General features: G+C 45.1%; 47 protein-coding genes, 1 tRNA gene and 1 riboswitch (2 of these 49 running past the window's edge). Of the genes, 17 read left to right on the forward strand and 31 right to left on the reverse strand.

Annotated features, from left to right (window positions below; all coding sequences use genetic code 11):
* Positions 1-656: the 3' portion of an RloB family protein gene (locus tag GFS24_RS18230; protein ID WP_153661832.1), read on the forward strand. The gene continues 40 nt to the left of window position 1, outside the view; the window shows 656 of its 696 coding nt (coding positions 41-696); the start codon falls outside the window, past its left edge; its stop codon occupies positions 654-656.
* 121 nt (positions 657-777) lie between these two features.
* Here GFS24_RS18230 and GFS24_RS18235 read toward each other — a convergent pair whose 3' ends face one another.
* The 4 genes from GFS24_RS18235 to prmA form a co-directional block, all read right to left on the reverse strand.
* Positions 778-1,290 (reverse strand): hypothetical protein, encoded by a 513-nt coding sequence (locus GFS24_RS18235; protein WP_153661834.1) that lies wholly within the window; start codon positions 1,288-1,290, stop codon positions 778-780.
* A gap of 145 nt (positions 1,291-1,435) precedes the next feature.
* Complete coding sequence (locus GFS24_RS18240) at positions 1,436-2,236, reverse strand: M48 family metallopeptidase (RefSeq protein ID WP_153661836.1); 801 nt, start codon at positions 2,234-2,236, stop codon at positions 1,436-1,438.
* A 62-nt stretch (positions 2,237-2,298) separates the two neighbouring features.
* Complete coding sequence (plsY, locus tag GFS24_RS18245) at positions 2,299-2,949, reverse strand: glycerol-3-phosphate 1-O-acyltransferase PlsY (protein ID WP_153661838.1); 651 nt, start codon at positions 2,947-2,949, stop codon at positions 2,299-2,301.
* Positions 2,950-3,070: 121 nt separating this feature from the next.
* Positions 3,071-3,898, reverse strand: coding sequence for a 50S ribosomal protein L11 methyltransferase (prmA, locus tag GFS24_RS18250; protein WP_153661840.1), 828 nt, complete (start codon positions 3,896-3,898; stop codon positions 3,071-3,073).
* A 117-nt stretch (positions 3,899-4,015) separates the two neighbouring features.
* Here prmA and GFS24_RS18255 point away from each other — a divergent pair, with 117 nt between their 5' ends.
* Positions 4,016-4,594 carry a hypothetical protein gene (locus GFS24_RS18255; RefSeq protein WP_153661841.1) on the forward strand — a complete coding sequence of 193 codons (579 nt, stop codon included), beginning with the start codon at positions 4,016-4,018 and terminating at the stop codon, positions 4,592-4,594.
* Positions 4,595-4,648: 54 nt separating this feature from the next.
* Here the strand turns inward: GFS24_RS18255 and GFS24_RS18260 are convergent, their stop codons facing one another.
* From GFS24_RS18260 to GFS24_RS18270, 3 genes are all read right to left on the reverse strand, one after another.
* Positions 4,649-7,009: a polyribonucleotide nucleotidyltransferase gene (locus GFS24_RS18260; protein ID WP_153661843.1), complete on the reverse strand. Its 2,361-nt coding sequence runs from the start codon at positions 7,007-7,009 to the stop codon at positions 4,649-4,651.
* Positions 7,010-7,095: 86 nt separating this feature from the next.
* Positions 7,096-7,368, reverse strand: a complete 273-nt coding sequence (gene rpsO / locus GFS24_RS18265; protein WP_153661845.1) for a 30S ribosomal protein S15 — start codon at positions 7,366-7,368, stop codon at positions 7,096-7,098.
* 141 nt (positions 7,369-7,509) lie between these two features.
* Complete coding sequence (locus GFS24_RS18270) at positions 7,510-8,202, reverse strand: cell division ATP-binding protein FtsE (protein WP_153661847.1); 693 nt, start codon at positions 8,200-8,202, stop codon at positions 7,510-7,512.
* A gap of 155 nt (positions 8,203-8,357) precedes the next feature.
* On the opposite strand from GFS24_RS18270, the gene GFS24_RS18275 reads away from it, so the two are divergent.
* Positions 8,358-8,729 carry a BlaI/MecI/CopY family transcriptional regulator gene (locus tag GFS24_RS18275; protein WP_153661849.1) on the forward strand — a complete coding sequence of 124 codons (372 nt, stop codon included), beginning with the start codon at positions 8,358-8,360 and terminating at the stop codon, positions 8,727-8,729.
* Positions 8,726-10,387, forward strand: a complete 1,662-nt coding sequence (locus GFS24_RS18280; protein ID WP_153661851.1) for a M56 family metallopeptidase — start codon at positions 8,726-8,728, stop codon at positions 10,385-10,387. The genes GFS24_RS18275 and GFS24_RS18280 overlap by 4 nt, the downstream gene beginning before the upstream one ends.
* Before the next feature lie 39 nt (positions 10,388-10,426).
* On the opposite strand, the gene GFS24_RS29470 is transcribed toward GFS24_RS18280, so the two are convergent.
* Positions 10,427-11,605, reverse strand: a complete 1,179-nt coding sequence (locus GFS24_RS29470; RefSeq protein ID WP_371731118.1) for an AIR synthase related protein — start codon at positions 11,603-11,605, stop codon at positions 10,427-10,429.
* 100 nt (positions 11,606-11,705) lie between these two features.
* Between GFS24_RS29470 and GFS24_RS18290 the strand changes: the two genes are divergently transcribed.
* From GFS24_RS18290 to GFS24_RS18300, 3 genes are all read left to right on the forward strand, one after another.
* Complete coding sequence (locus GFS24_RS18290; protein WP_153661855.1) at positions 11,706-12,635, forward strand: bifunctional riboflavin kinase/FAD synthetase; 930 nt, start codon at positions 11,706-11,708, stop codon at positions 12,633-12,635.
* A gap of 65 nt (positions 12,636-12,700) precedes the next feature.
* Positions 12,701-13,015: a nucleotidyltransferase family protein gene (locus GFS24_RS18295; protein ID WP_153661857.1), complete on the forward strand. Its 315-nt coding sequence runs from the start codon at positions 12,701-12,703 to the stop codon at positions 13,013-13,015.
* 10 nt (positions 13,016-13,025) lie between these two features.
* Positions 13,026-13,340, forward strand: a complete 315-nt coding sequence (locus tag GFS24_RS18300) for a DUF86 domain-containing protein (protein ID WP_216647446.1) — start codon at positions 13,026-13,028, stop codon at positions 13,338-13,340.
* 11 nt (positions 13,341-13,351) lie between these two features.
* Here the strand turns inward: GFS24_RS18300 and holA are convergent, their stop codons facing one another.
* Positions 13,352-14,350: a DNA polymerase III subunit delta gene (gene holA, locus GFS24_RS18305; RefSeq protein ID WP_153661861.1), complete on the reverse strand. Its 999-nt coding sequence runs from the start codon at positions 14,348-14,350 to the stop codon at positions 13,352-13,354.
* Positions 14,351-14,357: 7 nt separating this feature from the next.
* Entirely contained in the window at positions 14,358-15,083 is a 726-nt protein-coding gene (locus GFS24_RS18310) for a 3'-5' exonuclease (protein WP_371731122.1), read from the reverse strand.
* Between the two features lie 98 nt (positions 15,084-15,181).
* On the opposite strand from GFS24_RS18310, the gene GFS24_RS18315 reads away from it, so the two are divergent.
* Both GFS24_RS18315 and GFS24_RS18320 read left to right on the forward strand, forming a co-directional pair.
* A complete protein-coding gene (locus tag GFS24_RS18315) occupies positions 15,182-16,147 on the forward strand; it encodes a hypothetical protein (RefSeq protein ID WP_153661865.1) in 966 nt (321 codons plus the stop codon).
* Between the two features lie 271 nt (positions 16,148-16,418).
* Positions 16,419-16,841, forward strand: coding sequence for a response regulator (locus GFS24_RS18320; protein WP_153661867.1), 423 nt, complete (start codon positions 16,419-16,421; stop codon positions 16,839-16,841).
* A gap of 176 nt (positions 16,842-17,017) precedes the next feature.
* Here GFS24_RS18320 and GFS24_RS18325 read toward each other — a convergent pair whose 3' ends face one another.
* The gene (locus tag GFS24_RS18325; RefSeq protein WP_153661869.1) at positions 17,018-18,661 is read right to left on the reverse strand and encodes an ABC-F family ATP-binding cassette domain-containing protein; all 1,644 of its coding nucleotides are present in this window, start codon (positions 18,659-18,661) and stop codon (positions 17,018-17,020) included.
* 142 nt (positions 18,662-18,803) lie between these two features.
* Here GFS24_RS18325 and GFS24_RS18330 point away from each other — a divergent pair, with 142 nt between their 5' ends.
* Positions 18,804-19,343, forward strand: coding sequence for an HdeD family acid-resistance protein (locus tag GFS24_RS18330; protein ID WP_153661871.1), 540 nt, complete (start codon positions 18,804-18,806; stop codon positions 19,341-19,343).
* A gap of 26 nt (positions 19,344-19,369) precedes the next feature.
* On the opposite strand, the gene GFS24_RS18335 is transcribed toward GFS24_RS18330, so the two are convergent.
* From GFS24_RS18335 to GFS24_RS18370, 8 genes are all read right to left on the reverse strand, one after another.
* Positions 19,370-21,496 (reverse strand): S9 family peptidase, encoded by a 2,127-nt coding sequence (locus GFS24_RS18335; protein WP_153661873.1) that lies wholly within the window; start codon positions 21,494-21,496, stop codon positions 19,370-19,372.
* 38 nt (positions 21,497-21,534) lie between these two features.
* Positions 21,535-22,926, reverse strand: a complete 1,392-nt coding sequence (locus tag GFS24_RS18340; protein ID WP_153661875.1) for a Gfo/Idh/MocA family protein — start codon at positions 22,924-22,926, stop codon at positions 21,535-21,537.
* A gap of 98 nt (positions 22,927-23,024) precedes the next feature.
* Positions 23,025-23,774 (reverse strand): succinate dehydrogenase/fumarate reductase iron-sulfur subunit, encoded by a 750-nt coding sequence (locus tag GFS24_RS18345; RefSeq protein ID WP_153661877.1) that lies wholly within the window; start codon positions 23,772-23,774, stop codon positions 23,025-23,027.
* Between the two features lie 34 nt (positions 23,775-23,808).
* Positions 23,809-25,782 (reverse strand): fumarate reductase/succinate dehydrogenase flavoprotein subunit, encoded by a 1,974-nt coding sequence (locus tag GFS24_RS18350; protein ID WP_153661879.1) that lies wholly within the window; start codon positions 25,780-25,782, stop codon positions 23,809-23,811.
* Positions 25,783-25,796: 14 nt separating this feature from the next.
* Entirely contained in the window at positions 25,797-26,480 is a 684-nt protein-coding gene (locus GFS24_RS18355) for a succinate dehydrogenase cytochrome b subunit (RefSeq protein WP_153661881.1), read from the reverse strand.
* Positions 26,481-26,584: 104 nt separating this feature from the next.
* Positions 26,585-27,148 (reverse strand): hypothetical protein, encoded by a 564-nt coding sequence (locus tag GFS24_RS18360; RefSeq protein ID WP_153661883.1) that lies wholly within the window; start codon positions 27,146-27,148, stop codon positions 26,585-26,587.
* A 44-nt stretch (positions 27,149-27,192) separates the two neighbouring features.
* Positions 27,193-28,005, reverse strand: coding sequence for an N-acetylmuramic acid 6-phosphate etherase (gene murQ, locus GFS24_RS18365; protein ID WP_153661885.1), 813 nt, complete (start codon positions 28,003-28,005; stop codon positions 27,193-27,195).
* 8 nt (positions 28,006-28,013) lie between these two features.
* Positions 28,014-28,862: an N-acetylglucosamine kinase gene (locus GFS24_RS18370; protein WP_153661887.1), complete on the reverse strand. Its 849-nt coding sequence runs from the start codon at positions 28,860-28,862 to the stop codon at positions 28,014-28,016.
* Positions 28,863-28,975: 113 nt separating this feature from the next.
* Between GFS24_RS18370 and GFS24_RS18375 the strand changes: the two genes are divergently transcribed.
* Positions 28,976-30,580 (forward strand): S41 family peptidase, encoded by a 1,605-nt coding sequence (locus GFS24_RS18375; protein WP_153661889.1) that lies wholly within the window; start codon positions 28,976-28,978, stop codon positions 30,578-30,580.
* 202 nt (positions 30,581-30,782) lie between these two features.
* Here GFS24_RS18375 and GFS24_RS18380 read toward each other — a convergent pair whose 3' ends face one another.
* The 6 genes from GFS24_RS18380 to GFS24_RS18405 form a co-directional block, all read right to left on the reverse strand.
* A complete protein-coding gene (locus GFS24_RS18380) occupies positions 30,783-31,349 on the reverse strand; it encodes a hypothetical protein (RefSeq protein ID WP_153661891.1) in 567 nt (188 codons plus the stop codon).
* A gap of 98 nt (positions 31,350-31,447) precedes the next feature.
* Positions 31,448-31,663, reverse strand: coding sequence for a hypothetical protein (locus GFS24_RS18385; RefSeq protein ID WP_153661893.1), 216 nt, complete (start codon positions 31,661-31,663; stop codon positions 31,448-31,450).
* A gap of 82 nt (positions 31,664-31,745) precedes the next feature.
* Positions 31,746-33,065: a ribosome biogenesis GTPase Der gene (der, locus tag GFS24_RS18390; RefSeq protein ID WP_153661895.1), complete on the reverse strand. Its 1,320-nt coding sequence runs from the start codon at positions 33,063-33,065 to the stop codon at positions 31,746-31,748.
* A gap of 21 nt (positions 33,066-33,086) precedes the next feature.
* Complete coding sequence (gene era, locus GFS24_RS18395; RefSeq protein ID WP_153661897.1) at positions 33,087-33,959, reverse strand: GTPase Era; 873 nt, start codon at positions 33,957-33,959, stop codon at positions 33,087-33,089.
* 227 nt (positions 33,960-34,186) lie between these two features.
* Positions 34,187-34,258 (reverse strand) — tRNA-Met (locus GFS24_RS18400).
* A gap of 180 nt (positions 34,259-34,438) precedes the next feature.
* Positions 34,439-34,819, reverse strand: coding sequence for a single-stranded DNA-binding protein (locus GFS24_RS18405; RefSeq protein ID WP_173003119.1), 381 nt, complete (start codon positions 34,817-34,819; stop codon positions 34,439-34,441).
* 188 nt (positions 34,820-35,007) lie between these two features.
* Positions 35,008-35,100: riboswitch (TPP riboswitch) on the forward strand.
* 92 nt (positions 35,101-35,192) lie between these two features.
* On the opposite strand from GFS24_RS18405, the gene GFS24_RS18410 reads away from it, so the two are divergent.
* Positions 35,193-37,574, forward strand: a complete 2,382-nt coding sequence (locus GFS24_RS18410) for a TonB-dependent receptor (RefSeq protein WP_153661901.1) — start codon at positions 35,193-35,195, stop codon at positions 37,572-37,574.
* 52 nt (positions 37,575-37,626) lie between these two features.
* Here the strand turns inward: GFS24_RS18410 and GFS24_RS18415 are convergent, their stop codons facing one another.
* Together GFS24_RS18415 and GFS24_RS18420 are read right to left on the reverse strand one after the other, a co-directional pair.
* Positions 37,627-42,381 (reverse strand): T9SS type A sorting domain-containing protein, encoded by a 4,755-nt coding sequence (locus GFS24_RS18415; protein WP_153661902.1) that lies wholly within the window; start codon positions 42,379-42,381, stop codon positions 37,627-37,629.
* A 65-nt stretch (positions 42,382-42,446) separates the two neighbouring features.
* Entirely contained in the window at positions 42,447-43,523 is a 1,077-nt protein-coding gene (locus GFS24_RS18420; RefSeq protein WP_153661904.1) for a hypothetical protein, read from the reverse strand.
* Between the two features lie 61 nt (positions 43,524-43,584).
* Between GFS24_RS18420 and GFS24_RS18425 the strand changes: the two genes are divergently transcribed.
* Positions 43,585-44,322, forward strand: a complete 738-nt coding sequence (locus GFS24_RS18425) for an SDR family oxidoreductase (protein WP_153661906.1) — start codon at positions 43,585-43,587, stop codon at positions 44,320-44,322.
* Positions 44,323-44,464: 142 nt separating this feature from the next.
* Here the strand turns inward: GFS24_RS18425 and GFS24_RS18430 are convergent, their stop codons facing one another.
* The 4 genes from GFS24_RS18430 to GFS24_RS18445 all read right to left on the reverse strand — a co-directional run bounded on the left by GFS24_RS18430 (position 44,465) and on the right by GFS24_RS18445 (position 51,120).
* Positions 44,465-46,084 (reverse strand): RagB/SusD family nutrient uptake outer membrane protein, encoded by a 1,620-nt coding sequence (locus GFS24_RS18430; protein WP_153661908.1) that lies wholly within the window; start codon positions 46,082-46,084, stop codon positions 44,465-44,467.
* 9 nt (positions 46,085-46,093) lie between these two features.
* Positions 46,094-49,306, reverse strand: coding sequence for a TonB-dependent receptor (locus GFS24_RS18435; RefSeq protein WP_173003120.1), 3,213 nt, complete (start codon positions 49,304-49,306; stop codon positions 46,094-46,096).
* Positions 49,307-49,497: 191 nt separating this feature from the next.
* A complete protein-coding gene (locus GFS24_RS18440; protein ID WP_153661912.1) occupies positions 49,498-50,466 on the reverse strand; it encodes a FecR family protein in 969 nt (322 codons plus the stop codon).
* Between the two features lie 51 nt (positions 50,467-50,517).
* Positions 50,518-51,120 carry an RNA polymerase sigma factor gene (locus GFS24_RS18445; protein WP_153661914.1) on the reverse strand — a complete coding sequence of 201 codons (603 nt, stop codon included), beginning with the start codon at positions 51,118-51,120 and terminating at the stop codon, positions 50,518-50,520.
* Positions 51,121-51,283: 163 nt separating this feature from the next.
* Here GFS24_RS18445 and GFS24_RS18450 point away from each other — a divergent pair, with 163 nt between their 5' ends.
* The 4 genes from GFS24_RS18450 to GFS24_RS18465 form a co-directional block, all read left to right on the forward strand.
* Positions 51,284-51,868 (forward strand): RNA polymerase sigma factor, encoded by a 585-nt coding sequence (locus tag GFS24_RS18450; protein WP_153661916.1) that lies wholly within the window; start codon positions 51,284-51,286, stop codon positions 51,866-51,868.
* Between the two features lie 53 nt (positions 51,869-51,921).
* Positions 51,922-53,094, forward strand: coding sequence for a FecR family protein (locus GFS24_RS18455; RefSeq protein ID WP_153661918.1), 1,173 nt, complete (start codon positions 51,922-51,924; stop codon positions 53,092-53,094).
* A gap of 217 nt (positions 53,095-53,311) precedes the next feature.
* On the forward strand, positions 53,312-56,854 hold the full coding sequence (locus GFS24_RS18460) for a SusC/RagA family TonB-linked outer membrane protein (RefSeq protein WP_253906523.1): 3,543 nt from the start codon (positions 53,312-53,314) through the stop codon (positions 56,852-56,854).
* 10 nt (positions 56,855-56,864) lie between these two features.
* On the forward strand, positions 56,865-57,671 hold the 5' portion of the coding sequence (locus GFS24_RS18465; protein ID WP_153661922.1) for a RagB/SusD family nutrient uptake outer membrane protein. The gene runs 564 nt beyond the window's last position; only the first 807 of its 1,371 coding nucleotides appear in the window; it begins with the start codon at positions 56,865-56,867; its stop codon lies beyond the right edge, outside the window.

Genomic DNA, 57,671 nt, shown 5'->3' on the forward strand with positions numbered 1-57,671 from the left:
AGTTGATGGCCGATATTAAAGCTGGGACGCCTACCGTACCTGTTATAAACAGTAAAGCAGAGCGTAAATACTATTTGATAGTAAGTCAAGGAACTGAAACGGAGGTTTTGTATTTTAAGTATCTGGCATCGCTGCTACCTAATAAGATGGTACAGGTGGATACCAAAGGACATAGTAAGGATACTGTTGCTGTGGTAAAAAAAGCGGTTGACCTTCGGGAGCAAAGAAAGAAAAACCATAATGCACCTGCGTATGATGAGGTTTGGGCACTTTTTGATAAAGATGATTTTACGGATACAGACTATGAAAAAGCGATAGCCCTTGCCAATAGTGAAGGGATTGAAAGCGGCCATTCTAATGAATGTTTTGAGCTTTGGTTCATTCTGCATTTTGGAACGCTGAATGCAGCCATCAGCAGAAAAGTTTATTTTGAAAGATTATCTAAATTACGGGGAGCAGATTACGAAAAAAATGATACGGGCATTTGTGAGTTTGTACATACCAAGGGGGATGTAACTAAAGCTATAGACCGTGCCCACTCTTTAGAAGCACTGCATAACGACAAGCACAATGCCGCGTGGAACCCATATACCAGGGTATATAGATTAGTTGATCGGCTAATGGCCCATATCGAAAACCGAGAAGCAAAATACTGATACTGGAAACTACTGGCTATTTCAAGAGCATTTATGCCACTCCCACATAACTATTCCAAGGCCATTTGCAGGAACAGAAGTTGAACCTATGCAAACCCTGTAATTTACGGGATTTAATGAATTATGTCTTTATCTCTTTTGTGCAGATGTTACCGGCAATATCGTATACCTGTACGGTAAATGGTGTTTGTATTAGTGGAAATTCCCAATGATTATTTGCTGAGGAAGTAGGGAGAATTGTTTTTTCGATAAGCCCGCCTTTCGTTTGGGTGATGATCTTTATTTTTTCTATACGGTGTTTGGCTTTTGCTTTGATGACTACCTTTTCTTCTACAATTACTTCTACTTCCGGTTTATGGTAAGCATCCTGAAAAGCTGCGTTGAAGGCGGTTTGGTTGGGTTTCTTTATGGATTGATAGTAAGCCTTCTTCTCCGGGTCTTTGACGGCGGCTTTGGCGAAGTCGTTGGCTCTTGAAAAGCGTTCCTGGTTCGCTATCTGGGTGGGGGTTTTGGGTGGGTATTTGCAGGGGCGATTGCACATCACGGTTTTACCGAACCGCTGACGGAAGACGATCTGCTTTGCGAAGGTACCTGTGGCCTTCCGGAGGATGACGTTATCGTTTGTTAGTGCCATAATACTAAGATAAGACTATTATCTTGCATTTCTCATCGAATCTTTAGCCTATGTCAAACCTATCTGGGATATAGGAGCGACCTTATATAAACGAAAGAGGGAGCCTCTTGTGGAGACTCCCTCTTGTTTCAATATGTTTTATCCTTTAGCGCTGGGTACTGTAGTACTTCATGGCTTCGGGCATGAGTTTTTGAAGTTGGGCGATACGTTTATCGTCACTTGGGTGGGTGCTGAGGAGTTCTGGTGGTTTCTGGCCGCCGGTGTTAGCCATGCGGGTCCAGAAGGGAACAGCTTCCTGTGGATTGTAGCCGGCCATGGCCATGAAGATAAGACCCAGATGGTCTGCTTCCAGCTCATTCTGACGGCCATAGGCCATGAGGCCTAAGGGGCCGCCTACGTTGTAGGCCTGCATGAAGATGTTCTGGGCCTGGGGGTTCTTGTTGAGGGCAACGGCACCAGCTACCTGGATACCTTGCGCTACTAATCCCTGGCTCATCCTTTCGTTACCGTGGCGGGCAATGGCGTGGGCTATTTCGTGGCCCATTACGCATGCCAGCGCAGTTTCGTTTTGTGTTACGGGTAATAGACCTGTGTATACTACCACTTTGCCGCCGGGCATACACCACGCATTTACCTGTTTATCATTTACGAGATTGAATTCCCATTTGTAATTAGCTACCTCGTTACCCAGATTGTTCTGCGCCATGTAAGTGGTTACAGCCTGGGCAATCCGGCCTCCTACCCTCCGCACCATTTCAGCATCTTTGCTGCCGGTAGGGGAAACGGTCTTATTCTGGGAAAGGAAGGTCTGGTACTCCTGTAAAGCCATGGATTGAATGGTGCTCTCAGGGATGAGGTTTAACTGGCTGCGACCTGTTATGGGTACGCGCGTACATGCATATAGTAAACCTGTACCGGCTACAAATAGCAATGCTAATTTTTTCATCGTTTAGTATTTAGAAGCAATTCACACGATCACATAAGCAATCGTTGTGCCGAATTTGCGGGCTACTCTCTTTCGTGTTTGTTCTTGCGATTCTTGAACAGGGGTACTTTGCTTTCACTGCCGGTGAGTAACCGGGCAATGTTCTTCTGGTGTGTTAATACCACCATTAAAGCTACAGCGATAGCAAAGATGCGGTAGAATACCTCTTTTTCACGGAATATGAACAGTATCAGCACTGGGAATGCAATACTGGCAATGATAGAACTTAAAGAAACGTATCTGGTTAAGAAAAGGATCATGAGGAATACACCCACACAGCACAACGCCACTAAAGGCTGGATAGCCAGCACCATTCCGAAAAGGGTGGCAATACCCTTACCGCCACGGAAACCTGCCCAAATGGGGAAGATATGACCCACTACGGCAGCGAGCCCTAAGCCCACCTGAAGGTTCACCAGCTGGGTGATCTGTTCTGGTTCGTTGTAAATTGGCAATATATAAGATAATCTTACGGCTAATACACCTTTGAACATATCCACGAGCATTACGAACGTACCGGCTTTAGGGCCGAGTACCCGGAAAGTGTTGGTGGCGCCGGCATTACCGGAACCGTGTTCGCGAATATCCATTCCATAAACGCCTTTGCTCACCCATACGGCGGTGGCAAAAGAGCCGATAAAATAGGCACCTATTAGTAGCAATAATTCAGTCATCACAATAAGTTAGAGTGCTAAGATAGTAATTCTTGTGTTAAAAATAATACAAAGTTCACTGCAATAATAAGACAAATACTCGTCAATCAGCAATTAAAGTATATAAATTTTTCCACATCAATCAGCTGTTCCCTGCTTTAAAGGATATGGCCAGCCAATTATCTCTCGATGCTTTCCTTTCCAGGTACAGGTTTTGGCTTTCAGCTGCCGTAACGATCACTGTTTCATCCTCTTGCAATATACCACTCAAAATCAATAATCCATCGGGTTTCATAATTCTTTTCATGTGGGCCATATTGGCTAACAGGATGTTACGGTTGATATTGGCCAGGAGGATGTCGTAAGCCCCGTCTGCAATAGCTTCCAGGTTATCTGCCCGCCAGATCCTTACATTCCTGACGCCGTTGGCTACTACGTTTTCGATGGCATTATCTACCGCCCAGGAATCATTATCGATGGCATCTGCCAGGGCTGCATCGATTTTATCTGCGAGGATAGCCAGGATGCCGGTGCCGGTGCCAAAATCAAATACTTTTTTTCCTTTGATATTGATGTCTTCCATCAGCTTGATCACGGAATAAGTGGTGGCATGATGACCGGTGCCGAAGGACATTTTTGGTGTGATGATGATCTCATGTAACACCTGCCCCTGCAGCGATTCATGGAAACCTGCGCGGATACCGCAAAAACCATCTACCAATACAGGCTGAAAGTTACTCTCCCACACTGCATTCCAGTTAGCCTGTGCAATTGTTTCTTTCGTATAGTCTAATCCGTGACTGCCCAGGATGCCGAGCAGGGTGTTCTCTTCAAATTGTATAGTAGGGATATAAGCAACGAGTGTGTCGGCTGTTTCTTCAAACCCTTCATAACCAACATCCGCTAATTGTGCAACTAAGATATCTTTCAATTCTGATGGAGCGGATACGGTGATCGCGATATGTGACATGGCCGCAAGATAATTACAAATTCCTCAGTGCCAATGCAGAAAAAGCATTTTTCAAAAACCTTTGCGGAATTGGGCTGCAGACCTTATATTTGAATTATATTAATATAACCTTATCCTATGAAAAACCTAATTACTCTTGTAGCCGCCATGGCTTTCTATGTGTGTGGTTCCGCCCAAACCATCATCAAACCATTTGAGATCGAATTGAAGGATTCTATTTTTTACCAGGTGAGTTCTGCTGTTTTTATCATCGACAAACAGGATGTGGAAGATTATTTCAAGGGGCTTGATACCATCCTTCCGCAGAGGAAATATTCGAAAGATGTTTTTCGGAACATTCAATTCCTTCACCTGAACCCGGAAGAAGTGCAAAGGCATTATAAGATGGCTTCCAAATTCTGGGCGGCTAACAAAAACAATCCTTTAAGTTATAATACCGATCGCATTTCGCTGTTCTGGAATGATAATGAAACTATCTTAATGCCTTACCTGGATGAGATCTTGCCGAATCTGCTGGAAGGTGGAAAGATCCAGATCGTGGATCGTTCCACGAATAAGCGGGTACAGAAATATGAGATGAACTATGAGGATGTGGGCGTGAAATCTTTTAAGGTATTTAAGTTTATTGGTAAGGGCAGAATTATGTGGCGGGAGAGTGAGGTGTTTATGGAGCAGATGTCCACTGTAAATAACTAAATTAAAAAAGGCTTTGGAAGATCTCCAAAGCCTTTTTTCTTATAATGTTGAATACTATTGTTCATCAAACACGGGACCTTCGATAGGACCTTCTGATTGTTGCGGAGGGCGATTGTAACCACCACGGTCACTACCACCACGATCTCCACCTCTTTCAAAACCACCACCACGAGGACGGTCTCCGCCACGGTCACCACCACGAGGACGGTCACCACCACGATCTCCACCTCTGCGGTCTCCACGATCACCACGATCTCCACGGTCACCACGTTCTTCGCGTTCTGGTCTTTCTACATATCCTTCTGGTTTATCCATCAGCACTTTGCGGCTGAGTTTGAATTTACCTGTTTTAGGATCTGTACCTACCAGTTTCACTTTCACTTTATCACCTTCAGCAAGAACACCATCCATTGTTTCGAGGCGTTTCCAGGAAACTTCGGAGATGTGCAGCAAACCTTGTTTGCCAGGCATGAATTCTACGAAGGCACCATAAGGCATTACGCTTTTTACGGTGGATTCATAAACTTCGCCTACTTCAGGAACAGAAACAATTCCTTTCACCCAGGCCATAGCCTTGTCCAGGTTTTCTTTCTGTGCGGAGAAGATGCTCACTTCACCTGTTTGGCCAACTTCTTCGATATTGATAGTAGTACCGGTTTCACGTTGAATTTCTTGAATCACTTTACCACCAGGCCCGATCACAGCGCCGATAAATTCACGGTCGATGATCAGTTTTTCCATGCGTGGTGCATGTGGTTTAGGTTCAGGACGGAAGGCAGGCATTGCGGTGTACATGGCATCCAGGATATGCAGGCGGCCCTGACGAGCTTGTGCAAGCGCAGCGCGCATTACATCCATGCTCAGACCATCTACTTTGATATCCATTTGAACACCGGTGATACCATCGCGGGTACCTGTTACTTTGAAGTCCATATCACCCAGGTGATCTTCATCACCGAGGATATCGCTCAACACTACCCATTTTCCATCGCTTGCACGGGAGATCAATCCCATAGCGATACCGGAAACGTGTTTAGGCAATGGAACGCCTGCATCCATGAGGGCTAATGAACCCGCGCAAACGGTAGCCATGGAAGAGGAACCGTTAGATTCCAGGATGTCTGAAACAACACGTACTGTGTAAGCGTAATCGCTACCTGGCATCATTTGTTTCAAAGAACGGAGGGCAAGGTTACCGTGCCCAACTTCCCGACGGCCGGGGCCGCGCATCATTTTCACCTCTCCGGTTGAGAAGGGAGGGAAATTATAGTGCAGGATAAATTTAGTATAGTTAGAGGTAGCGGCGCTTTCGATCAGCAACTCGTCATCTGGTGTACCCAGGGTAACGGTGGTGAGGGATTGCGTTTCGCCACGGGTGAACAGAGCGGAACCGTGTGGTGATGGGAGCAGATCTACTTCCATTGCCAAAGGACGCACCTGATCGAGAACGCGACCATCCAGACGAACTTTCTCGTCCAGCATCATGTTACGTACTACTTCTTTTTCCAGATCGTGCAGGTACTCTCCTACTAATGGAGCGTCTTCTTCCGGTAATTCGCCTAAAGCTACTACCAGTTCTTCACCTATCTTTTTGAAAGCATCTGTACGGGCATGTTTACCCAGTGCACCTTTTGCTACTTCGAGGATCTTCGCTTGTGCAAATACAGCGATCTTTCCTTTCAGTTCTTCATTTTGGTGAGGTTTCTCGTACGTACGTTTAGCAGGGTTACCTACTAAGGCACGCAGATCTTCCTGTGCTTTCACTTGTATTTTAATAGCTTCGTGACCGATCTCAATTACTTTGATCAGGTCTTCTTCTGAACATTCCTTGCTTTCGCCTTCCACCATCATGATGTTTTTGGCGGTAGCAGCAATGATGAAGTCCATATCAGCGGTAGCGAGCTCTGTGCGGGTAGGGTTCAAAACGAACTCTCCGCCAACACGTGCAACACGTACTTCTGAGATGATCTCCTGAATGGGCACGTCAGAAACGGCCAATGCTGCAGAGGCTGCGAGGGCGGCCATTGCATCAGGCATTACTTCTTTATCTGAAGAGATGAGGGTTACAAGAACCTGCACATCGCATAAATAATCGTCTGGGAACAAAGGGCGCAAAGCGCGATCGATCAAACGGGAGTTCAGTACTTCATAGTCGCTCAGTTTACCTTCTCTTTTGAAGAAAGAACCGGGGATCCGGCCAGCTGATGCAAATTTTTCCTGATAATCTACTGTAAGAGGGAAGAAAGATTGGCCGGGTTTGGGTTTTTGGTTGGCAACAACGGTAGCCAGCAGGATACAATTTCCCAAGCGCACAGTCACCGAACCATCGGCCTGGCGGGCCATCTTGCCGGTTTCTATCGTCACCTCGCGGCCACCGCCTATATCAAATTTAACCGAAGCAGGTGTAAGATTCATACTTGTGTGAGGATTAATAAGGTACACATACAAAAAAACTATTCCCAACTAATATAGTTGGGAATAGCGCTATAATAAGTTTCAGATTACTTTCTGATACCTAACTTCTCAATAAGGGCGCGGTAGCCGGAGAGGTTGGTTTTAGAGAGATAAGACAGCAAACGCTTTCTTTGTCCCACCATTTTCATAAGACCACGGTGCGTAGAGAAGTCTTTTTTATTTTGTTTCAGGTGAGCAGATATGCTATTGATACGCTCAGTTACCAATGCTACCTGTGCTTCCACAGAACCGGTGTTCTTTTCGCTACCACCAAATTCTTTGAAAATGTTAGCTTTTTTTTCTACAGTTAAGTAAGACATCTTTAATAAAAATAATTTTTTTAACTCGCTATTTTTCCGGTGCAAAGGTAAGAAGTTACGTTTGTATTAGCAAATACAAATCAAAATGTAGGTACTTTCCTCTCTTCTCGCTGGAAATCAGCCTTATATCAATATAAAATTTTAAACAAAACTAACGGCTGCATTATCAGTTACCTGTCCGTTTTCCGTCCGTAATACGCGGGATGGGAACTTTTGGAGTACTATATAATCATGGGTGGCCATAACAAGAGCGGTACCATCTTCCCGGCAGATCCTGAACAATAATTGCATGATGCCGTCTGATGTTTCAGGGTCCAGGTTACCGGTGGGCTCATCTGCCAGGATCAGTTTGGGGGAATTGAGCAGGGCGCGGGCAATATCTACCCTTTGCTGCTCTCCGCCTGATAACTCATAGGGCATTTTGAAACCTTTGGTGCCGAGGCCTACCTTTTCCAGTACATCGTTGATCTTGTCCTCTATCTGTTTAGGTTCCTGCCAGCCGGTGGCCTTCAGGGCAAATTTGAGGTTATCGTGCACATTACGGTCTGTGAGCAGTTGAAAATCCTGGAACACTACGCCCAGGTTCCTGCGCAGGTAGGGCACTTTCTTCCAATCCATCTTCTTCAGATCAAACCCTACTACCTGACCAATTCCTTCTTTCAGGGTAAGATCCCCGTATAAAGTCTTTAGCAGGGAAGATTTGCCTGTACCCGTTTTTCCGATCAGGTAAACGAATTCACCCTTGTTGATCGTAATATTCACATCGGATAAGATCAATGAATGGCCCTGGTAAATATTAACATTCGTCAGTTGAACTATGGGTTGATCCACCATTTATTTCCTTTTTGAAACTTAAAATTTCAGTTTTGAAATCCAAAAATAACTAATTCCTTGTTATTGATCTGCTAAGGTTATTAACTAAAATAATAGTTTGTAAACTAAACAAATAGTTTTACATTTGAAATGAGCGGCCTAATGCTCTTTAATTTATGAAAACACTGACTAAAGCAGAAGAACAGATCATGCAGGTATTATGGAAACTGGGGCCTTCTTTTGTGAAAGACATGATAGATGAAATGCCGGAACCGCGGCCTCATTATAATACGATCTCTACATTGGTGAAGATATTGGTGGATAAAGGTTTTGTGAACTTCAAGGCGTATGGGAAAAGTCATCAGTACTATGCGCTGATCTCAAAAGATGAATACAGCCATAAAACGGTGAAGAACCTGGTATCCGGCTACTTTGAAGGTTCTTTCAGTAATATGGTTTCTTTCTTTGTGAAGGAGAAAGATATGAGTGTAGCCGATCTCGAAAAATTATTACAACAGATCAAGAACGCTAAAAACGCTGAAAAATGACACCGCTCCTTGCCTATCTGGCTAAAGTGATCATCTGCTCAGGCATCCTGTATGCTTATTATCACCTTGCTTTACGCAATAATCGTTTTCATCAGTGGAACAGGTTTTACCTGTTGCTTTGTACGATACTTAGTCTGATAGTGCCTTTGCTGCGCATTCCTATTTCTTTTACGCCTGAAGGAACGGATACCATCTTCGTATATACCAGCCAGGTAGTTACGCTCCGCGAGCAGGTGTTCACTCCTGCTAAAGCTTTGCCGGTGTTTCATTTCAACTGGGCTGCTCTGCTGTATGTTATTGTGATAGTTACGTTAGTTGGCAGGCTGTTGTTTGGTTACGGGAAGATATTCCTCCTCATACATAAGAGTCATGTTGAGTTTGTAAAGCCTTACTGGTTTGTATTGTCAGAACATATTACCTCGCCCTTTTCTTTCTTCCGGTATATTTTCTGGAACAACCGGGTGAATGCGGATACATCTGAAGGCCGCCAGATGTTGCGGCATGAGATGGTGCATATGCAGGAAAAACATAGTACTGACAAACTTTTCATGGAGATCATCACGGCTGTTTGCTGGATCAATCCTTTCTTTCATCTGATCAAACGGGAACTGTCACTTATCCACGAATTCATTGCTGATAAAAAAGCCGTTGTGAACGGCGATGTGGCGGACTATGCACAAACCATTCTGCAGATGGCTTTGCAAACGAACCGCACGTTCAGCATGACGAACAATTTCTCACATCAACCTATTAAACGCCGCATCCTTATGCTCACGCAATCACGTAAACTGAGATTCAGCTATTTGCGCAGGTTAATGATCCTTCCCATAGCCATCATGATATTTTCTTCACTTGCTTTTGTTATCACGGAAGAGAATTTTATTGCTGCACCGTTGGACATTCAGCAAAAGAAGGATAGTACTGTAAAACCGCCGCCAGCACCACCTAAACAGAAAATACAGTTCAAACCTGCCCAGAAAAATGGAAAAGAGGTGTTCACTTTTGTGGAGCAGCCTCCTTCTTTTCCCGGTGGTGATCAGGGTTTGAACAAATACCTCGCTCATACTATCAGGTATCCTCATATGGCTGTGGAGCGAAATGTTGGTGGTACTGTTTTCGTATCTTTTGTTGTAACCAAAGAAGGTGAGGTTACAGACGTTACAACAGTAGGTAATCCTAAAGGACACGGACTGGAAGAAGAAGCGATCCGTGTAGTGGAAAAAATGCCGAACTGGACACCGGGTAAACAAAATGGCCAACTGGTAAATGTACAGTTCAACCTTCCTATCCGCTTTACCATGCAGGGTGGCGAGCCTGTTAAGAAAATTTCGAATGATGGTGCTTACTTAATGGTGGAAGAAATGCCCACTTACCCGGGTGGGGAAGTGGCTATGATGAATTACCTGAGTCAACATGTGAAATATCCGAAAGAAGCGGTGGCAAAGAAACTGGAAGGTACTGTATATGTAAGCTTTGATATTAATCCTGATGGCTCTGTGAGCAATGCCAAATCTGTACATAAACCCAAAGATGGCGGACTGGAAGACGAAGCGATCCGTGTAGTGAACGGTATGCCAAAGTGGAATCCGGGCAAGGAAAAAGGAGAACCGGTACGGGTAAAATTTGTACTACCTATTTCATTCAAACTTGGTCAATAAATAAAAAAGGCCTCAGTTCATCACTGAGGCCTTTTCATTTTAAGCATATTCAAATGTTCCCTGGGAACTTTTAACTGTTACCTTTTTAGCAGGACTATCTTCAACCCTACCCACTATCTGCGCATCAATATTGTAAGTCTGGCTGATGCGGATGATATCTTCTGCAATCTCCTCCGGTACATATAACTCCATCCTGTGGCCCATATTAAACACCTGGTACATTTCTTTCCAGCTGGTGCCGGATTGCTCCTGGATCAGTGAAAACAGCGGCGGTATGGGGAATAAATTATCCTTGATCACATGCAGGTTGTTGATGAAATGCAGCACTTTGGTTTGTGCGCCACCGCTGCAATGCACCATGCCATTCACTTGTGAACGGTATTGTTCCAGGATCTGTTTGATCACGGGAGCATAGGTGCGGGTGGGAGATAATACCAGTTTCCCGGCCGTAATGTTACCCACGCCTGGGATGTTGATCTGGTCCGTCAGGGCTTTTTTACCGCTGAACACCAATTCTTTGGGGATAGCGGGATCATAGCTTTCAGGGAATTTCTCTGCGATGGTCTTATTAAAAACATCATGGCGGGCGGAGGTTAATCCGTTACTACCCATGCCACCATTGTATTCTCTTTCATAAGTAGCCTGGCCATAGGAAGATAAACCTACTACCACATCTCCTGCTTTAATACGGTCGTTGGAGATCACATCGGCTCTTTTCATACGGCAGGTAACGGTAGAATCCACAATGATGGTCCGTACAATATCTCCCACATCAGCAGTTTCTCCTCCGGTGGAGTAAATGCCCATGCCATAACTCCTCAGTTCTTCCAGGATCTCTTCCGTGCCGTTGATAATAGCAGCGATCACTTCTCCCGGAACCAGGTTCTTATTCCGGCCGATGGTAGAAGAGAGCAGGATATTATCTGTGGCGCCCACACAAAGCAGGTCGTCTGTATTCATGATAATGGCATCCTGGGCAATACCGCGCCAAACACTCAGATCGCCGGTTTCTTTCCAATAGGCGTAGGCGAGGGAAGATTTGGTGCCGGCGCCATCTGCATGCATGATATTGCACCAGTCTGCATCTCCGCCCAGGATATCCGGGATGATCTTGCAAAAAGCCTGGGGGAATAATCCCTTATCTATATGCCGGATGGCGTTATGCACATCTTCTTTTCCTGCTGAAACGCCTCTTTGGGCGTAAAGGTTTTGATCCACGATGTTCCTGTATATTAATTGTATGAATTGCAAAAGTATTGGAATCCGTTCAAAACATTTAGATTTGCACCGGCGTTTTTGAAAATATGATCATCTAACGATGCAGGTTCACAGAGATTTACAACAATTGCCCGATTTCAGGAATGCCGTGATCACCATCGGTACTTTTGACGGAGTGCATACAGGCCATCAGTACATTTTGCAGCAATTGCAAGAGGCGGCGGAGGCCTGCCATGGAGAAACGGTGATCATTACGTTTGACCCGCATCCACGGGAAATACTGGCTCCTCAGAACAAAACAGTCCACCTGCTCACCACACTGGACGAAAAGATACAGTTGCTGGAAAAATGGGGTATTCATCACCTGGTGGTGGTGCCTTTTACCAAAGCTTTCTCTGAACTTTCTGCCACGGCTTACCTGGAAGACTTCCTCATCAGCACTTTCCGCCCACATACTATTATTATAGGATACGATCACCGTTTCGGTCATAACCGGGAAGGGGGATTGGAATTACTGGAGGCGGAACAGCAGAAATTTGGTTTTCAGCTGCTGGAGATCCCGCAACAGGTGGTACATGACCTTACGGTAAGTTCCACCAAGATCAGGAAGAGTTTGCAGGAAGGCGCTATCCTGCTGGCGAATGAATTACTGGGTTATCCTTATTTTATTAACGGCACGGTAGTACATGGTGATAAAATGGGCCGGCAACTGGGTTTCCCTACGGCCAATATTTCTTTGAACGACAGTCGTAAATTAATTCCTGCCCAGGGTGTGTATGCAGTGATGGTAACGGTAGCCGGCCAGGAATGGAAAGGCGCCCTCAACATCGGTACCCGGCCTACTTTTAATGGCAGTGAATTAAGGATTGAAGTATTTATCCTTGATTTTAACGAGCAGATCTATGACGCAGCGATCCATGTTTCCTTCATTGAATACATCCGCTCCGATAAGAAATTTGATTCCGTAGATGCACTGATCGTGCAGATGAAAGATGATGTGGCCAAAGCGCGTGTGATCTTACGGCCGTAACATCAGGATCAACTAGCTGATTATCAATAGATAAAACACAACTGAAAAAGCATTATATTTGTATAATGAACTCCGCTGTACATTCCAAAAGCCTTTTACTACATCGTTTATCCACGCACGGGGATAAGATAAAGGCATTTGGTGTAAAAGAACTTGGGCTATTTGGTTCTTTCAAGAAAGACACTAACATTCATAATGACAGTGATGTAGATTTCTTAATAGAATTTGAAAAGGGTCAAAAGAGTTATGATAATTTTATGGGAGTCTCTACTTATCTGGAAGAACTTCTTGGCAGAAAAGTGGAACTTGTTACACCTCAATCTTTAAGTAAATACATTGGCCCTCATATATTAAAAGAAGTGGAGCAGGTCAGCCTCTAATTTAGAGTTGTTGCAACATATTGCAGAAGAAGTAAACGTCATCCTGGATGCCACTCATGGCAAAACTAAAACTGAAATGGAAGATGATCCCATTTTAAGCCGGGCAATCATCAGAAGCTTAGAAATCATCGGAGAAGCGACCAAAAAAATTGACGACGAATTCAGAGCAGATCACCCACACATTGAATGGAAGAAAATGGCCCGTACACGGGATAAGCTGATCCATGATTACTTTGGAGTAGATTATGATATTGTTTGGGATATCATAGAAAACAAACTCCCCACTCTAAAGGACTATGTAGATGAGATAATCAACGAACAATAAAAAACAAATTTTTACGGCCGTAACATCCGGAATGCCAGTTCCTTCATCAGTTCCCCATCTTCATTTCCACTATCATTGATACCAATGCTGCGCAGGTTGTACTGATGCAACAGCAGGATAGCTCTTTCTGCCCCATCAGGGCCAAATTTGCGGGCTGCTGCCAGGTAATCTTTTACGAAAAAAGGATGTACACCAATAGCTGCCGCCATTTCTTTCTCCCCTCCTTTTACGCCAAACAGCAAACTGATCTTGGCAAAGTAATTATATAAAGCGGGGATCACCATTTGAATAGGTGCTGCTTTGGGATTGGCGGAGAAGTATTTGATAATGCGCATCACCTTGCCCATATCCTGCATGCCTAAAGCATTCTGCAATTCAAATACATTGTATTCCTTGCTGATGCCCACATACTTTTCAATATCACTCTCATCTATCTTCTTGCCGGCGGGCAGGTTCACTTTTAATTTATCTATCTCATTGGCGATACGGGAAAGATCGTTCCCGATATGATCCGCCAGCAGTACACAGGCTTTTTCTGAAATGCCCAATCCCTGGCTACGCACATAAGCTTCTGCCCAGGCAGGGATCTGGTTATCGTACATTTTTTTTGTGGACAGCACCACGCCTTTGTCTTTGATGAGCTTGGCAGTTTTGCTGCGGCCGTCTATCTTTCCCTGTTTATGTGCCACCACAAAAATGGTGGAACCCAGGGGCTGTTCAATGTAAGTTTCCAGTTTCAGCAGGTCTTTCATGGCCTGCGCTTCTTTGAGGATCACCACCTGGCGTTCTGCGAACATGGGGTAACGGCGGCAGGCATTCACTACGGTGGCCCAATCCGTATCCTTTCCGTATAATACGGTGAGGTTAAAACCCTGTTCTGCTTCACTGAGCAAATGATGTTCTGCATAGTCCACCACCTGGTCTATGAAAAAATCCTCCTCCCCTTCCAGCCAGTAAAGCGGCCGGAACTTATTACTCTTCCAATCTTTTATAATATCCTGGTAGTCCATCTTAATATTAAGCTACAATAGAAATTCCATCTTTTTCGATCAAAGGCAATCCTTTGAATTTCAACAACAATTGCGCCACGGTGAGTACGTCTTTCTGACAATAATCTGCAATCCGCTGTACATCTCCGGTTTCCCAATACACTTTGCCTACCATGCTGCCGTCAATATCATCTTTTGGTGTGGGAACGCCCATCACAGCCGCCAGGAGTTTGAGGGAGGTATAATTCCGGAACTCTCCAAAACGCCATAACTGCATGGTATCCAGTAAAGGTTGTTCCCAGGGTTTGAAATTATTCACTTGCAGGGAAATGGGTAAAGAAAGACCATTAATGAGTGCGCGGCGGCAAATATAGGGAATATCAAATTCGCGGATGTTATGTCCTGCAAATTGAAAACGGGGATGCCGGGCAAAAAACTTTTGTGTTAGTTCCAAAAAACCGGTCAGCAGTTCTTTTTCGTCATTTCCGTAAAAAGATTTGATACGAAGTTGATAATGACCGTTTTCTGTATAGAAAAACCCGGCGGAGATACAAACTATCTTTCCAAACTCTGCGAACAACCCGGCCTTTTCGCTAAAATTTTCGGGGCCATCTTCAGAATCTGGCGCAGTTTTTGCATTTTTCTCCAACCAGAGTAGCTTAAGCTCGTCAGGCAAGTGTTCAAAGGAGGCAGTGAGGGGTGTTGTCTCTATATCGAGTAGTAATAATTGATCGAGGGCAACGTTATTTAGCACTGGCAAAAGTTTAAAACGTGTAATTTAAGCAAATTTTAACGTTTCAATTTTTCGAAAATTTTACCCATATAAACAATCATAAATAAAACACCACTATTATGGCGGAAAACACATTTACAACTGGTACGCCCAGTAATTCCGGACCTGAAAAACCAAAAAGTAGCAAAAACGGAGTGATTTATGGCGTTCTCATTGCCGCCCTGGTGGGAACCTGGGGGTATATGTTCTACGACAAAAGTCAAACCAGTAAAGAACTGGTAACGAAAGAGAACCAATTAGATACACTCAGTACGTCCCGTAATGAGCTGCAATCTGAATACGATGCTGCACAGGCCCGCCTGGATGATCTGATCTCTCAGAACAGCCGGATGGATAGTCTTGTAAAAAGCAAAGACAAAGAAATTGCAGACATGAAAGGCCGGATCAAAGGTATCCTGAGCAATAAGAACGCAACTGCAGCTGAGCTGGCAGAAGCAAAACGCCTGATCGATCAATTGAAATCCACTACCGAAGGGTATGTGCAAACAATTGAGCGACTGGAAGGAGAAAAGATCGTGATCACCGGCGAACGTGATTATGCCCGTAAAGAGCGTGATTCCGTTGTTACGGTGAAAGACAGTCTGGGTAAGAAGGTAGACCTTGGTTCCGTACTGCATGCGTCCAACATTCAACTGGCGCCTATCAATGTGAAGCGTAATGGTAAGGAAGAAGTGACTTCCAAGGCTAAACGTGCTGATATGATGCGGGTTTCTTTTGAACTGGATAACCGTATTGCACAGGCAGGTGACAAAGAGATCTATGTAGCTATTACTGCTCCTGATGGTTCTCCTCTGGCTGTAGAAGCTTTAGGCAGCGGCCGCTTCACTTTGGAAGATGGCACTGAAAAGCTCTACACTGTAAAGAAAGTTGTTGCTTACAGCACAGGTACGGCTCAACCGGTTAGCATGGACTGGAAACAGAACTCTGATTTCAAGGCCGGCGATTATACCGTAGAAATTTACCATGGTGGCTTCAAAATAGGGGCTGGAAAAGTTCACCTGAAAAAGGGTGGCTTATTTAACTAGGAAACTTTAGATAGATATATCCAACATTCATCTGAGAAAGGTGCGGCTGTAGTCGCACCTTTTCTTTTTGTTTGGGGTGGCCGTTTTGGCTCCAACTGATTGTTAAAGATTGGTTATTGAATAAAAAATATATATAATAATAAAATAAATTTAACTTTCTTTGCGAAGCATTTACGCAGAGTTTTCCCGGTGTGCGTGTTCGAAAATATGCTGAGACCATTTGCTTGTGAACCTGAATTGCAGGTTAGCCTTTTGAAAACCAGACTAAATTATGGAGCTATTCGATAATATTTATGACATGGCAAACACGAATAAAGTAGTTTATGTGATCGATGATGATGAGATCTTCCACTTTATTGTAAAGAAAATGTTCGGTTTACAGGGTTGGGATGTGGCGGTGAATTCTTTTTTGTCTGCCGAGGATGCCATTGAAGACCTGAATTCTTTTGCAGCCAAAAACCTGCCTTGCCTGATCATCCTGGATATGAACATGCAGCGAATGAACGGGTGGGATTTTATTGAAGCGTTCCGGGAGTTAAAAACACGCCTCCGGCAGCATGTACCTATTATCATGTGTTCTTCTTCCATGAATATCCAGGATATGGAAAAAGTGAAGAAAACGCCGGAGTTAATGGCTTATATCACGAAGCCGTTAGACAAATCAAAAATGAAAGTTATCGAAGAATATCTCTGAAAAAGAGAGCTAATACCCAAAAAAGTAACCCATAAAAAAAGAGCGGAAGTTTTATCTCCGCTCTTTTGTATTTTTTGAATGTTATCTGAAATTGAAAGCAAATCACAACCCGGATTTGTTACAGGCCAGGAAGAAAAGAGGTGTTGATGATCTGAAATTGAAACCAACTGCCAATCTTACGCTGTTACTTCTTCTCCGTACATCTCAGCACGCAGGGTTTTTACGCGCTCATCGGCCAGGTATTCATCAAAGCTGGTGAGGCGGTCAATGATACCACTTGGGGTGATCTCAATGATCCGGGTGGCCACTGATTGCATGAATGTATGGTCATGGGTGGTGAAGAGTACAATGCCCTTGAAGTCTTTCATGCTTTCGTTGAAGGACTGGATAGATTCCAGGTCAAGGTGGTTGGTAGGTTCATCCAGGATCACCACGTTAGGGTCCTGCAGCATCATGCGGGAAACCATGCAACGCACTTTCTCTCCCCCGCTCAATACGGATGTTTTCTTCATTACCTCATCTCCGCTGAACAGCATTTTACCCAGGAACCCGCGCAGGAACGGTTCATCCACATCTGTTGTAATGTGTGGCGGAACGTATTGGCGCAGCCAGTCCATCAGGTTATAATTGCTGGTGAAGAATTTGGCGTTATCATCCGGAAGGTATGCTTTGGTAACGGTAGTACCCCATTCCATCTTACCACTGTCCGCCTGCTGTTCTCCGTTAATGATATCGAAGAAAGTAGTGAGTGCCAGGTGGTCTTTAGAGAGAAATGCGATCTTATCGCCTTTATTTACAGAGAAAGATACATCGCTGAAGATCTTACGGCCATCGATGGATTTTTCCAGTTTCTCTACGTTCAGGATCTGGTTACCTACTTCGCGCTGTTGCTTGAAGATGATACCAGGGTATTTACGGCTGGAAGGTTCAATATCCTCAATTACCAGCTTTTCCAAAGCTTTCTTACGGGAAGTAGCCTGTTTGGATTTGGAGGCGTTGGCACTGAACCGGGCGATAAAGTCCATGAGGTCTTTCCGCTTGTCTTCTGTTTTCTTGTTCTTGTCATTCACCTGGCGGGCAATCAACTGGCTGGATTCGTACCAGAAGGAATAGTTACCGGTGAAGATCTTGATCTTGGCACGGTCCACATCCGCAACGTTTGTACAAACAGCATCCAGGAAGTGCCGGTCGTGACTCACAACAATTACAATGTTCTCATAATCAGCGAGGAAGTTCTCTAACCAGCCGATCGTTTCAACGTCAAGGTGGTTGGTAGGTTCATCCAACAGCAGGATGTCCGGGTTACCGAACAGGGCCTGAGCCAGCAATACCCTTACTTTGAGGGCACCACTCAGGTCCTTCATCAGGATGCTGTGCATTTCTTCTTTCACACCCAGGTCACCTAACAGCACACCAGCGTCACTTTCGGAGGTATAACCGCCCATTTCGCCGTATTCTGCTTCCAGTTCACCAGCACGCATACCATCTTCTTCTGTGAAATCTTCTTTTGCGTAGATGGTATCCCGTTCGTGGGCAATTTCCCACAATTTTTTATTTCCCATAAGCACCGCATTCAATACGGTAACTTCATCAAACTCATAGTGGTTCTGCTTGAGCACAGACATGCGCTCACCAGGTGTGATCTCCACAGTACCTTTATTGGGCTCAATTTCGCCGGAAAGGATCTTGAGGAAAGTTGACTTTCCCGCTCCGTTGGCGCCGATAACACCATAACAGTTGCCTTTGGTAAAGTTGAGGTTTACTTCATCGAACAATACCCTTTTGCCGAAAGAAAGCGTGACGTTTTTTACACTGATCATTGTGCCGAAAATTGAAATTTTGAAGCCGCAAAGTTACGAAATATCAGGGATATCTTTTTAGTTTCCCTAAATGGGCTACTATGGCCTTATTGAACTATTTCCAGATATGTATTGTTATAGATAACAATTAAAAAGGTTTTCTATGATCCATGAACTCGCTAAATATTGGTGGCTGGTGGTCCTGCGCGGAGTACTGGCAGTGCTTTTTGCTGTGATGGCTTTTGTTGCGCCTGCCATTACTCTTTCTATCCTGGTAGTGTTCCTGGGCGCCTATTTTTTGGTAGACGGGATCTTCTCCCTCATCCATGGTTTCAGGATCCGTAAAACGGATACGCATTGGTGGGTTTTAGTGCTGGAAGGCTTATTGGGCATAGTGGCCGGGATTGTTTGTTTATCCATGCCCGGTATTACGGTTGTTTTTATGGTTACACTGATAGCACTTTGGTCAGTAGTAACGGGGATCCTTGAAATTATCCTGGCCATCCGGCTCCGGAAAGAAATTCAGAATGAATGGATGCTGGTAGTGGCGGGTGTTTTCTCTATCATCTTTGGGGTACTGCTGTTTATGCAACCATTGGCCGGGGTGTTGGTGATATCCTGGTGGCTGGGGATCTATGCTTTGTTCTTTGGGATCTTTATGATCACGGTGGGGGCACGGCTGAAGAAATTTGCGAAGAGATGATGGTGGCATCTCTCCGCAAACGCAGTTTATTTTGTGATCCCTTCGAGGTAAAGCAGGAACGCATATTGCAAAGCCACATCCTTAATGGCTTTAAACCTTCCGGAAGCACCGCCGTGGCCGGCTTCCATATTCGTTTCCATCAGTAGGAGATTGTCGTCTGTTTTCAACTCACGCAGTTTTGCGATCCATTTGGCAGGTTCAAAATATTGCACCTGTGAATCATGCAGACCAGTTGTGATCAGCATGTTAGGATATGCTTTTTTCTCTACGTTATCATAGGGAGAATAAGACTTCATGTAATCATAAGAATCTTTGTTCTTTGGATTACCCCACTCATCAAATTCTCCTGTTGTTAGCGGAATAGTTTCATCCAGCATCGTGGTCACCACATCAACGAATGGTACGGCTGCAACAATACCATGCCAGAGATCAGGCCGCATGTTCACAATAGCGCCCATCAACAATCCGCCGGCACTTCCGCCCAGGGCATAGAGATGTTCCTTACTGGTGAATTTCTGCTGGATCAGGTATTCTGCGCAATCAATGAAGTCTGTAAAAGTGTTCTTCTTTTTAAACATCTTTCCATCTTCATACCAATGCCTTCCCATTTCCTGACCACCCCTGATATGCGCAATGGCATAACAGAATCCACGGTCCAGCAAGCTGATCCGGTTGGAAGAAAATGTTGGTTCGATGGAATTGCCGTAGGAGCCGTAACCATATAGCAGCAATGGTTTCTGGCCATTCTTCTCGAAGCCTTTTTTATACACGAGAGAGATAGGCACCAATGTACCATCGGTGGCTTTCGCCATTAATCTTTCTGTTACGTAGTTCTTTGGATCATATCCGCCGATCACTTCCTGCTGTTTCTTCAGCTCCTTCTCCTTTGTATCCATGTTGTAGTCAAACGTGGAATTAGGTGTGGTGAGAGAAGTATATCCATAACGCAGTACTTTGGTATCCATCTCAGGATTGGTGGAACTGTAGGCCACATAAGCCGGTTCGCCAAAATCCAGGTAGTGTTCCTGTTTGGTAGTGGTGTTGATCACTCTCAGTTGAGATAATCCATTCTTGCGTTCGCTGAGCACCATATGATCTGTAAAAAGGTCCAGCCCCTGCAGCAATACATCTGCACGATGCGGGATCACTTCTTTCCAGTTCTCTTTGGAAGTCTTATCCAGCGGGGATTCCATCAGGCGGAAATTCTTTGCTTCCCAATTGGTGGTAATGTAGAACTTATCACCTCTGTGATCGATATCGTATAACATATCCTTCTCGCGGGGATGAAATACTTTGAAAACACCATCCGGTTTATCTGCATCGAGAATACGATATTCAGAAGAAAGTGTGCTGCCACTGCCAATTACGAGGTACTTCTTTGATTTGGTCTTGTACACATAAGTGTTGTACGTTTCATCTTTTTCAAAGAACACTTCTTTATCAGCCGTTGAATCTGTTCCTAACAAATGTTTTTCAACCTTTTCAGAACGCAGTGTAGTGGGGTTCTTACGCGTGTAGAACAATGTTTTATTATCGTTCGCCCAGGTGGAACCGCCTGTTGTTTCTGCAATTACATCTTTCAGTAACTCTCCTGTTTCCAGGCTCTTTACATACAAGGTGTATTTCCTGCGGCTCACGGTATCTACACCATACACCAGCAGTTTATTATCAGGGCTTACATTCAGGCCTGCCACATTGAAGTACTCATGGCCTTTTGCCATATCGTTCACATTGAGCATTACTTCTTCCGGTGCGCTGTTGCTGCCTTTTTTACGACAGTGAATGGGATACTCTTTTCCTTCCTCAAAGCGGGTGTAATACAGGTAACCATTTTCGAAATAAGGCACACTTTCATCTTTCTCTTTGATACGGCCTTTCATTTCTTCATACAGCTTTTCCCTGAATCCTTTTACAGGGGAAAGCATGGTGTCCAGGTATTTATTCTCTGCTGTGAGATACGCGATCACTTTAGGGTTTTCGCGTTCATTGAGCCAGTAATAATTATCGATACGGGTATCCCCGTTTGTCGTTAATTCCTTTTTGATCTTTTCAACTGTCGGCGGCGTCACATTCATTTTCTCAATCTTTTTTTCTGTTGTATTGCAAGCCATTATAGTGATAACAGCAAGTAATGGGATAACGTTATGCTTCATAATGATACAGGTTTAGGATCACTGAATTTAACGATAAATTATCTTATCCGCATATTCTCCGGGTCCCAGTTGATGACCTTCTTCTTAAAATAGCTCTCATTAACAGCCAAAGCAGGGCCGGCAGCACGTAACCCAAACGTGGCATCTTCGACCACAGGTTTACCATTCCTGATGGATTCAAAGAAGTTTTCGAAGTGATCGTAGCGATCATCATAACCCGCAGGAGCCTTATAAACAGACTCTACCGGTTTGGGTTCTGCCTGATCTGCTGCGCTGTATTTGGCATTGTATTGTTTTACATATTCCTCCTGCTGGGCTTTTGTGAAATTGTTATAAGTATCCCAACCTCCATAACCGGGCGCTTTGGGCACTTTATGCTGTTTGATCTTAAAGTCGTTCCAGCCCATTTCCAAAACTCCTTCTGTTCCTATCAGGCGGGTATATTCTCCTCCCCCGCTGCCGTCTGCAAAATTCACCCTTAATGTCATCTGGAAAGCAGGGTGTTCTGGTGTAGCCGGGTAATCGAAAACGGCCACCATCACATCCGGAACATCCCGGCCATCTTTCCATTGTACCAGGTTACCGCTGGCATAAATGCGTTCAGGGCCTTTTGAACCTATCATGTAGTGCAGTCCGGTGATCAGGTGTACAAAGAGGTCTCCCGGAACGCCGGTGCCATAAGCCTGGTAATTGCGCCAGCGGAAGAACCGTACCGGATCGAAAGGCAGTTTGGCTGTATCCTTGAGGAAGGTATCGAAGTCAATCGTTTTGGGCGAGGCATCTGGTGGGATGGAATACTGCCATGCCCCCAGGGCGCTGTGCCTGTCCATTTTGGCCTCTACCATGTTCAGCTGGCCGATATCCCCTGCCAGGTAACGTTTGCGCGCTTCTGCCAATGCCACACTGCTTACTCTCTGGCTGCCTACCTGGAGGATCATTTTGGTCCGTTTCTGCGCGGCAATCACTTTATGCCCTTCTTCTATCTGCTGTACCATGGGCTTTTCGCAATATACTGCCTTACCCTTTTCCATGGCTGCAATAGCTTGTGTATCATGCCAATGGTCCGGCGTGGCAATGATCACGGCATCTACATCTTTCCTTTCCAGGATCTCCCTGTAATCGCGGGTGGTGAAAATATGATTGCCGTAAACGGTCTTTGCTTTTTCCAGGTGACCATCATAGAGATCGGCCACTGCCACCAGTTCCACACCGGGTACTTTAATAGCCGTGCTCACATCTCCAAATCCCATGATCCCCATGCCGATACCTGCTATGCGGATCTTATCATTCGGGCTGATATTGTGTTTGGTGGGCTGGATGATATATTGCTTCACGGGATCAGCCGCCAGGCCACTGAGAGAACCGGCGCCAATTAATGCTGCTGTGCTGCCTAATTGCTTGATAAACTTACGACGGGAATTATCTGACATAATATATAAAGTTATTGGGTTCAGTACCAAGATAATAAAAAAGGCGCTCCTGACAGAGCGCCTTTTTTTGCTTAACCATATTGAAATTGTGATACAAATTATCCTTCTGAGGTCAAACCGGCTCCGATGAACTCACGGTTCAGGCGGGCAATGTTTGTGAGGGAAATGCCTTTCGGACATTCTGCTTCACAAGCGCCGGTGTTGGTGCAACTACCGAATCCTTCTTTATCCATCTGGGCTACCATGTCCATAGCACGTTGCTTACGTTCCGGATGCCCTTGTGGCAATAAGGCCAGTTGAGATACTTTAGCGGAAGTGAACAGCATGGCAGAAGAGTTCTTACAAGCTGCTACACAAGCACCGCAACCGATACAGGCTGCTGCTGCAAATGCGTTATCGGCATCAAATTTATCGATGGGAATAGCGTTGGCATCTACGGCGTTCCCTGTATTCACAGAGATGTAACCACCGGCCTGGATGATGCGGTCAAATGCTGAACGGTCTACCGTCAGGTCTTTGATCACGGGGAAAGCTTTTGCACGCCATGGTTCTACCACAATGGTATCTCCATCGTTGTATGCACGCATGTGCAGCTGGCAAGTAGTTGTTTCATCCCATGGACCATGTGCGCGGCCATTAATATACATAGAGCATGCACCACAAATACCTTCACGGCAATCGTGATCAAATGCAACCGGGTCTTTGCCTTCGTTGATCAAACGCTCATTCAGCACATCAAACAATTCCAGGAAAGACATATCCTTAGAAACATCCGAAACCTGGTAGGATTCGAACTTTCCTTTGTCCTTAGTGTTTTGTTGACGCCAAATTTTTAATGTGAGCTTCATAATAAAACGATTTATGTTTTCCTTATCAACTAACTTATTTGTAATTACGTTGGGTTGGTTTCACGATCTCGAAATCCAGGTGTTCTTTATGCAATTCAAAACTGCTGGGGCCTTTATATTCCCATGCTGCTACGAACTGGAAGTTTGCATCATCCCGTAAAGCTTCACCACCATCTTCCTGAGATTCTTCCCGGAAGTGACCACCACAGGATTCCCTTCTTTGCAGGGCATCCATACACATCAGTTCTCCCAGTTCAATGAAATCTGCCACACGGCCGGCTTTTTCCAGCTCAGGGTTGAATTCATCCTGGCTGCCGGGGATCCTTACGTTCTTCCAGAATTCTGCTTTGAGGGCTTGTATTTCAACGATCGCTTCTTTCAATCCTGCTTCGTTCCTGGCCATACCGCATTTATCCCACATGATCTTGCCGAGGGCTTTGTGGAAATGGTCTACGGAATGTTCTCCCTTGATGTTCATCAAAGTATCCAGTTGCGCCTGTACTGCTTTTTCTGTTTCAACGAAAGCAGGATGATCTAACGGAATAGGTTTGGTATGAATTTCATCTGCGAGATAATTACCAACAGTGTAAGGGATCACGAAGTAACCATCTGCAAGGCCCTGCATCAGTGCAGAAGCACCAAGGCGGTTAGCACCATGATCTGAGAAGTTGGCTTCTCCCAGTGCATACAAACCCGGTACTGTGGTCATCAGTTCATAATCCACCCAAAGGCCACCCATGGTATAGTGTACCGCAGGGTAGATACGCATGGGCATTTCATATGGATTCTCACCGGTGATCTTAGCGTACATATCAAACAGGTTACCGTATTTCTCGGCAACAACTGCTTTACCCCATTTAATGATCTCTTCTTCGCTGGCATGATCTAACCCTTTTTTGCTGGCTTCGATCTGACCATAACGGACAATAGCTTCTGCGTAATCCAGGTACACGGCCATTTTGGAAGTACCCACACCATAACCGGCATCACATCTTTCTTTTGCAGCGCGGGAAGCCACGTCACGGGGAACGAGGTTACCGAAGGCAGGATATCTCCTTTCCAGGTAATAATCTCTTTCCTCTTCAGGAATATCTACCGCTTTACGATTGTCGTCTTTTTTCTTGGGTACCCAGATGCGTCCGTCATTCCTTAATGATTCAGACATCAGCGTGAGCTTGCTCTGATGATCTCCGGAAACGGGAATGCAAGTTGGGTGAATTTGTGTGAAACATGGGTTACCGAAGTAAGCACCACGTTTGTGTGCTTTCCAGGCTGCTGTTACGTTAGAGCCCATGGCGTTGGTAGACAGATAGAACACGTTACCGTAACCACCGGTACAAAGTAATACAGCATGACCGAAATGTCTTTCCAGTTTACCGCTGATCAGATCGCGGGCAATGATACCGCGGGCTTTGCCATCCACAGTTACCACATCCAGCATTTCATGACGGCTGTACAATTTCACATTACCCAATGCTACCTGGCGTTGCAGCGCAGAATAAGCACCCAGCAATAATTGCTGACCGGTTTGGCCGGCAGCATAGAAAGTACGTTGTACCTGTGTACCACCGAAAGAACGGTTGCTGAGCAATCCGCCATATTCACGGGCGAAAGGAACACCTTGTGCCACACACTGGTCAATGATGGAAGCACTTACTTCCGCCAGGCGGTACACGTTACCTTCGCGGGCACGATAGTCACCACCTTTCACTGTATCATAAAACAAACGGAAAACAGAGTCACCGTCGTTCTGGTAATTCTTTGCAGCATTGATACCACCCTGTGCAGCAATACTGTGTGCACGGCGGGCGCTATCCTGAAAACAAAACGCTTTAACTTTATAACCCAGTTCAGCCAGTGCAGCAGCAGCAGAGGCACCAGCAAGGCCGGTTCCTACTATAATTACTTCCAGCTTACGTTTGTTAGCGGGATTCACCAGTTTAACGTGGCTTTTATAGTCTGCCCATTTAGCTTCCATTGGGCCTGCAGGAATTTTTGCGTTTAACATATATCCTAGCTTTATCAGATTTGTTTAATGAAAATAACTACAGGGATAGCAGCAAAACCAATTGGGATCAATACACCAAATAACCAAACCCCAATGAAATTGATGATACCATTGTACTTTTTGTGATTCAGGCCAAACGTCTGGCAGGCACTTTTAAAACCGTGGATCAGGTGGAAAGACAATGCGATCATACCGATCACATAAAGTGCCACGATCCATGATTCTTTAAAGGCAAACCAAACTACCTCATAGAGGTTGCCGGTTTCTTTACCATCATACATAGCCACGTTCATTTCCCCATAATGCATCCTCCACCAGAACTGAGCAAGGTGGATCACAATGAAGATAAGGAGAACGCTGCCCATGATAGCCATTTGGCGGCTGTACCAGGAAGACGTTTGATTACCGGGCCTTACCGCGTATTTAACGGGGCGTGCAGCTCTGTTACGGAAAGTAAGTTGAAGTGCCAGGACCAGGTGAATCACGATCACCACCTTTAATCCCCATGCAATGAACTGGATTAAGGGGTTATGACCCATGAAAGCCGCATATAAGTTGAAGGCTTCCCCTCCATCTTCTTTCAGCAACGAAAAGTTACCGGCCAGGTGCACGATCACGAACGAACACAGGAATAAACCGGTAGCACCTACCAGCAATTTTTTACCAATGGAGGTATTGAAGAATTGCGACCATTTCATAAGATACGTTCTAAGCTTCCTTTAGTATGAATAAATAAGTGAAATGTCGGGCAAATTTAATCGATGAAAAATTAAAACAAAATGATATTTATCACGAAAAAGCTTTATTCTAATCGCTTCATCATGCCATTATCTACCAGATTAAACAAGTGCTGTGGTAAAAAAGTTCGCCACTTGGGTTCATCCAGCAGGTGTACATAATTGTGCAGCCGGGCATTCTCGAACTCATCCCGGGTTTGCTGGGGGGTATTCAGGATCACTATCCAGCCGCCTTCATCACGGATATCCTCCCACCATTCCTCATAGTAGCAGTCGTCTGAGGAATAAAAATTGAGAACGTTCTCTGCTATGAATATGAATTTATAGATGCCCTGGGCGGTCATCAGGTCTATAATATCCCTTTTCAGGGTCATAACGTTATTCTCTACGGCATCATTCCATTCCCCTAACAGTTCTATGATAGCATAGTTAAACTGGTAATCCACGAACAGGATCTTCATGTAGAGGTTGGCCGCGCCAAAATCATCCCATTGGGGATGGATATAATAATTATATACGGTGTTGGAATACTCGAACTCACTGTACTCCCGCCCATAAAAAGGGGATAGTTCATCCTCTTCGGCTGTATATAAATGCCGCCAGTTATAGAATGGTTCTATGTCCTGCATGATCGTTCAAAAGCTGTTTATCGGAGGGCAATTTAGGGAATTTTTTATTGTCTGCTATCCACTGCTTTTTTTACGCTGCCGAACTCCAGCAGTAAGGTTTTAGCTGCATCGTAATCAGACAATTCCAATTCCTCCATGACCATTTTTACCCCGCGGTCCACCAGCTTTTCATTGCTCAGCTGCATGTTCACCATTTTGTTGTCCTCTACCCTGCCCAGCTGGATCATTACCGTTGTTGAGATCATGTTCAGTACCAGCTTTTGTGCCGTGCCACTTTTCATGCGGGTGCTGCCGGTTACAAATTCAGGGCCTACCACCACTTCTATAGGGAAATCTGCAAATTGAGATATCGGTGATTCCGGGTTGCAGCTGATGCTGCCGGTAATGATACCATGTTTCTGACAAGCTTCCAATGCCCCCAGTACATAAGGTGTGGTTCCACTGGCAGCAATGCCAACTACCACATCTTTATCGCTGATCGCCAGTTGCAGCAAGTCTCTCCAGCCCTGCTCCTTATCGTCTTCTGCATTCTCCACAGCTCTGCGGATAGCGGAATCCCCTCCTGCGATCAATCCAACAACCAGCCCTTGCGGCACACCATAAGTAGGTGGGCATTCTGAGGCATCCAGGATACCCAGGCGGCCACTGGTGCCGGCGCCCATATAGAACAAACGGCCTCCGGCCAGCATTTTATCTGCAATGGCGGAAGTGAGTTTAGCGATCTGTGGAATGGCTTTTTCAACGGCCAGGGGAACAGTTTTGTCTTCGCTATTAATATTGGTCAGTACTTCCTGGATGCTCATGGTTTCCAGGTGATGAAAGTTGCCTGCCTGCTCGGTTACTTTAGTAAATGCCATATCTGATTTTATTCCTCGTGATAAACAGACAGCCCGTCCATAGGATTCTTAAGGATCCTGCCCAGCTGTAATTCGTACAACTGGCACAGTTCTTCCAGGATATCCCGGAAATGCCATGCGATGCTTCCGGTGAAATGTAAAGGGCTCGTCCAGCTTTCGCTATATTTATAAATGTGTGTGAAGAAGAATTCATTCAATCCGTCTTCCAGTATGTTCTCAATCATATAATGCCCGCGGTTCTCTGCGAGAAAAGGGGTAAATGCAGCCAGGTAACGGTTTGGCAAGGGCTGGCGGTAAACGTTTTCCAGGATATCTGCCTGGGTAACGTTGAACTTCTGATCAAAGCGGAAACGCATTTCATCATCAAAGGTCTGATACAGGTAGTATTGCACTACTTTTTTCCCCAGGAAAGTACCACTTCCTTCATCCCCCAGGATATAACCCAGGCCTGGATTGTTTTTCACAATCTCCTTACCGTCATAATAGCAGGAATTGGAGCCGGTACCCAGGATACTGACTATTCCGCTCTTATTGCCACAAAGCGCACGGGCAGCTCCCATCAGGTCGTGATTCACTTCTACTTTGGCATGTGGCCATACCGCATGCAGGCTTTTATGTACCAGGTTCCTGTTGTGTTCTGTGCCGCAGCCCGTTCCATAAAAGAAAACGAGATCAGGTATTGTATCTCCCAGCTGTGATAACAGTTCCGCCCGTACGAGTTCCTCAATTTGCAAACCCGTGAGGAAATAAGGGCTCAGGCCCTGTGTAAAGAACGTGCGGCGTTCTTTACCGTCCATCAGGCACCATTCCGTTTTGGTTGATCCGCTATCCGCTACCAGCTTAACTTTAGAAGCCATATCCGATCGTTTATGAAATTAAAGAATAGATGATGATGTTTTGATAATGAATGTGCTATTTTTGTCACAAGTTAAGCAAAAGGGGTTTCCCTGTCAACGATTTAAAAATTCATATGTCGGACAATAGAAAGTTAAAAGTGTTCCTGCCGTTGTTATTTGCCCTGGTGTTAGCGCTGGGCATGTATCTGGGGCATAAGATGCCGGCCGCGCGTAACAGCGATTCCGCTATCTTTTTCTCCAATAAACGGGGATCATTGCAGGAGGTAATGGATCTTTTGAAATATAAATATGTGGACACGCTGGACCTTGGTGATGCGCAGGAAGAAGCCATTGAAGGATTACTCAGCCACCTGGACCCCCACTCTATTTATATTCCGCCGGCTAAAGTACAGGAAGTGAATGAGGACCTGGATGGTAATTTTGAAGGAATAGGTGTTGAATTCAACATTATCCGTGATACAGTGAACATCATGAACGTTATCGCCGGCGGCCCGTCTGATGTGGCTGGCGTACTTACCGGGGATAAGATCCTGGTAGTGAACGATACCGTTTCCGTAGCCGGTAAAAATATCACCAACGATAAGATCAGGAAATTACTGCGCGGGCCACGTGGCTCTGCCGTGAAAGCTACTATGTTACGTGGGGATAAGAAAGTGGATGTGATCATTAAAAGAGGGGTGATCCCTCTGTATAGTGTGGATGCTGCTTATATGACGGCTCCCGGTACCGGCTATATCAAGATAAATAAATTCTCTGCTACTACTTATACGGAGTTTGTTCAGGCGGTGCGTAAATTACAAAAGGAAGGCATGGAAAAGCTGATCATAGACCTTCGCCAGAATGGTGGTGGATTACTGGATGCAGCTACCCGTATAGCAGATGAACTGCTGGACGGTGATAAACTGATCGTTTACACCCAGGGCAAAAGCTCTCCCCGGCAGGATTACAAATGCAACAAACCGGGTTTATTTGAGAAAGGTGCACTTACCATCCTCGTGGATGAAGGTTCTGCTTCTGCCAGTGAAGTTTTATCCGGTGCTATCCAGGATTGGGATCGCGGAGAGATCATCGGACGCCGCACTTTTGGTAAAGGCCTGGTGCAGGAACCTTTCGACCTCAGTAATGGCGGCACTTTGCGCCTTACCATTGCACGTTACTATCTTCCTTCCGGCAGAAGTATCCAGAAAAGTTATCAGAACGGCCGTGAGGCTTATGAGGAAGATATCACCAACCGTTTCAATCATGGTGAGTTCCTGAACCGTGATAGCATCCGTCCTGTAGATACCATTAAATACACTACCAAAGGTGGTAAAACGGTTTATGCCGGCGGCGGGATCATGCCGGATGTATTCCTTCCTTTTGATACCACACGGTATTCTCCTTTACTAACGGAACTGTACACACGTAATATCTTTGGTGATTTTATCTATGAATATTATACCGCCAATGCGGCATCCTTTAAGCAATATAAAGATGCAGCGGCTTTCAATCGTCAATTCCAGGTGGATAATGGTTTGCTCAATGCATTCAAGACACATGCGGAACGTGCGAAAGTGAGTACGGCCCAGATGAATGCGAAGGATGAAGCGGAGATCCGGATAAGGATCAAGGCTTTGCTGGCAAGGCAGTTGTGGCGGAGTGAGGGGCTTTATATGGTAAGTAATGCAAGTGATCCGGTGATATTGAGGGCTATTGAAGAAGTAAAGAACTTGAAATAAATGAAAAGGGGTGTATCGTGAGATGCGCCCTTTTTTTTGTGCTGAGGGTTTGCCGCGCAGCAAAGGGCGGAGGTTTTTTTATTTTTTGGGAAAGGAGTTTTTATTTTTTGAAGAGGGTGGCTTTTGATGCTGTGATGGGTGGCTTCGGTTGCCGGGCGGAGTTTTTTATGATGTTTTTTTTCGAGTACAAAAAAAACAACCCTTATCGTTCCCTGCGCAACCGGGCCTTGTCTTCTTCAAATTCATGTTTCCTGTCGCGCAGTTCCTGCTCGAGTCCTCTCCTCGCTACCTTTTGTTCCTTCTTTGTTTTATATGTTCCCTGCTCGTATTCTTTCGTTCTTTGGATGACATCCTTGTCGTACTCCTTCTTCAATTCGACCAAGCCTGTTTCATATTCCATATCCTCCTGCAGGCCATCCATCTTCTTACTCAGCACATTCATTTTCTTCTCCATATCGGATACGGTAGCGGGATCTTTGATCACATTCTTCACCACTTCCATCATATCCAGCAGCACCGTTTTAAACTGTTTTTGCAGCGATTCTGAAATGCCGGTACCGGAGAAGGAGATCTGGCCGGGATCGAATTTATGGAAAGCCTGGAGCATACTATCCCTGCGGGGCTGGGAAAGCAACGCCAAACCATTGAGATCAGTGCCCGGGAATTGAAATTTGAATTCTTTATCAGGATGAGCAGGAGGTGTTTCTTGTGCCGTCGTAAATGACTGGAAACCACCCAGTAGTAAAAAGGTAATCAGGAGCTTTTTCATGCCAGCGGTTAAATTTGCTCCCATAAAACAATAGCTATGCCAAAAAAAAATCCTCCTGGTTTGCACCAGGAGGACCATATACTTTCTGTAAGCTTAGCTTAGTGCTTGTGAGCGCTATCAGCAGCCGGAGCTACTGCAGCAGAATCAACTGCAATAGCAGAAGAATCAGCAGTAACGATAGAATCAGCAACAGGAGCTGCGTTCAGAGCTGCAGAATCAGCAGATACTGTAGTTGAATCAGTAGATGGAGTTGAAGCATTGTTACAAGCAACAAACATACCGGTAGCGATAGCTAATACGAATAATTTTTTCATGTTGATTTTATGTTTTAAATCGCCGCAAAGTTATGCAAATTTCTTATTATACAAAATATAATTTTATATAATATGCGCTGAACTACTTCTTTCTAAAGAAGATTTTCAGTGGAACCCCCTGAAAATTAAAGTTTTCGCGCAGTTTATTCTCCAGATAGTTCCTGTAGGGCGTTTTTATATCGTCCGGCAGGTTAGCGAAGAATGCAAATGCAGGTGTGTAGGTCGGCAATTGCGTTACATATTTGATCTTGATAGGTGTACCCCTCACAACTGGTGGTTTGAATGCGTCAATAGCTTTCAGCATCACTTCGTTGAGTTTAGAGGTCTGGATCTTGCGGCTCCGGTTGTCATATACTTCCAGGGCCACTTCTATGGCTTTGAAAATACGTTGTTTCTCCGGTACGGAAGTGAAAACGATGGGCACATCACTAAAGGGTGCGATGCGTTCTTTCAGTTCCTTTTCGTAATCACGGGCGGAATTCGTGCCTTTATCTGCCACCAGATCCCATTTATTTACCAGGATCACCAGGCCTTTCCCTTTACGGGCGGCGAGACTGAAGATACTGATATCCTGTGCGGTGATGCCTTTTTCAGCATCCAGCAACAGCATACAGATATCTGCTTCATCGAGGGCCCTGATTGCACGGATCACGGAATAGAATTCAAGATCTTCGTGCACTTTATTCTTACGACGGATACCAGCGGTATCTATCAGTATAAATTCTTTCTGGAAGAGGTTATACCTGGTGTGAATGGTATCGCGGGTAGTACCGGCAATATCAGAAACAATGTTCCGTTCCTCTCCTACCAATGCATTCAGCAGGGATGATTTACCAACATTCGGCTGACCGATGATAGCGATCTTAGGAATCCCACTGTCCGGGCCCTGGGCCTGTTCATCGTCTTCCTTGATCAGGTCAGTTACTGCATCCAATAATTCACCGGTGCCGCTTCCGCTCATGGAAGAGAGGAAATGTAAGTGTTCAAAGCCCATACCATAGAACTCTGCTGCTTCCAGCTGGCGTTCATGGTTATCTACTTTATTCACTACCAGGAAAACAGGTTTATTGGAACGGCGCAGCAGATCTGCCACATCAGCATCCAGGTCTGTGATACCAGTGGTAACGTCACACATGAAGATCACCAGGTTGGATTCTTCCATGGCAATCTTTACCTGCTTGCGGATCTCGCGTTCGAATATATCTTCGCTTTTGGCAACAAAACCGCCAGTGTCGATCACGTTGAAGGTTTTGCCATTCCATTCAGCAATTCCGTACTGCCGGTCGCGGGTTACACCACTGGAATCATCTACGATGGCCTTCCGTTGCTCCAGCAAGCGGTTAAACAAAGTTGATTTTCCTACGTTTGGGCGGCCCACAATTGCTACTGTAAAACCAGGCATATTAGATTATTTAAATTGTCCTTAAATCAATCCGTATTCTTTCAGATACAGATCGTTGTCGCGCCATTTGGGACGCACCTTCACATGTAATTCCAGGAACACTTTACGATCCAGGAACTTTTCTATATCTATCCTTGCCTGGGAGCCTATTTCTTTGATAGACTTCCCTTTTTCGCCAAGGATAATACCCTTTTGTGTTTCGCGGGTAACGATGATCTCTGCGGAGATCTTGGTCAGTGTGTTCTTTTCTTCGAACTGTGTAACCAACACCGCCGTATGATACGGTATCTCTTCTTCGAAGAGTAAAAATATCTTTTCACGGATGATCTCTCCCACGAAGAAGCGGGTAGAACGATCTGTGAGTGTGTCTTCCGGGTAAAAAGGTTCGCTTTCAGGGAGGAATTCAATGATCTGTTTTAACAGTACATCGAGTCCTTTTTTCTGTAAAGCGGAAATGGTGATCACTGCTTTGGCTTTGCCCCATGTTTTGCAACGTTCTACCAATGCTTCCAGGGGTTCTTTTTCCAGCACATCCATTTTATTGATCACCAGTACGCAGGTGGCTTTCAGCTTGAGGGAATCAAACATGGCCAGGCATTCTTCCACATTATCTTTTGCTTCCATCATCAGCAGGGCAACATCTGCATCTTCCAGTGCAGAGCGTACGGCGCCCATCATCTTCTCATGCATTTTGTACTTGGGATCAATGATACCGGGGGTATCGGAGAACACGATCTGGTAGCCTGGTTCCGTAACGATGGCCATGATCCTGTGCCTGGTGGTTTGCACCTTCGGGGTAACAATAGCCAGCTTTTCGCCCAACAGTGCGTTGAGCAAGGTACTTTTTCCGGCATTAGGCTTACCGAAGATGTTTACAAATCCAGCACGATGCATACGTTTCTATTTTTACGCGTGAACTGAAGAAAGTCAAAAAATGATGAGAAGCTTTAGCGACCTTTTTCAGGGTACGAGTGCAATTTAGTACAAATAAAAAAAGCCGAATTGCTTCGGCTTTTTAACTTTTTTTTGAAGTTTGGAGACTGTGATCTCTTTTACCTTTTCAGTAAGAATTAAAACTTTTTTCGCCGTTGGCGTTTTAAGCCTTCCTCTTTACTTTTCTGTAGCGAGGAGAGGATTCGAACCTCTGACCTTCGGGTTATGAGCCCGACGAGCTACCTCTGCTCTACCTCGCAATGTGGGTGCAAAGGTAATAGAATTTTAATACTCACCAAATCTTTTTTCATTCCTTTGTGAAAAAAATTCAGTTGTGTCCGCGAAGAGGCTTGCCTGTCGGGCGTTACAAAGGAGAGCTTTTTAGGCACAGCAAAATATGTGTGATAATTATACTATGAAAATCACAGCCGGGATCTGCCTTAAAATGGCAGATCATCCGCCGGAATTGCCACTTCCGGCTCCGGGGTTTTGCCATCATTTGTTCTGTACCCGCTCATCAATAACTTCAGGTCTGTGACCTTTAGTTTCAGGACGGCAGATACCCCTCCGGCATTGTTGTTATAGGTGTCCACAACAGGAACACCCTCCACGAATACATAAGTACCCTGGATCAGGTAAGGCCCCACAGCATTGGGGTACCACATGGCGCAATCTACCCAAACGGTCCGTTCAACTGATGCCCCCTGGACATTCTTGTACCTTTCGTTGTGAGCAACGCTAAAATTCAGGACTTGCTTTCCGTTCACCTCGTTCTGTACAGCGTTTTTGCCAAGGTGACCGATGATTTGAAGTTTGATCATTTGATAAATGATTGTTTCGGTTAACAAAAATTGTTTCTCAAAATGATCTCTGCTGAAAAAAAGTGGGGAGTAATATTCCTGGATTAACAGAATGAAGATAATGGAAAAAGTAATTCTGAAAAAAAATTTGTGCATAATTCCTGCTGTGTATCTACCTTTGCACCAGAAACCGATAAGCCCGGCTTATTCTTTTCACCTCGGGGTGCCTTACTATCAGGCTGAGATCACACCCGTTGAACCTGACCAGGTAATGCTGTTTAGGAAAGGTAAGTGACGTTTCCTTACCTGTTTTACGATAGTTTGACCATTGCAGCACACTGTGCCGCTATGGCTATGCATCATTTTGAAAAATTTTGAATAAACAGGATCTACGATGAAAAAATTCATGTTTTTAGCGTTGCTGTGTGTGTCTGTATTTACGCAGGCTGCCTTTGCACAGACGATTATCACTGGCGTTGTAACAGACAAAACATCCGGCAAACCGCTGGAAGGCGCCACCATCTCCATTTACAACGGCTCCAATACTTATACAAATACAAAAGGACAATACCGCCTCTCTGTTCCGGGACATGGCGCTTATACGCTGCAGGCCAGCTTTCTGGGCTTTACGACTATACAGCAGGTGATCAAAGTACAACAGAAAGAAACCGAATTTAACGTCTCCTTACAGGAAACCGGCCTCTTCGTAAAACCAGTGGAGATCTCCAGTTTACGCGCAGGCAGGAATGCTCCTTTCACCAAATCAGAACTGAGTAAAGAAGATATCGCGAAACAGAACCTGGGCCAGGACCTGCCACTGTTGCTGAATCAACTGCCCTCCGTAGTCACTAATTCTGATGCAGGCGCTGGTGTAGGGTATACCGGGATGCGGGTACGCGGCAGTGACATCACCCGTATAAACGTTACCATCAATGGTATCCCGGTGAACGATGCAGAATCTCAAGGCACCTTTTTCGTAAATATGCCTGACTTTGCTTCTTCTGTGAACAGCATCCAGTTACAACGTGGTGTAGGGACTTCTACTAATGGAGCCGGGGCTTTCGGGGCTTCGCTCAACCTCAGCACCAACCAGTTTTCTGATAAACCATATGCTGAAATTGATAACAGTTACGGCTCCTTCGATACCTGGAAACACACTGTAAAAGCCGGTAGCGGCCTGATCAACGGACATTTCACGGTAGATGCCCGTCTGTCCAAGATCTCTTCCAACGGGTATGTTGACAGAGCCGCATCAGATCTGCGCTCTTTTTATACCTCTGCTGCCTATATCTCTGAAAAAACAGCTATCCGCCTGAACGTGTTCTCCGGCAAGGAAAAAACCTACCAGGCATGGAACGGTGTTTCTAAAGAAACACTGGATACCAACAGAACATACAATACCAGTGGCACAGAAAAACCGGGCACTCCTTATGATAATGAAACGGATAACTATCAGCAGGATCATTACCAGTTGTTCTTCAACCACGCTATTCACAATAACCTGAACTTCAACATAGCCCTGCATTACACCCGTGGCCGCGGTTATTATGAGAATTACCTGGCGGGTGAAAGCTACCTGGATTATGGACTGGAAGAACCTATCATCAATGGCGCACCGGTTGCCACAACAGACCTGATCCGCCAACTCTGGCTGGATAATCATTTCTACGGTGGCATCTTCTCCATCAATCATAACGTTGGCAAATTTTCCTGGAGTGCAGGCGGTGGATGGAACCGTTATGATGGTAAACATTATGGCAAAGTGATCTGGGCTGAGAATGCCATTGAGAAAGACTATCGCTGGTATAACCTGAATTCTTTCAAAACTGATTTCAACATCTACTGGAAAGGCGAATACGCCATCACGGAAAAACTGAAAGCATTTGCTGATGTGCAATACCGTCATGTAACGTATGAACTGAACGGCTTCCGTAAGAACCCGGAGATCCGTCAAAAGAACCTGTATGATTTCTTCAATCCTAAAGGCGGGCTTACTTTCCAGCTGAATGACCAGCAACATCTCTATGCTTCTTATGCCATTGGTAATAAAGAACCTAACCGGGATGACTTTGAAGTAGGTTTACTGCAGGCACCTAAACACGAAACGCTGCGTAACCTGGAAGCGGGGTATGTACTGCGCAGTCAGAAAGGTGGTGTGCAGGCAAACGTGTATTACATGAACTATCGTAATCAGCTGGTCCTCACCGGCCAGATCAATGATGTAGGCGCATACGCCAGAGCCAATATCCCGAAAAGCTACCGCCTTGGGCTTGAGCTGGATGGGCATTACAACTTATGCTCCCAGCTTACCCTGGCAGGAAATATTGCTTTCAGCCGCAACCGCGTATTTGATTACACAGAGTTCCTGGACGATTGGGATAATGGCGGACAAAAACCTGTTACACACAAAGAATCTGATATCTCCTTCTCCCCTGACCTTGTGGCAGGATACACAGTTAGCTTCAAACCTTTTGCAGGCTTAGCGATTGACTGGGTTGGCAAATATGTGAGCCGCCAGTTCCTGGATAATTCTTCTGATGTAAATCGTACACTGGATGCATTCCTCGTGAATGATGTACGTTTCAATTACATTGTTCCGCAAAAGCTCTTTAAAGAATTAGGATTGCAACTGATGTTGAACAATATCTTCAATGAGAAGTATGAGCCGAATGGGTATACTTATGGTTACCTGGAAGGTGGGGAAGTGAAATCTTCCAATACCTATTTTCCAATGGCCGGATTTAACTTTATGGTAGGTGTCAGGATTGGGTTGTAAGCATCTTATAAAAAAAGCCCCGCTATGTTCTAGCGGGGCTTTTTTATTTTACTTATTTTATGATGACCAGCTTCCCTTCTTTTTTAAGTCCACCGGTATGTACTATCACTATATAATAAATGCCGGCACTTAACCCTCTCACATCAATATCCTCTAACAACGTTTGCTCCACTTCCCGGAAGAAAACGATCTTCCCCTGTCCGTTCGCTATGGTAATTTTAAACATAGGCTGAGTGGATGAAACATGTACTACACTACTTGCCGGGTTAGGATATAAAAATAGTGGTGTAGGTTGTGTTATTTCCATTGTAATGGCATTGCTGGTAACAACAGGCATTGACGCACAGGTTGCATTACCCGCAAGTTCACAGGTTACCACGTTCCCATTGAGCAATGTACTACTGCTATAAGTATTCGAACTACCTGTCTGTACATTTTGCCCGTTCACCTTGAAAGTATACACAGGGTTTATTCCTCCATTTGCTGCTGTAGCGGTGAAAACAACCTCCATACCTACCGGCATCTTACTACCGGGGGTTACAGCCAGTGTTACTGCAGGTATTGCAGTATTGACAGTTACCTGGAAAGTAAGCGTAGCAGTTGCAAAACCATCAGATACCTGCACCGTAAATGCATCCGTACCGGCATAATTAGCTGCCGGCGTATAAGTAATACCGGTTGGTGTTACGTTAGCACCATTGCTATTTGCTGTAAAAGGCAACCCGCTGATCGTACCATGTGCTGCTGCATTTATAACAGTCCATGTGAGTGTTTGTCCGTTATCATTATCCCTGGTTTGCAACAGGTCCTGAATAGCAACATTGGTATTACTGCAGAGTGTTATTGCCTGTGTGCCGGAAACCGTAAAGACCGGCGATGTATTCACCGTGTATACCTCTCCTGCTGAATATGCTGCTGCAGCATTGCCTGCCAGATCTGTTATTCCTGTACCCGTCATATCCAGGCGTATCGTTCCACTCGTTACAACATTATTTACCGTTACATCTATTACAGTACCTTGATTGGCCGATACAATAGCGATCGTACCATTTGCAGTTCCTGTTTTCCCTAATACAAATGCACCTGTACTTATTCCTTTTACAATTTCACTGAAAGTAACGCGATACACAACACTGCCTGCACCGGCAATAGGTGTTAAAGGAGATAACCTGTTAATACTGAGCACTACAGGCGCCGTTCTGTCAAACGTTACACTGGTAGCAGCAGATGTTACTGATACTCCTGCATTCCCTGCCAGATCCTGAAATGCAATGCTGAATGCCACATTACCTTCTGCATCACCACCCGCCATCGTATAAACAGCAGACCAGTTATTAGCACCGGTATTTGTGGCGGTTACTGTATGACCTGCAATGGATACTACAGGTGTCGCAATCATTTCGCTGGAAGTAAAATTCAATGTAACAACATCCCCTGTTTTTGCCAGGGAGTTATTGGCAGAGATCGTTACCGGGTTTAATACAGGAGTGGTTTTATCAAACGTTACAGTACTTGCAGCAGATGTTACTGATACTCCTGCATTCCCTGCCAGATCCTGAAATGCAATACTGAATGCCACGATACCTTCTGCATCACTACCTGCCATTGTATAAACCGCAGACCAGTTATTAGCACCGGTATTTGTGGCGGTTACTATATGACCTGCAATAGATACTACAGGCGTAGCAATCATTTCGCTGGAAGTAAAATTCAATGTAACAACATCTCCTGTTTTGGCCAGGGAGTTATTGGAAGAGATCGTTACCGGGTTTAAAATCGGTGCCGTTCTATCAAATGTTACACTACTTGCAGCAGATGTTACTGGCACACCTGCATTCCCTGCTACATCCTGAAACGCAATACTGAATGCCACGATACCTTCTGCATCACTACCTGCCATCGTATAAACGGCAGACCAGTTATTACCCCCAGTATTTGTGGCGGTTATTATATGACCTGCCATGGATACTACAGGTGCCACAATTATTTCGCTGGAAGTGAAATTCAATGTAACAACATCTCCCGTTTTTGCCAGTGAATTATTGGAAGAGATGGTTACCGGGTTTAATACAGGAACAGTACGGTCAAAAGTAATTGCAGAAGGAGAAGTAACCGCAGCCGCTGCATTTCCTGCAAGATCGCTGCAGGCAATATCAAATGCAATAAGCCCTTCTGCATCGCTGTTCGTCATTGTATAATTTGCGGTGTAGTTATTGCCGCCGGTATTGGTAACCGGTATTACCTGGCCTGCGATAGTTACCACAGGTGTAAAAACTGTTTCACTGGTGGTAAACTGCAAAGTAATAATGTTCCCCACCTTTGCTTGTGCAGGAATAGTGTTATCAGAAACAATGGTTACAGGACTCAATACGGGTAAGGTCCTGTCAAATCTCACCGCACTGGAATTTGTGGTAGCTGTTACTGCTACACCTGCATTCGCTGCCTGATCACTGAAGGCAATGCTGAACGCCAGCATACCCTCCACATCAGTATTCACCATGGTATAAACCGCAGACCAGTTATTGCCCCCTACGTTACTGGCTGTTACCGTGTGGCCAGCAATAGATACTGCAGGTGGAAGGATCATTTCGTTCGAAGTAAAGTTCAGCGTAATAACATCTCCTGTTTGGGCCAGAGAAGTATTATCATTATCGGAGGTTATACTTACCGCTGATAATACAGGTACATTCGTATCAATAACAATATCTTTCTGTATTCCCAAAGATGCCGCAACTGGTAATACAAGCGATGCATCCGTTCCATAAATATCTTTTATCGTTCCTCCGGCCAGTGACAAAACATCCAGATCAGCCACATCCTCACCAGCGCCAACAGTATAATTAAATATAAGTACAGCAGTGCCTGAACCAGCTGCATAAGAGGCCGTGCTGCCTGAGTTAAGTGATACAACAGGTGTACCTGTTACCACTACATCAGAAGTAAAAGTAACCGTAACAGGAATAACCGTTCCTGCTTTATAATGCCCATCAGCGATATTTGCACTTACTGAACTGATCACCGGTGCGGTGACGAATGAAAGGATGTTGCCATTATTCGTACCTGCATTATTGGTAGCCGCAACCCTGTAATAATATTGTGTAGAAGGTATTAATCCTGTAATGTTAGTACGTACCGTAGTTGCAGATGCACTTCCCAGGATACTGGTGGCTATAGGTGTCGTCGTACTAATTGTTCCCAGTGCCGGTGTTAATGTGGGATCAGCAGAATATGTAAAAGTGATGTTGCTGATATTACCCTGAAGTGGCTCAACAGTAGCTTTCAACCCTGCACTGGTGGTCAGGATATTTTCTGCAGGCAAGGTAACAGTTGCAGGAGCATCTGCTCCAAGATACTGTACAGGATTCAAGGTAGCAGTGTTGACATTATATGTTTCTGAACCTGCTGCCCCATTGTATTCCATCACCATCACATTGAATTTCTGCCCTGATGCAACGGTTATCCGGTTCATATTTACAGCAGCGGAAAGACCCTGGCCAGAACCCATACCATTATAAACACAATACCAGCCGGAAGTGCCTACCCTCCCTCCTGTCGTTACAGAGACAGAATCCGTGAACGCGGTATAGGTAGTATTATTAACCACCGGCGGTATTGCCGGCCCGGTTGTTACAGTTTCATTTCTTACAAACACGGCACAGCGATTCCCGTTTCCACGCACCCAGCTAATAAGTACACGCCTGCGGTCTGTATAATTCGGCGTTATGGTAACGTCGGAAGCTTGTACCGTAGGAACAGCAATAGTGGTAAGATTAGCTATATTAGTAGTAGCTGAGGTGCCATATGTTTCCCAACCTGTGGCGCCATTGTAACTAACTGCCATTACCCGGTAGCTGGTACCCGGATTAAGACCTGTTACGTCTACAGAAGGCACTCTCCCCTTATATACACAATACCAGCCGGAAGAGCCGATCTGTGATCCATTTCCAAAAACCGTGTTAGCCGTATAAGTGGTGAGATCTGCCGGACTTGCCGTACCTGTGTTCCCTTCTTTCATAAATACAGCCACGGCATCTCCCGTGCCAGCAACATCCGTCCAGTTGATCTTAGCGGTAATACCTGTAACGGAAGCAACAGTAGTAGTGACTGCAGCGGTTGGTGCAAAGTTCGAAGGAGCCTCAAAATCAAGATCATCTATCATCACCGGGTATTGGCCATTTGGTACATGAATACGTATTTCATCCAGGAATTCCCAGTCTGAACCGAATGAAAGATAGGTGCCGGAAAATGCATCAGGTGGATTATAAGAGATATCCGTGGGACTTGTTGAAGAAAAATTAGGGTCCCCTAAATAGAGCACCGTATTAGCCACCATTCTACCACCCCGGTATCCTTGTATGGCCACCTGAGTGGTATTTCCTTTTCCAATACAGAGGTACATAGTTCTTAACCAAAAATTCCCTACCGGAGCAGTAAGCGCCCCCAATGGCGCAAAAGTGATCCTGTATTCAGCAGCCCCCGTCCCAGTGCTGCCAGGAATTGATCCACCTGGTCCTGCATTAAAAAAAAAGGCATTTCCATTACGGAACCTGGCAGGATCGCCAAGATTACCAAGGTACATACCGAGGCCCGCAAAATCGACCGGACTGATATACTGAAAGGTCAAAGGCAATGTTGGATCATCATTAAAAGTAACTGATCGCGGGGCGATTGTAAGGATTGGTGAAAAGCTTTCAAAGTCCTGATCCGCAGGAACTTTTTGCGCCCGTAAGCCCGTATTAAAAAGGAAAATGGAAATAAAGGAAATTGCTATTCCCTTGAGGTATAGGTGTTTGTAGAGTTGAGGCATGTTGGTCTTTATAGGTATAAGGTAGTCGAAATTACAAATCAGGCATTAAGATAATATAAATATGGCTAAAAAGCCCCCATTAGCCACGGATCTCCCATGTTCGTTGTATTTATTTTAGGAGCAATACCGGCTTTCCCGCTCGTCATTTCATATTCGTAGAATCCCTTTGCATTACTGGTAGATAAACCAAAGTACAGATTGTTACCATCCCGGAAAATGTTACCCGCATAACCAGTGGAAGCTGGGAGATCGATCTTCGTCACCTTTTTATCGATCAGGTTTATTGAAAAAGCGCCAAACTGTTGACTTCCTGTCAAAGCACCCATACTGAATAATATATTGCTTCCTGCATAATATGAACACGATAAATGATCAATTGTACCAGGCGCTCCTATGCCAAAGAAATAATCAACATCGAAAGAAGACTGGCCGTTCTTTATGCGCAGGAAACCATTCTGTTCTGGTTTGTCAGCTCCGCAGTATAAATAAAAATCGCCATTCTCCGTAAAGAAAACCGCAGATGTTGTATTGTCCGTATAAGCTCCACGGTCATCTGTTACACTCGTCACCGCATTACCATTTTTTGTATCAATGATCAGCACCTGCGCTGGACTGGGAACTGTTTTACCACTATAACGCTGATTACATACAACAAATAATTTCCCATTGGAGAATGCCATCAAAGTAGCGTCCGGATCAGCATCACTTATCCCAAAGGAGGAAATATCTACAGTTCCCTGACCGGCCATTGTACTGGGGTCCCAGGCCATGATCTTCGCGCTTCCTTTCAGAGAAGAATATCCCAAACGATCACTTACAATGATCATATCTGATGCACCAGTAGCTGGCACCAGGCGAAGCACCCCTCTTTCTGTTATATCCCCGTTAGGAAAACGATGATACTTTTTAATCGAATCATTATCCGGTTCCAGGATGAACAGGTCCTCTCCTATGGATCTAACGATGGGAGATAAGGCGAGTTCCGGATTCCTCGAAGTAGGAAAATGATTCAGGGTGTTCAGCGTACTAAAATGCGACTTTGCAGCACCATTTGTTACAATAAAGAATTTATCCTCTTTATTAACGTCTTTATTCTTTATACAGCTGGTAATCAGTATTAAAAGGAACAGGGACTTTTTCATGTAGTTCAAAGATAGCAAGTTTCGGGTTTTAACCTACTATCGGATAAACAACCTTTGCTGTATGAAACTACAGAACAAAACAGCCCTGATCACTGGTGGCACCAGTGGCATTGGTTTAGCAACAGCACAGGATTTTATTAAAGAAGGCGCAAAAGTGATCATTACTGGTCGTGATGAAACAACATTGAATGAGGCCGTTCAGCAACTTGGCGAGAACGCATCCGGGATAGTTTGTGATGCAGGAAATATGCAGGATATCCTGGCACTACCTGGAAAAATAACATCGCTTGATATTCTTTTCTGCAATGCCGGATATGGTAAATTTGCTCCTATTGAAGCCGTTACAACACAACAGTTTGATGAGCTTTTTGATGTACTCGTGAAAGGTGTTTTCTTCACAACACAAGCTTTACTTCCATTGATGAAAGAAGGTGGCGCTATCATCTTTAATACTTCTGTTGTTACGTTATACGGCTCTCCCTATGCTTCCATTTATTCAGCGGCCAAATCAGCAGTAGCATCTTTCATCAAAACATTCGCTACAGAATGTACAACAAGAGGGATACGCGTGAATGGTGTAAGCCCTGGTTACACAGAATCAAAGGGTTTTGAAAAAACCGGCTTGTCTGCGGAGCAGATTGAAGGCGTTAAACAATCCGTTATTCCCACATTACCATTTAAGCGATTTGGTAAAGCCATGGAAATTGCCAAAGCTGTTAGTTTCCTGGCTTCTGATGATGCATCTTATCTGCACGCAACAGAATTGGTTGTAGATGGCGGATATTCCACCATAAAATAACAGTGCCTCCGGGAAACCGGAGGTCCTGCATTTCTACTGGAACAGGCCATCAAATTTCGCCGTACCCGCTATATATACGAATAAAAAAACCGGCTACCCTGAAAGTCTCCTTTCAAAGCAGCCGGCCTCTCATTAATATAATCTAGTATCCGGGGTTCTGCTTTATATTAGCATTCCCCTGTATTTCCTGAATAGGGATCGGCCACACATAATCACGATCCGGGTTAAATTTCCGGGTTTCCACCACCACAGCTTGTCCGGTTGCAGGATTGGTAGCTCCCATCACTGTTACGCCCATCACTTTATCCGCTATCTTCCATCTTCTGATATCAAACCAGCGGCTGCCTTCAAAAGCCAGTTCTATTCTCCTTTCACGACGATATAGTTCACGCATTTTTGCTTCGCTGTTGTAAACTGCTGCATCCACATTCGGCATGTTGGAGCGGTTACGGATCTCGTTAAGATAATTGATCACATCCGGATCATTCCACTGACCACCTTCCACCAATGCTTCTACCCTCATCAGCATGATATCCGCAAGGCGGAAGATCATAAAGTCCAATGTTCCGGTAGAAGGCCTTGTTCTGTCCATAGACACATCGCAGTATTTCCTTACAAAATATCCGGTACGTGATGAGTTAATAGCACCGATCGCACATGGATTAGGAGCAGGTGCAAAAGGATTCACTGCTGTATAAAAAACCGCGCCGGGATAAACGATCGTAGCGGCCAAACGGGGGTCCCGGTTATTTTTAAAATTGGGATCTTTCCTGTAGGCTGCTATACTGTCTGCACCCAGTTCGAAGATCGTTTTACCTTGTCTCGTTTCATATTCGTCCACAAAACTTTGTGTGGGATTCACGTTAGCTGTGCCGGCAGCATTAGGTGGTGCAAGCCGTAAATATACACCTTGCTGCAACTGGTTGGAAAGGATCCTTTCTTTATTGAATTCTCCTTTATACAGGAAGAGGTTCAGGTAATTATCTGTGGCGGCGGGTTTGTACAATTCGTACATCTTTCCACCGGCAGGATCAGTAAGGTCTACCACTTCTTTTGCTGTAGTAGCAGCTTCAGGATATTTAAGCGCATTCAGCAGGGCAAATGTTTTGATAGACAGCGCCGCACCTTTTGTAACTCTGTAAGGAAGATCACCGCTATAGCTATATGGAAGGCCTGCAGCACATTCTGTCAATTCGGAAGTAACAAAGTTGAGGATCTCTTCTTTGGTACTCTTCTTCAGATAAGAGTCATTGGGACCTACATCTTCTTTTACGATAGGAATTTCTCCATAGTACATGAACAGTTCCAGGTGGAAAAGCGCCCTGTATGTTCTTACTTCCAGCATATACTGCGCAAGTTTGTCAGGATCAACATATGCTTTGCCTGCATATTTGAGGAACCTGTTGCAGGTGCGTATTTTCAGGTAGGCATCACGCCAGAAAGGGAAGATCAGCATGTAAGCAGAAGATGGCGGATTGGAGTTACCATTGCCCAGTGCAAACTGGTTGATCTCCGGAAGAAAGTTGGCCGTCCATACCGCATCATCCGTTAACGCGCTGAGAGATATCCGGCTATTAGGGCCGTATTGAAAACCACCTGTAGGAAGTTGGGACGCAAGGAACTGCATCACAGCAATGAGTTGTTGATCTGTTTCCCAGAATTTTTCGTCTACCGTATCGATCGGGTTATCCCTGGTAAGAAAATCCTTATCGCAGGAAGTAACACTGATCAGCAGCAATAGGCACAGTAATATTTTTTTCATAAAATTACTTTATAATTTAATGTTCACACCCAGTGTATAGAACCGCATGAGCGGATATGTATTATCAGTTCCTTTTGTTTCCGGATCAAGATATTTCATGCCGGTAAATGTAAAAGGGTTCTGGGTGTTGAAATAAACGCGGGCATTGGTGATGCCTGCTCTTGTAAACAGTGGTGATTTGATCGTATAGCCGATCTGTATAAAACGGATCCTTACAAAGGCGCCATTTGTACGCCAGTAATCAGAGAAGCGCGCATTATCTGTAGGGCTTGGTGTTATACGGGGATAAGCTGCATCTGTGTTAGTGGGCGTCCAGGTATCCTGTTGCCATACCATGGGCGTTCCGCCACCACCACTGAGGTTTAATGGTGTAATGTACCTTCCGCTGTAAAACACATCTGATGCGGTAAATCCATTCAGTAATGTTTCAACATCAAAGTTTTTAAATCCAAGGCGTACGTTCAGGAAGTAATTGGCTTGTGGATTGGTATTACCGATCGTTGTTTGATCTGCTTCTGTAATGGTGCCATCATTATTCAGGTCCATGTAGCGGATATCACCTGCTACCTGTGTTGGTCCGGAAGGCGTTTTGGATCCTATCATAGGTACACCGGCATCCACATCCTTTTGTTGTAACAGTCCCATCGCACGATATCCGTAAGCAGTTCCTATCGGTTGGCCTTCCTGCTGGATAGTATTCCCGGAGAAATAAGGACCGTCTTTAAGGCTCAGGATGGAATTTTTATAATAAGAGTAACCCGCATTAAAGTTGAGGGAAACTGCTTTGATACTAGTACCATAATTCACGGCAAACTCCCATCCTTTGTTTCGCACACTACCTGCATTGATAGGCTGAGGGCCGATGCCGGAAGAATAAGAGAGCGGGGCGCTCAGCAGGATATTTTCTGTGAGTTTGTTGTACCAGTCGAAAGTAAAGTTCAGTTTATCTTTGAACAATCCAATATCTACACCGGCGTCCAGCATTTTTACGCTTTCCCATGTGAGGTCAGGGTTACCGATCGTAGCTTCCGTACCATTCGTATTGGTAGTGCTCTGGTATTTGTACAATCCGATGCCCTGGTTATTACCAAGCAGGCCGTAAGATGTACGCAGTTTGAGGTTGCTGATGAATTTCACGCTCTGCATAAAAGGTTCTTTATGCATGTTCCAGCCTGCTGCTACAGAGGGGAAATATCCCCACTTGTTACCCTTCCCGAACTTAGATGAACCATCTGTGCGTAAGGTGCTTTCAAAAAGATATTTATCAGCAAAGATATAATTGACCTTCACAAAATAGGAGGCCAGTGTAGCTTCAGCGAACTGGTTGGACTGATCAGGATTATCTGTTTCACGCGTAACACCGCCCAATGCATAGATCGTGTGTTTATTATACGTTTTGGTATAATCCACCGTAGCGGCCATGTATTGATAATTCCGTTTGTAAATGGCGGAAGTATGCGCAGCACCGTATTGGAAAAGCAAGGCGTTGGTATAATAATCAAGGAAGTTATAAGCATCACGGGAAGTGATATTACCCGTACTTAATAAACGGAACAGGTATTGTCCTTTTAATTTCAGGCCGGGAAGGATCTCCCATTGCGGTTGAAAATTGATGGAGATATTATCTTCACGGGATTTGGTAAAACCACCTTTCTCCAGTTCTGCTATGGGGTTCAGCATCTCTCCGTAGTTGCCATAAGCCTGGTAACCGTCTGACGCACGTAAGGGATATTTGGCTACAACATTAGGTGGGATCCTGAATGTTTCATACAATATATATCCTGCACCATCCCCGTCCTGGAAGTTGGTATAGCGATTAATAGGACGGCTTGTTTCTCTTCTTGAAAGGGATAAGTCGAGATACATAGATAAATTTTCACGCAGTGTAACACTTGTATTCGCTCTCAGGGAATATCTTTCGGCAGACGTTTGATTGATAATACCATCCTGCTGCAGGTAAGTACCATTCACCGCAAAGCGGGCCTGGCTGTTACCACCCGTTACACCAACGGAATGTTGCTGGGAGAACGCCTGGTCTTTCAGTACCAGGTTTTTCCAGTCTGTATTAGGATAAAGCAATGGATCAACACCATCACGTGTTTTCTGTATAACATCAGCAGCATAAATCGGATTGCCACCGATATTAGTCTGCGCGGCATTCACCATTTCCATATAGGTAGGCGCATCTACAAATTCAGGCAGGTAGGCGGCTTTCTGAAAACCGGCAAATCCATCGTACACAATATGCACCTGACCAGCCTGGCCACGTTTGGTAGTAACGATGATCACACCATTAGCAGCTCTTGATCCATATATAGATGCAGCTGCTGCATCCTTCAATACCGTTACACTTTCCACCGTTACAGGGTCCACATCGTTGATATTGGTGGGAACACCATCTACCAATACAAGCGGAGCCGTTGTGCCGAGTGTAGAGATACCGCGTATTTTAATAGCTGCAGCATCACCACCAGGAAGGCCGGAACTTTGTGTTACCGTAAGGCCCGTAATACCTCCCTGCAAAGCCTGAGATAATTGTGTGATAGGTTTACCTTCTATATTCGACTTCACATTCAGAGAGCTGATGGAATTGGCCAGGTGTTTCATCTTCTGTTCAGAGTAACCTGTTACCACTACCTGATCCAGCGTGGAAACATTTTCCGGCAATGCAATTGTAAGGTTGTCCCTGTTATTGATAACCGGATACTCAAAAGACTTATAACCGGTATGAGAAAAGATGAGCACTTCTCCCGCACGCACTTTCAGTTCAAAATTACCTTTGTCATCTGTAGTGGTGGCACGGTTCTCTCCCTTTACGATCACCGTAGCGCCAGGTATAGGTATGGGAGGTTCTCCCGTATCAAACACCCGTCCGTTTATCTTGAAAAGACTGTCCGCAGATGATGATGTGGCCCGGCTTTCGTCCTCACGGATGATGATCTTGTTTTCGAGTGCAGTATACTTTAAGGGAAATGGACGAAGTAATTCATCCAGCACACTTTTGAGCGGTTTGTTACTGGCAGACAGGCTAACTCTATTCCTGTTCTGCAACACATTCCCACCATAGGTAAATGAAACCTTTCCCTGTGTGGCAATCTTGTCCAATGCATTTTTCAGTGTTTCCTGTTGCAGGTCAATAGTCACAGGGTTATTCAATACGCCTTGTGCAAATGTGGTGCGAAAAGGAAAAAATGATACAATGATTATTAGCGCAGTTTTCATTCGTGAAAGCAAAAAACCTGCGATAGGTATATTTTTTTTCATACCTTTATTTCGTTACGTAATTAGTAATTACCGCTTGTATATACAGTACAGCAGTTATTCTTTTAATGTCAATGCATAATGATCCCGGTCACGCCGGGATTTTTATCTGGCGCTAGTTTACCATGCTGGAATAATTTTAGTGAAAGATCCTATTTATGTATTTCCCATCCCGTGGAGGTTTGTTTTAACCGTGCATTATACGTTAAGCTGATCTGTTGTAATACCACGTCCAGTTTATCTTTCTTCTGATCAAAGTCCCCGTAGTAAGTGATCCCCTGTAGCTGTTTATCAAGCCTGATAGTAGTGTTGTAGGTCCTTTCGATATCGCTGATCACATTCTTTAAAACCTCTCCTTCATATTTGAACACCCCTTCTTTACGTGCCAGTGCTGCAGTTGCATCGGGATAATCTTCTTTCTTCAGCTTTCCGCTTGCTGTATTAAAAACGGCCCGCTGATAAGGAGACAGCAGCACTTTGTTAGTATTTGCATCCACGCTTACTTTACCGGTCAGCAATACTATTTCTATATCCGCACGATCGTTATAAGCCTGCACATTAAAGGTGGTGCCAAGTACAGTGGTATTGGTTTTACCGGTATGTACAATGAAAGGATGTTCGTCATCTTTGGCTACATCAAAAAAGGCCTCTCCCTGGAGCGTTATTTCCCTTGAATTCTCCCGATAGCTCAGGCTACTGGCGGGTGCAAGCCATATACTTGTACCATCTGCTAATTGGAATTGTCTCCTTTCCCCTTTCAGGGTGGTCACATGTATCTCCCGGTTCAATATCCCCGTCATATAATCACGGCCAAAATAAAGCGTAGTAACTAATAGCGCCAATGAAGCAGCGATGGATAAGCTGACAATAGTACGTCTGCGTAAATGAACAACCCGTTTTTCTTTGAGGAAGGTTTTACCTGCCACCTGCTGGTATACCTGTTTCAGCGCTTCTTTCATATCTTCCTGCTCAGCCTCAGTGGTGTCAGATGCCAGTAATTCATTGCGCACTAATCTCCTGAGGTCGCTTTCGCCCTCTTTGGAATCAAAATACTGCAATAAAAAGGTGACCTCCTCCGGAGAGCATTCATTATTCAGATAACGTTTAAACAATTCTTCCATTAATAGCTAATACGGGGTTGTTGACTTTTCTCCCTGCTCCCTGAAAAAAAATTATTTAAGGAGAAGGCGGATGATACAAAAGGAGAGTAAAGTAGCAATATGGTCAGAGAGAAGTATATGTTGGCGGATAGCGCGGGTGGCTTTCAGGAGATGGTCACTGATGGTAGATACAGAGATCCCCATCAGCAGGCTCACTTCCTTATAACTTTTCCCCTCAAACTTACACAGTTCAAATACACGTTTGCGCTGGGGTGGTAAAAGGTTGATGGCCCTGTTCAGGATAACGTTCTTCTCCCGTTCATAGATACCTTCTTCCACATGCAGGTAAGGTTCTGAGGTAAGGTACATCAGCTGTTTACCCAGCTTTTTGTCCTGTGCGGCTTTCCGGAAGAAATCCACTACACAGTTCTCTGCAATGCGAAAAAGGTAAGAGCGGAAAGATCTGTCAGGGTCCAGCGTATAGCGCTTTTCCCATAACCGGATAAATACTTCCTGTAATATTTCCCGGGCAGCTTCGTCCTTCTTTGTCAGTTTCAGGAGAAAACCGAACATCCTGGGACTGTACAGATCGTATAACTGTGCAAAAGAATGTTCATCCCCAGCCTGAAGCTGAAGGAGTAATTCTCTTTCACTGATGATAGGTCTGCTTTTCATGCAAGAACAAAGAAAACTAAATAATCTTAAATCCTGTATTAAGTATAAATTAAGATAAAAAAATCCCCTGTCCGGGAAATAAGTAAGATTGGTTAAAATACTATCATTTTACAAGCGGCAAATTTTTGGCTATCTTACAAGCCAAACCAAAAGCTGATAATTATTGTCAGAAATCCAACCAAATCACGAACGCGAACTGCTGTTGCTAGTATCCCGGGGTGATGAACAGGCCTTTGAGAGATTGATCTATCTATACTCGGAGCGCGTATTCTTCCACGCACTTACTTTCGTCAAATCATGGCACCAGGCGGAAGAGCTCGTACAGGATATCTTTATGCGCATCTGGCAGAAACGCGACAAGCTGCAGCAGGTAGAGAACTGGGATAAATACCTTTTCACCGTCAGCAAAAATTTCCTGATCAATGCCATACGGCGCGCGGGGGAAAAGCTTGAGTTGGGCGAAGCGGATGATATACCCGATCTGCTCACACCCGATCAGCAGCATGAAAACAAGGAATTGCGCATCCTGCTGGATAAGGCCATTCAGCAACTACCAGAACAGAAACGCGCAGTTTTTACCATGATCCACCTGGAAGGTCAGAACCAGGAAAAGGTGGCCCAGGCATTAGGTATTGCCACCCGCACCGTGCGCTGGAACCTGGTTTCCGCCATAAACGAGATCAGGGATTTTCTGCATCGCCACGCGGTTGAGCCGCTTGCTGTTCTTTTGCTGCTTTGTTCCCTCTAAAAAAACTTAACTGTTTGTTGCCGCTTTTCTCCGTTAAGGGTGTCTATAGGTGTATGCATGAGAAGCAATCTATAGCCGAACTGATAGAGAAACATAACCGGGGAGTATTGTCTGCCACCGAAAAGGAGGCCTTTTTTCAATTATTTGAAAGGGATGATCTTGATCCGGAGGTAGAGAGTTATTTATGGCAAAACTACCAGCAGCAGGCGGAAACCACTGTCTGGCCGGAAGAGTTCCGTGAGCTGTTCGCAGCACGGATGGCCAAACGTATTATCCGGTCTTCACAGCCTATCCGCAGTTTGCCATCCCGCAAAACCCACTGGTGGCGGTATGCAGCAGCAGTGCTCCTTATTTTCGCCGGATCAGTGGCTTTTCTCCTCACCACAAAACAGCCCTCCCCAACAGATATAACAGTCCGGTCCGTGGTTTTACCTGGAACAAATGGCGCTGTGCTTACACTGGCCGATGGTACACAAGTGGTGCTGGACAGCCTGGGTAATGGTGTGGTGGCTTCCCAACAGGGAGCGAAAGTAGTACTGAAGAACGGTTTGCTGGAATACCAAAATACCGGCAATCCCACAGAGGCCAGTTATAATACACTGAACATTCCCCGTGGACGGCAGTTTCGGTTGACATTACCGGATGGCTCCAGGGTATGGCTCAACGCTGCCAGCTCCATAAAATATCCAACGGCCTTTGCCGGAAAGGAAAGAATGGTGGAAGTGAACGGCGAAGCATTTTTTGAAGTAGAAAAAGATGCTGCCAAACCCTTCATCGTCAAAGTAAATAACAGCACTGCTATTGAGGTATTGGGTACCAGCTTCAATGTAAATACTTACGAGCAGGAGGATATGATCAAAACAACATTGGTGGAAGGTGCCATCAGCATGAAAACGGATAGCGACCGCCAGATCCTCAAACCCGGCCAGCAGGCACAACTACAGGCCGGCAGATCCATGAAGATCGTAAGCAACATCAACATCAGCCAGGTAACAGCCTGGAAGAACGGATATTTTGATTTTAATGATGCAGACCTGCCCGTAATGATGCGCCAGCTGGAAAGATGGTACGACATACAGGTGGTATATGAAGGAAAAGTACCGGATGTTACTTTCAAAGGAAAGATGGACAGGAACGTACAGTTGGCTGATATGGTAGGCTTCCTGAAAAGCTTCGGAATAAAGGCCAGCATGCAGGAACGCAGATTAATCATTTCCGGCTCATGAGATAAACAATTCAACCATAGAACACCCCATACCTTCTGAATAAAAAAGCCGCCACGAGTTGCAGTCGCAGCGGCCATATAGTTCAGATGTTTTCGAATGAATATTACTAGTACACTTTCTTCAACAACCAAACCAAATGCAATTTATGCAAAAAAACGCTTGTGGTTACAGGTGGGCCAGGGGTAGGCGCCGTAATCTGACCAAAATCTTTGTAGTGATGAAGCTCACCTTGATTTTACTCACCACTTTTTTACTAAACGTCAGTGCTAAAAGCACCGCTCAAACAGTCACTTTTTCCGGAAAGAACGTTCCGCTGGAAAAGATCTTCGCAGACGTGGAAAAGCAAACTGGCTATTTTATCCTGTACACCGGTAAAACATTACAAAGCACCAGGCCAGTGACCATATCAGCAAAAGATATGGCGCTGAGAGATTTCCTGGACATTATCTTTCACGGCCAGCCATTGAAATACACCATGGCCAGTAAAACCATCACGGTTTCCAACCCTGAACAGCCAACTGTTCTGCCTTTTATCCCACAACCGGAAATCGTAGATGAAACCATCAGTATTCTTGTGAGGGACTCCCTGGGTAAACCGCTTTCCGGTGCTTCCATCAGTGTTATCAACAGAAGCACAGCCGGGATCACAGACGCCAAAGGCATGTTGCGTTTAAGCCTTGCTGAAGGAGATGTGTTAGTGATATCCTACGTAGGGTATGAAGCGAAAAAAGTGGTTATTGGATCAATTGTATTATCTGCCAAAAGCCTCACCGTTTCATTAACGCCGTCCGTTACCACCTTAGCTAATGTAGAAGTAACGATCAATACCGGTTATCAGCGTATCCGTCCGGAACAAAGCACCGGCGCTATTTCGCAGATCACCACAAAAGAATACGAATCAAGGGTGAGCACTAATTTCCTGGACGGTCTCGTGAACAGGATGCCCGGTCTCATGATCAATAATGATGTGAACTTCGTCAGCACTCCACCAAACAGCACTACATCAAGTGGCAGGGCGTTGTTCAACATCCGTGGTATCAGCACCATGTCTGCCAACCAGAGCCCACTGATCGTGGTAGATGGTTATCCTACAGAGCTCACACTGAACATGATAGATCCCAATGAGATCAAGTCTGTAACCATCCTCAAAGATGCTGCGGCGGCCACTATTTATGGTGTGCGTGCATCTAACGGTGTGATCGTGATCGAAAGGAAACAGGCAGCGGTGGGCAGGCCTAAATTTGCTTTCAGGGCTACCACCGGCATAACGCCTAAAGAAAATTATGCACGATACAGATGGGACGATAATGCCTCTTCTACCCTCACCAATTACTTTAAAGATCTGAACCTGAGCAGTGTGAATGCAAGTAGCTGGGCACAGGCTTCAACGGCTACCGGAGCGGTTGGCCGCAACAGGGTATGGTATATCATGGCGCAGGAAATGGCAAAAATGATCACACCGGACCAGGCTGCCAAAGCTTACGATGAGCTGAGGTCTTACGATAATATGGATGAATACAGCAAACTCTTCGAACGCTCCACTATCAGGCAAACCTATAACATGAATGTTTCCGGTGGCAGTCCTAATGCACAGTACTACATTACTGCCAACCATTCCCGCAACCGCCAGAGCCTGATCAACAATGATGATAACAGAACATTACTGAGCGCACGCAGTACGCTGAAGCTTTCCAAACGGCTCTCTCTGGAGCTGACCACAGATTACCTGGAAGAGGTAAATAACAGCTCCCCCTCCGTGAGCCTCACCTCATTCGCTCCCTACGAACGTTTCCGCGATGTGAACGGAAAACCGAACTTTATGTGGAGTGGCGGTATATCTCCTTATTACAATAATGTGCTCGTTTCACAGGGCCTTTATGACCAGCTCTATTATCCACTCACGGATATAAACGAGATCAACGCCAAAACGAAGACCACCAACAACAAGATCACCGCCAACTTTACCTATAATATCGCAAACGGACTGGACCTTAACTTCGGTGGTATCTATGAAACTTCCCGTACAGACTGGCGCTCACTGGCTTCAGAAAATTCTTCCACAGCCAGGAAGAATGTGAATGCTTATGTAACGGTAAACCCTGATGGTACACTCAAATTTAACGTACCCAAAGGCGGATATCTTCAACAGGAAGCTGCCAATACATCCAGCTATACCGGCCGTGCACAACTGAATTATAACAAACGTTTCGCAAGTGATCACTCCGTGAATGCCATTCTGGGCGCAGAGGTGAGGAACCTGATAGACAAAAGCAATATGACCACCTATTTCGGTTATAACGATGAAACGTTACTGCAGTCTCCGGTGGACATGGCCTCTATCAACACCTCAGCCATTAAGAACCCGTTTAATTTGTCAAGCCCTTTTGCGCGTGCGTTCGATGGTATGTTCAACCAGCAGTACACAGAAGACAGGTTTTTATCCGGTTATGCTAACATAGTATATTCTTATAAAAGCATTTATTCTGTTACCGGTAGTGTACGTATAGATCAGTCCAACCTTTTTGGTACCAATCCCAAATACAAATACAAGCCACTCTGGTCGTTAGGTGCAGCATGGAATCTTCATAGAGAGGAATTTATGCAGAACGTTGATTGGATAAGGATATTGAAACTGCGTGCTGCATATGGCTTTAACGGTAACGTAGCCAAAATGTCGCTGCCGCAGGTGATAGCCCAGGCACTGGTCAATGCAAACATTTCACCTGCTACCACATCGCTCTCGTTACTTTCTTATGCAAACAGCAGCCTGCGCTGGGAGCAAACCAATAACCTGAACATCGGTCTGGACTATCAGATCTTCAGAGGGATTTCCGGTACGGTGGACTACTATCAGAAGAAAAGCACAGACCTCCTGGGTAATGCGTACATCGATCCAACCATTGGTGGAAGCCCCACGCTTATCAACAGGGCTACGATCAACAATAAAGGCATCGAGATCAGTTTGCATGCAGACTGGATCTCTACCAAAAAGTTCAACTGGAATTCAGGTATCGTATTAGCCCGCAACACCAGCAAGGTGCTGGACGTGCTGCAGAAAGGAGATTACAATCCACAGACCCTGAACTTCCTGGGTTTTGTAAAAGGTTATCCGGTGGGCGCCATGTTCTCTTATCGTTACGCAGGGCTTGACAGTTTAGGTTATCCCATGATCTCGAACGGCAGAGGTAAGTTATACCATACTGACGTGAGCAGTTCCACCAGCCCAACAGCCGTTGCTATGAAGAGCGATACTTCCGGCCTTACTGTCTATTCAGGGTCCTCCATTCCTACCATAAATGCAGGTATCAGCAACAGGATAGATGTTGGGAACTTTTATTTCTTCTGCATGATCAACTATTATGGCGGATTCAAGGTAAGGGTTCCACGCCCAACCCCATCTGTAAACAGGCCACTGGAAGGAGCCGGCACTTATTGGAAAGTAAAAGGAGATGAGATGAATACCGATGTGATGACGCTGAAAGGTTATGGCCCGGGCAATGCTTCTGCGCCATATAACTACGCTGATAAATATGTGGTGAACGGAGACTACATCACCCTTGGTGACCTCACCGTATCCTACAGCCTGGATAATTTTGCATTTGTAAAAAAAGCAGGCATCTCTCATCTGGAAGTGAAAGCTCAGGCATCTAACGTGGTGACATTTGGCCTCAACAAATACAACTATAGCATGGCTACGCGCGGTTACGAGAAAGGTTATCTCACACCTACTTACACGTTCGCCATCTTTACCAACTTTTAAACTGTACAGCTTGAAACAACTTAAATATATTTCCATTCAACTGACGCTTTGCTGTGTGTTCCTCAGCAGCTGCGACAAATACCTGGATATCACGCCAAAGGGTAAAACACTGCTGACCACTGTTGCTCACTATGATCAATGGATGAATTCGGAGCAACTGATGTACGGGCATGGAACCACCTTTGCCATAGGGGCTTACTTGACAGATCTGGTAGATGTACCCAATATCACCAATCCACCCATCCAGATAGCGGAACTGATGTATACCTGGGCTCCGCAATTTTCAAACGACCTTACCTTATCACCCACTTTCTGGGGTGAGCACTATTCCAGGATCAACCTGTACAATACATTGTTGCTGGGTATAAACGATGCTACCGGAGGCACAAATGGTCAGAAAAGAACGTTGCGGGCAGAAGCGCTGCTGGGTCGTGCACTGGAATATTTTTACCTGGTGAATGAATACGCCCAACCTTATGATTCCGCTACTGCTAAAAACGACCTTGCCGTACCTTTTGTAACGTCTAATGACGTAACACAGGACGTGCCCGCCCGCAGTACTGTTGACGAGATCTACAAACACATCATAAACGATCTCACTGAAGCCATCCCTGATCTGCCGCTGGATAACAGTACCAACCGGATGCGTGGTTCTGTAGCCAGCGCATACAGCCTGCTGGCGAGAGTGTACTTCTATGCACGCAATTACACAGAAGCACGGAAGTATGCACAGCTGGCACTGGATAATTCCAAAGCAGTGATGATCGACTTCAATGGTCCCAACCCTGCAACTAACATTTTAAGTACACATGTTGAT

Origin of the sequence: Chitinophaga sp. SYP-B3965, from assembly GCF_009647655.1 — a bacterium.
In the GTDB taxonomy this organism is placed as follows: domain Bacteria; phylum Bacteroidota; class Bacteroidia; order Chitinophagales; family Chitinophagaceae; genus Chitinophaga.

Bases quoted from the DNA above. Each gene is read 5' to 3' on its own strand.
- GFS24_RS18235 (WP_153661834.1), bottom strand. From the start codon at position 1,290: ATGGCACTAACAAACGATAACGTCATCCTCCGGAAGGCCACAGGTACC.
- GFS24_RS18240 (WP_153661836.1), bottom strand. From the start codon at position 2,236: ATGAAAAAATTAGCATTGCTATTTGTAGCCGGTACAGGTTTACTATAT.
- plsY (WP_153661838.1), bottom strand. From the start codon at position 2,949: ATGACTGAATTATTGCTACTAATAGGTGCCTATTTTATCGGCTCTTTT.
- prmA (WP_153661840.1), bottom strand. From the start codon at position 3,898: ATGTCACATATCGCGATCACCGTATCCGCTCCATCAGAATTGAAAGAT.
- GFS24_RS18255 (WP_153661841.1), top strand. From the start codon at position 4,016: ATGAAAAACCTAATTACTCTTGTAGCCGCCATGGCTTTCTATGTGTGT.
- GFS24_RS18260 (WP_153661843.1), bottom strand. From the start codon at position 7,009: ATGAATCTTACACCTGCTTCGGTTAAATTTGATATAGGCGGTGGCCGC.
- rpsO (WP_153661845.1), bottom strand. From the start codon at position 7,368: ATGTCTTACTTAACTGTAGAAAAAAAAGCTAACATTTTCAAAGAATTT.
- GFS24_RS18270 (WP_153661847.1), bottom strand. From the start codon at position 8,202: ATGGTGGATCAACCCATAGTTCAACTGACGAATGTTAATATTTACCAG.
- GFS24_RS18275 (WP_153661849.1), top strand. From the start codon at position 8,358: ATGAAAACACTGACTAAAGCAGAAGAACAGATCATGCAGGTATTATGG.
- GFS24_RS18280 (WP_153661851.1), top strand. From the start codon at position 8,726: ATGACACCGCTCCTTGCCTATCTGGCTAAAGTGATCATCTGCTCAGGC.
- GFS24_RS18290 (WP_153661855.1), top strand. From the start codon at position 11,706: ATGCAGGTTCACAGAGATTTACAACAATTGCCCGATTTCAGGAATGCC.
- GFS24_RS18295 (WP_153661857.1), top strand. From the start codon at position 12,701: ATGAACTCCGCTGTACATTCCAAAAGCCTTTTACTACATCGTTTATCC.
- holA (WP_153661861.1), bottom strand. From the start codon at position 14,350: ATGGACTACCAGGATATTATAAAAGATTGGAAGAGTAATAAGTTCCGG.
- GFS24_RS18315 (WP_153661865.1), top strand. From the start codon at position 15,182: ATGGCGGAAAACACATTTACAACTGGTACGCCCAGTAATTCCGGACCT.
- GFS24_RS18320 (WP_153661867.1), top strand. From the start codon at position 16,419: ATGGAGCTATTCGATAATATTTATGACATGGCAAACACGAATAAAGTA.
- GFS24_RS18325 (WP_153661869.1), bottom strand. From the start codon at position 18,661: ATGATCAGTGTAAAAAACGTCACGCTTTCTTTCGGCAAAAGGGTATTG.
- GFS24_RS18330 (WP_153661871.1), top strand. From the start codon at position 18,804: ATGATCCATGAACTCGCTAAATATTGGTGGCTGGTGGTCCTGCGCGGA.
- GFS24_RS18335 (WP_153661873.1), bottom strand. From the start codon at position 21,496: ATGAAGCATAACGTTATCCCATTACTTGCTGTTATCACTATAATGGCT.
- GFS24_RS18340 (WP_153661875.1), bottom strand. From the start codon at position 22,926: ATGTCAGATAATTCCCGTCGTAAGTTTATCAAGCAATTAGGCAGCACA.
- GFS24_RS18345 (WP_153661877.1), bottom strand. From the start codon at position 23,774: ATGAAGCTCACATTAAAAATTTGGCGTCAACAAAACACTAAGGACAAA.
- GFS24_RS18350 (WP_153661879.1), bottom strand. From the start codon at position 25,782: ATGTTAAACGCAAAAATTCCTGCAGGCCCAATGGAAGCTAAATGGGCA.
- GFS24_RS18355 (WP_153661881.1), bottom strand. From the start codon at position 26,480: ATGAAATGGTCGCAATTCTTCAATACCTCCATTGGTAAAAAATTGCTG.
- GFS24_RS18360 (WP_153661883.1), bottom strand. From the start codon at position 27,148: ATGCAGGACATAGAACCATTCTATAACTGGCGGCATTTATATACAGCC.
- murQ (WP_153661885.1), bottom strand. From the start codon at position 28,005: ATGGCATTTACTAAAGTAACCGAGCAGGCAGGCAACTTTCATCACCTG.
- GFS24_RS18370 (WP_153661887.1), bottom strand. From the start codon at position 28,862: ATGGCTTCTAAAGTTAAGCTGGTAGCGGATAGCGGATCAACCAAAACG.
- GFS24_RS18375 (WP_153661889.1), top strand. From the start codon at position 28,976: ATGTCGGACAATAGAAAGTTAAAAGTGTTCCTGCCGTTGTTATTTGCC.
- GFS24_RS18380 (WP_153661891.1), bottom strand. From the start codon at position 31,349: ATGAAAAAGCTCCTGATTACCTTTTTACTACTGGGTGGTTTCCAGTCA.
- GFS24_RS18385 (WP_153661893.1), bottom strand. From the start codon at position 31,663: ATGAAAAAATTATTCGTATTAGCTATCGCTACCGGTATGTTTGTTGCT.
- der (WP_153661895.1), bottom strand. From the start codon at position 33,065: ATGCCTGGTTTTACAGTAGCAATTGTGGGCCGCCCAAACGTAGGAAAA.
- era (WP_153661897.1), bottom strand. From the start codon at position 33,959: ATGCATCGTGCTGGATTTGTAAACATCTTCGGTAAGCCTAATGCCGGA.
- GFS24_RS18405 (WP_173003119.1), bottom strand. From the start codon at position 34,819: ATGATCAAACTTCAAATCATCGGTCACCTTGGCAAAAACGCTGTACAG.
- GFS24_RS18410 (WP_153661901.1), top strand. From the start codon at position 35,193: ATGAAAAAATTCATGTTTTTAGCGTTGCTGTGTGTGTCTGTATTTACG.
- GFS24_RS18415 (WP_153661902.1), bottom strand. From the start codon at position 42,381: ATGCCTCAACTCTACAAACACCTATACCTCAAGGGAATAGCAATTTCC.
- GFS24_RS18420 (WP_153661904.1), bottom strand. From the start codon at position 43,523: ATGAAAAAGTCCCTGTTCCTTTTAATACTGATTACCAGCTGTATAAAG.
- GFS24_RS18425 (WP_153661906.1), top strand. From the start codon at position 43,585: ATGAAACTACAGAACAAAACAGCCCTGATCACTGGTGGCACCAGTGGC.
- GFS24_RS18430 (WP_153661908.1), bottom strand. From the start codon at position 46,084: ATGAAAAAAATATTACTGTGCCTATTGCTGCTGATCAGTGTTACTTCC.
- GFS24_RS18435 (WP_173003120.1), bottom strand. From the start codon at position 49,306: ATGAAAACTGCGCTAATAATCATTGTATCATTTTTTCCTTTTCGCACC.
- GFS24_RS18440 (WP_153661912.1), bottom strand. From the start codon at position 50,466: ATGGAAGAATTGTTTAAACGTTATCTGAATAATGAATGCTCTCCGGAG.
- GFS24_RS18445 (WP_153661914.1), bottom strand. From the start codon at position 51,120: ATGAAAAGCAGACCTATCATCAGTGAAAGAGAATTACTCCTTCAGCTT.
- GFS24_RS18455 (WP_153661918.1), top strand. From the start codon at position 51,922: ATGCATGAGAAGCAATCTATAGCCGAACTGATAGAGAAACATAACCGG.
- GFS24_RS18460 (WP_253906523.1), top strand. From the start codon at position 53,312: ATGAAGCTCACCTTGATTTTACTCACCACTTTTTTACTAAACGTCAGT.